Here is a 57,671-nt window from a genome sequence, read left to right on the forward strand (position 1 = left end):
TCGTCATCTGACCCCTCTGTCTGAGGTGCAACAGCGCATCCTCGCCTTGTTGGACTTCTCGACAGAGATCTACGCCAGGCTCTGCGCCGATTCCGTCAAACCATCCTAAGAATGAGCGAACCATAGGGTCTCTGGTATAGCCCGGCGGAAGTAGACCCATGGAGCCTGAGTAATGTGTGGTACGCAGGTCACGCATCCTTGCGTGACAGAGGTGCAGGCACCCCTGTTCGGTCTCCCGGCCGGACCTACGATGTGGTAGTAGCAAGCAGCGTCCCTACGATGGCCCGGCTCGTCCACAGGCCGGGAAGCAACCCGGGCAGGGTCCTCTAACCGGCGAAAGTGAAATACATCCAGGATCCCTCAACAGCTTGACGCCGCCACTAAGCGGCATTAAACTGACCACGCCAGACCCAAATCGACCAGGAAGGAAGATCGTCATGAACGTAGCCATTGTCCCCGGGCCGACCTACAGCGAAATGCAGAACCCGCTGCTCCTGCCGCCGGCGCTGCGGGCTGCAGCCAACCAGGCCCGGCAGGATGAGCTCAACCCCCTCAACCTCTTCAACATCAACTGGAAGCAGACCGGAGATGCCGTGGACCGCATCGTCCTGCCCCGGGAGCTGACCGGCGTGCGGGCCAACATCATCGTCCTGCGGGGTCGCTCCTTCCCCAGCGGCAGCATGAAGGTGGGACCGGCCTACGCCACCCTGGCCGAGGAGGAGGCCCTGAACGGCTTGCGCCCGGGCCAGAAGACAGTCATCGGCCCCAGCACGGGCAACTTCGGCATCGGCACCGCGTATGTGAGCCAGCTCAAGGGCTACCGGGCGGTGGTGGTCATGCCGGACAACATGAGCAAGGAGCGCTACGAGCGCATCCGCAAGTACGGCGGCGACCTGGACCTGACCCCCGGCACTGAGTCGGATGTGATCCTGACCCTGGAGCGGACCCACAGCGAGTACGTGAGCAAGCCGGATCGGTACGTGGTCCTGGCCCAGTTCGAGCTTCTGCCCAACTATCGCTTCCACCGCCACGTCACCGGCGATGCCGTGGTGAAAGCTGCCCGGGACCTGGGCAACGGCCGGGTGGCCGCTTTCGTCAGCGCACCGGGCAGCGCGGGCACCCTGGCCGCCGGCGACTACGTCAAAAGCCTGTGGCCGGACAGCAAAGTGGTGGCCCTGGAGCCCCGGGAGTGCAGCACCCTCTACGACGGTGGCCAGGGGCAGCACCGCATCGAGGGCATCGGCGATAAGATGGTCACCCTGATCCACAACGTCTTCAACACCGACCTGCTCATGCTGGTCCACGATGAAGACACCGTGCGGGGCATGGAGGTCATCCAGTCCGGTACCCGGGTGCTGGTGGAGCGGCTGGGCGTGCCCGAGGAGGCAGCCCGCGGCCTGGTGGATCAATTTGGCCCCAGCGGCATCTGCAACATCATTGGCGCCATCAAGACGGCCCGCTACCTGGATCTGGGGCCCCAGGAGAACGTGGTCACCATCGCCACCGACGGCTATGACCGCTATCCCTCGGTGCAGGAAGCCCTCTACGCCCGCAACGGCGGCAAGCCCGACGACGACCAGCTGGAGCTGTGGGCCAAGGCAGCGTTCCTGGGTGCCAGCCTGGGTGAGATCGTGGACCTCAACCGACCGGGTCAGCATGCCCGCCTCCAGGAGATGAAGGAAGCCCTCTGGACCCGCTTCGGCTACGAGCCGGACTACATCCGCCGCATGGCCAGCCAGGAATTCTGGGACGAGGAGTATCAAAAGATCCGGGAGATCGACCCCCTCATCGCCCAGGTGCGGGGGGCGCTGCCGGCGGTGGACCGCTGAGCCCGCCCCAGGCGCGACGGACCACAGACGAATCACCCCATGAAAGGACGGAAAGATGGATGTTGCCATCATGTTGGAAGGCCAGAACGGCCTGAACTGGACCCGTTTTCAGCGCATCGCCCGCGCTGTGGAGGAGTTGGGTTTTGCCGGCCTCTACCGTTCCGACCACTTCACCAATCCCCAGCCGCCGGATCTGGATTCCCTGGAACTGTGGGTTTCCCTGACCTGGCTGGCCAGCCACACCTCCCGCATCCAGTTCGGCCCCCTGGTGTCGCCCGTTTCATTCCGGCATCCGGTCTTCACGGCGCGCATGGCCAAAGATGTGGACGACCTCTCGAGCGGGCGTCTCACCCTGGGCGTCGGGGCCGGCTGGCAGGAGCGGGAACATGCCAACTTCGGCTTCGATCTGTTGGATATGCCGGCCCGTTTCGCCCGCTTTGAAGAGGGACTGGAGGTGATCACTCGCCTGCTGCGCAGCGACCAGCCGGTGAGCTTCCAGGGCGATTTTTACCGGCTCCAGGATGCCATCCTCCTGCCCCGGCCCCAACGGCCCGGCGGGCCGCCCCTGCTCATTGGCGGCAACGGCCGGCAGCGAACGCTCCCCCTGGTGGCCCGCTACGCGGATGAGTGGAACGGCGTCTTCCTGACGGCGGAGCGCTATGCCGCCCTCAACCGGGAGTTGGACCACCTGCTGGAAGCCCAGGGGCGCCGCCCTGAAAGCGTGCGCCGCTCCCTGATGACCGGCCTCTTCTTCGGCCGGGACGACCGGGAGTTGGCCCGGGTCCTGGATGGCCGCCCGGCGGACGAGCTGCGGGCCCAGGGCCGGGTGGTGGGCACGCCCCAGGCCGTGGTGGATCAGTTGGGCGCCCTGGCCGAAGCCGGCGCCCAGCGGGTGATGCTCCAATGGCTGGACCTGGACAACCTGGACGGGCTGGAAGCCCTGGCCCAGGCGGTCCTTTGACCCTTTGGATCTGTCTTTACCCTGAATCGACAACCTTGAATCGACAACCTTGAATCGACAACCTTGAATTGACAACAATGAGCAATGACAAGGGGGGCTCATGTATCACACCATCCTCGTCCCACTGGACGGCTCCAAGCGCGCAGAGATGATTCTGCCCCATGTGGAGGCCATGGCCCACGCCTTCCAGTCGAAGGTGATTTTCCTGCAGGTGATCGAACCGGCCGCGTCCCTGGTGACGCCCTACGACATGGTACCCTACTACGACGCCGAGCTGGCCGAACAGTGGGTGAATGAAGCCCGAACCTACCTGACCGGCCTGGAAGGGGAGTTCCGCGAGAAGAAGATCGAAGCCCAGGCGGTGGTGGAGCAGGGCCCGGTGGTGCGCACCATCCTGGACGTGGCCGAGCGAGAGCAGGTGGACCTGATCGCCATGGCCAGCCACGGTCGCACCGGCCTGGCCCGGGTCTTCTACGGCAGCATCGCCGCTGGCGTCCTGAATCAGGCGGACCGGCCTCTGCTCCTCATTCGCTCCCAGAGCGATAACTGAGTCTCCGCCCGGCGGGGGCCGGCGTAGACTCAACGACGAAGGACCGGAGACAGAACGTCGTCTCTGGTCCTTCGTCTTCAGGCCTGCTGGCAGAGATCGCCATGCTCCGGATTCTTTCTCCGAAAAATCTATGTTCACCTGTGGAATCGGTGGATTGATTCCATATCGTATGTTATCAGCCAAAATAGGAAATAGGAAATAGGAAAAAGGAGGTGCTGGATGCTCACCCATTTTATCGTGACCTGGTTGGTGACGGCGGTCAGCCTGTTGATTTTGTCCAAGTTGCCGCTGGGAATTGAGATCGACGACTTCGGCACGGCTCTGGTCTCGGCGTTGGTGTTGGGGCTGCTGAACGCCTTCGTGCGGCCTGTGCTGGCCTTCTTCACCTTTCCCATCACTGTGTTGACCCTGGGACTTTTCACCTTCGTCCTAAATGCCATCATCTTTTGGCTGGCCGCGGCCCTGGTGGACGGCTTCCGCCTGCGGGGAGGATGGCTGGCCGCGCTGATCGGGCCGATTGCCCTGGGCCTCCTCAATGGGCTGTTGCTGGCTCTGATTCGCTGAAAAAGCGCCACCGTCTCGGGAGGACACCGGTTCCCGTAGGGGCGGGCCCCCGTGCCCGCCCGATGGTGCCAGATCCCAGGCGGTTGAAGGGAGGGCAGCGCCTGCGCAGCTACGAGCTGCGCCTACGGCAGGGGGTGCCGGTGTTCGTAGGTGCGGTTTCTAACCGCACGATGGTGCCGCCCCCAGGCGGATGCCAGGGAGGCGACCATCTCCCGTAGGGGCGGGCCCCCGTGCCCGCCCGATGGTGTTCCGGCCCGCCGTACATGCCTGCCAAAATCTGTGGCATCTGGGCAATCTGTGGATAAAATTTGCCATTCTGGTGGAACAAGGGGCCTGGCTGTGACGTCTCTTCAGGTGACATCATGCACATCATCTTCGCGGCATGACGGCTCGTTCTGGTGTGGATCCAAAAAGGACTGCCATCTATGAAGAGACCTGCTCACCCACCATTCAACCTGATTCCCTCTGTTTCACCCATCGCGCGCCTGCCCGGCCGCGCTGGATGGCTGCTGCTGGCGGTGGCCGTGCTGCTGCTGGCTGGCTGTACTGTGCGGCCCATCGTGGCCGAAGAGCCTGCGCCCCAGCCGCCGTCTGAACGGGTGCCAGCCATTGCCGTGGCACCGGTCAGCGGTCCGCCGGGAACCACCGTCTTTGTCTCCGGCGCCGGCTGGGAACCCAACGAAGTGGTCTATGTGAACCTCCAGGATGAGCAGGAGGGCGAGCCTGTGGAGGCCACCGTTGCCATCGTCACCAGCGATGGCGAGGGCCGCTTCAACGCGTCCTTCCTCTATCCCCTGGACGAGCGATGGGCGGCGCCCGGTGAAGTGAACCTCCTGGCCTATTCCCTGCAGACGGGTAAGCGAGCCACCGCGACCTTCACCGTCACCGAGGGGACGGCCGCCCCTGCCACCGGTACGCCCACCGCCACATCCCCGACGGCGACGTCTACCGTGTCGGCGCCGGCCCAGGCGCCCGGCTACCGGGCCACACCTACGCCAACTACCGTCCAGGCGGGCGCTTCCGACGTGGCCCGGGTGGTGAGCTATGCCCTGAACGTGCGCATGGGCCCCTCCACCGCCTATCCCGTGGTGCGCGCCGTCAGCCGGGGCACGCCGTTGCGGGTCCTGGGCCAGAACGCCAGCGGATCCTGGCTCTGGGTGCGCCTCCCCGACGGCACGGAAGGCTGGGTGGCCCGGGCCTATACCGACTACCGGGCGGACGCGCCCGTGGTGCCGACGCCCACACCGCCGGCCGTGACGGCGACCCCCACGCCCACGCCGACCCGTCCGCCGGTCATCACCGGCTGGCGCGGCGAGTACTACCGCAACCAGAACCTGGCCGGCGCGCCCTTCCTGATCCGGGACGACGCGGAGATCAACTTCGACTGGGGCTACGGATCGCCGGCTGCGGGCATCCCCGCCGACTTCTTCTCGGTGCGCTGGGTCCGCTCCCTGTCTCTGCCCGCAGGCACCTACCGCTTCTATGCCGAGGCAGATGACGGCATCCGCGTCTGGGTAGACGGCCAGCTCCTTATCGACGAGTGGCACGCGGCGTCTGGCCGGACCTACACCGCGGACATCCAACTGAGCGGCGACTCCCACTTCATCCGGGTGGAATTCTACGAGGCCCAGCAACTGGCCCGGGCCCGGGTCTGGTGGGAACAGCAAGGCGACTTCCCCGACTGGCGCGGGGAGTACTTCGACAACCGCTATCTGAGCGGCTCACCCCGCTTTGTGCGCAACGACCCCACCCTGGACTTCAACTGGGGCCGCTCGGCGCCGGCCTCCGGCTTCCCGGCCGACCAGTTCTCCGTCCGCTGGACCCGGAGCGTCTACTTCGATAGCGGCAACTACCGCTTCCGCATCTGGGTGGACGACGGCATGCGGGTCTACCTGGACGGCAACCTGATCATCGACGAGTGGCGGGATGGTAGCGAGCGGGAAGTGGCCCGGGATCTCTGGATCGATGCCGGCTGGCATACCGTCCGGGTGGAGTACTACGAGAACATGGGCGATGCCCGGGCCAAGATCGCCTGGGAACGCATCAGCGAGCCCAGCGACTTCCCGGATTGGAAAGGGGAGTACTGGCCTAACCGGGGCCTGGACGGCAGCCCCGCGGTGGTGCGCAATGATCGGGAGATCGACTTCAACTGGGGCACCGGCTCGCCCGATTCCCGCATCCCCAGCGACAATTTCTCGGCCCGCTGGACCCGGCGCATCACCTTCGAGGCTGGTCGCTACCGCTTCTACGCCCGGGCCGATGACGGCGTGCGGGTCTATGTGGACGACAACCGCATCATCAACGAGTGGCACGACAGCCGGGGCGACGAGCTCTACACGGCCGACGTGAACCTGGACGGCCGCCACCGCATCAAGGTGGAGTACTACGAGCGGACCGGCGGTGCCCGGGTGGAGGTCTGGTACGAGCGCCTGTCGGAGACGGCCACCCCCACCCCGACGCCCACAGCCACCCCGACGCCCAGCCCCACCCCGCGGGCCGTTAGCCCCTACGCGGATGTGGTGCCGGCCGTGGGTGGCGCTGGCACGGAGGTGACGGTGACAGGCGGTGGCTTCCCGGCCAACGTCACGGTCAACGCCTACCTGGGCGGTGTGGTGAGTGCCAGCGATCTGCGGGGCACCTCGGCCCAGATCTACGCCACCACCGTCACCGACCGGCGAGGCAACTTCGCCATGCGCTTTACCATGCCGGCCCAGTGGCCTGACGGCACGCCCATTGAGCCCGGCCGCCTGGTGGTGATCGTGGCCACCAGCGACCTGAGCCTGGGGGCCAGCGCCTCCTTCACCTACCGGGCACCCACGCCCACTGTAGCGCCCAACCCATACGCCTCCCTGTCGCCCTCATCCGGCGGCCCAGGGACGGTGGTGACGGTGAGCGGCGGCGGCTTCCCGGCCAATACCCGGGTGAATGCCCATCTGGCCGGCCTGGTGGGTGCCAGTGCCCTGGCCGAGACCCAGCCCCACGTCTACGCCACGGCCCGCACCGACGGCAACGGCAACTTCCAGCTCTCCTTCGCCATGCCGTCCCAGTGGCCGGATGGCTCGCCCATCGAGAGCGGCAAGCTGGTGGTGCTCGTGGCCACGGCCGATTTCAGCGCCCGGGCCAGCGCCGACTTCGACTACTTCGTGGTGGCGCCCAATCCGTCTATCAACCTGGCGCCTGCGTCCGGCGGCGCGGGGACCACGGTGACGGTGAGCGGTGACGGCTTCCCGGCCAACACCACCGTGAGCGTCTACCTGGGCACCCTGGACAGCCAGATCGGCCGGGGCAGCAACGCCCAGCGCTACGCAGTCAGCACCACCGACCGCCAGGGCCGGTACAGCATGTCCTTCACCATGCCCTCCCACTGGCCGGATGGCAGCCCCATCACCAGTGAAGAGCTCGCCGTGGTGGTGGCGGTGGATGATTTCAGCGTCCAGGTTGGGGCAATCTTCCGCTACACGGTGCCGGCCCCGCCGCCACCCACGCCGACCCCCACCCCAACGCCCACGCCGACCACCACGCCGGTGCCTCCGCCCACGGCCACACCCAACGCCTACGCGGACGTGAACCCGGCTTCCGGCGGTGCCGGTACCCAGGTGACGGTGAGCGGCAGCGGTTTCCCGGCTAACACCACGGTGAGCGTCTTCCTGGCCCGCTTCGATAGCAGCGGCGCGCCCCTGGCCCAGTCGGAGCGCTACGCCACCACCGTGACCGACCGCTTCGGCAACTTCGGCATGTCCTTCGCCATGCCATCCCAGTGGCCAGATGGCAGCCCCATCGCTTCGGGGCCCATCCTGGTGATTGTGGCCACCAACGATTTCGGCGTACAGGCCAGCGCAGTCTTCGAATACCAGGCCGCGGTCAGCGGCGCATCTGTGGAAGGGGCGGTGACGGCCACGTCACCGCCCCCGGAAGCCACGGCAGCACAACCGGACAATCCCCCGACATCATCGGAGGGGACTTCCAACGAGGTCCCCTCCGATGATGTTATGACATCCACACCCACGGCCACGCCCGAGCCACCCACACCGACGGCCACACCGGTTCCGCCCACGGCCACGTTCACCCCGACACCCACCGAGACGCCTACACCGGTTCCACCCACAGCCACGCCTGAGCCGCCCACACCGACAGCCACGCCGGTTCCGCCCACGGCCACGTTCACCCCGACACCCACCGAGACGCCTACACCGGCTCCACCCACAGCCACGCCTGAGCCGCCCACACCGACGGCCACACCGGTTCCGCCCACGGCCACGTTCACCCCGACACCCACCGAGACGCCTACACCGGCTCCACCCACGGCCACGCCCGAGCCACCCACACCGACGGCCACACCGGTTCCGCCCACGGCCACGCCTGAGCCGCCCACACCGACGGCCACGGCTACACCGGCAGCGGAAGAGCCGTCCACAGCCACCCCAGAGGCCGGAGCAGGCGATGAGACGCCAGAAGTACCACCCGAAGGGGGCGCCCCGACCCAGTAGGGGTGATCGGAGGGCGCCGGTGTTCGTAGGTGCGGTTTTTAACCACACGATGGTACCGGACCCAGGCAGGTGAAGGGATGGCGGCGGATGCGCAGCTACGAGCTGCGCCTACGGCAGAGGGCGCCGGTGTTCGCAGGTGCGGTTTTTAACCGCACAGTGGTGCCACGCCCCCGGCGGATGCCAGGGAGGCGACCATCTCCCGTAGGGGCGGGCCCCCGTGCCCGCCCGATGCCGTCAGGATCCTGCGGACGCCGGTATCCCGCAGAGCCGGTCACCTCCGGCGGGCCAGGGGCCCGCCCTACGTACTGGTGACCCTCAATTGGCCCCGCCCGTCGCGGTCACCTGGAGCAGCTGATCCCGGGCCTGTTCCACCAGGGGGACCACCTCCTCGGGAGAGGCGTGGGCCTCCACCAGCGTCTGCACCTGCGCCAGCAGGGCACTGAGCTCGGCTTCCACCTGGGGGTCGCGGGCTGCCAGCCAGGGCCGCGCCTCCTCGTAGCGGGCCAGGGCTCGGCCCAACACCGCTTCGGCCCCCTGGCGTTCGACCCCTTCTCCCGCCTGGGGGTATTCGATGGCGAAAACTTCCAGACCCTGGGCTGACTCCTTCAATGCCAGGACGGCCTCGGGCTCCCTGCTGGCCTCCTCCTGGCCTCGCCACAGGATTGCTCCGGCCAGCAACACCAGCAGCAGGATCCCGGCTCCGGCCAACGGCAGCCGGTATTGCACATACCAGGGCTGTTTTTCCACCCGATAGATGGTCATCTTCACCCTCCCACAATCGCGATGACTTCCTGCTCGTCCAGGGATTCCAGCATGGTGCGCAGCGTGTCCAGCAACTGGCTGTTGGTAGCCTCCGGTTGGGAGACGTGGATCCACTGGCCGTCCACCAACAGCTGCACGTCCGGCAGCTCCCGCCACAGGATGTTACCCGCCAGGGCTTCGGTAACCTGCTGCAGAACCTGGGATGGCGTCCCGGCCAGTACCTGGGCGTTGCCGGAGCAGGTGCGGACCGCCCCCCGGACGTCCACCACGGCCAGGCGGGGCCCACGGAGCCAGCGCCGGGGCGCCCGGAAGACGTGAAAGGTGTCGCTGTTCACCACCTGTTGCAGGCGTTCCACGGCCACGCCCAGGCCCTCTGCCGCAATCCGTTGGGCCTCTTGGGGGGAGAGGCGGGCGGCCTGGGCCGGCGCCATCAGGGCCGCGTGGCCGGTGGCCACCGCCCGGATCACCCCTCGCTCCTCGTCCTGTTCCACGGTCACGCTGATGGAGTCCGGCGCAGCCCCTGCGCGCACAGCTGCGGCCCGGGCCGCCCGGGCCAGTTCCTGGGCGTTTTCACCGGTACCCCTGGGCCGCTCCACCACCTCCCGCACTGAGGCCAGGGCGTCCCCCAGGGAGGAGATGACTTCCGCGTGGGGGACCAGCCGATAGGGTGCCTCCAGCCGCTCCGCCACGGCAGGAACCAGCGCGCCGGCGCCACCGCCACCACCCACCAGCACCAGGCGATCCCGGGGCACCTGGTATTCCCGCACCAGGAGGAGGATGGCCTCTGCCACCCGGTCGGCGGCCCTGTTCAGTACCCGGCGCGCCGCCTCCTCGCCCGGAATGCCCCAGTGGTGGCCCAATACCTGGAACGCCCGCTGGGCCGCCGGACGATCTCCCCGGGCGTACGCATTCGGCGGCACAAGTCCCAGGGCATTGGCCGCACAGGTGAGGGTCAGCGCCCAACGGTTCCCCTCCCCATCGGCCAGGGCGGCATAGTCGTCCGGGTCGCCCGGCGTGGGTGCCACCGTTTCGATGCGCAGCTGCCCTGCATCCGCCAGGCGCGGGTCGAAACAGGCGTAGGGCAGGCCGGCGATGTGGGCAGATCGGGGACCCACGTCCTGGGGACCCCGCGTGCCCAGGCGGATCATGGAGCCTCCGGCCACCCCCTGCACCCGGACATCCAGGGCCTGCACACAGGTGGGATGGGACATGACCCGCACGTGCTGCAGGGTGGGCATGCCGTGGCGGATCAGGCTGATGTTGCTGCTGGTGCCGCCTACTTCCAGGAAGGCGGCAAAGACCACGTGTCCCGCCAGCAGCGCACCCGCCAGGCTGGCCGACGGTCCTGAGAAGAGGGTCAGGATGGGGCGCTGGCGCATGGTCTCGATGTCGGCCAACCCCCCGTCCCCTCGCATGACCATCAGGGGGGCGTGGAGGCCGCTGCGGCGCAGGCTCTCCTCCACCAGGATGGCGGTTTCCAACATGCGGGGCAGCAGGGCCGCGTTGATGGCCGCGGTGACCGTGCGCACCTCCAGCCCATAGGCCCCGGTGAGCTGATGGGCCGCCACCGCGGGGATGCCCATCTCTGCCGCCACGGCCAACACCGTCTGTTCATGGCGGGGATCTTCCACACTGAAGGCCTCGCTGGCCACAATGGCCTGGGCGCCCTGGTCCACCAGACGGGCGACGGCTGCCTGGGCCGTTTCCGGGGGGAGGCCGTGGGTAGTGTCGATGAACAGATGAAGGGTACGCAACACCTTGCCCGGCGCCAGGGTGATGGTATCGACCCGGGTTCGTCGGGCTGCTTCCAGCACGTCATCCCCCCGGCCCATGCCCAGAATGCCCACCGTGGCTGTATCCCCTTCCAGCAGGGCGTTGACTGCCTGGGTGGTGCTGTGGGCCACCAGGGCCACCTCCTCGGGCGCAATGGTGTACCGTTCCAGCAGGCGGTGCAGCGCAGCCACGACGCCGGCCGCCACGCCTTCGTCTGCGCCGTGGGTAGTGGGCACCACCGCCTGCCCTATCAGCTCGAAGCTGAGGGCGTCCACCGCCACCGCTTTGGTGAAGGTGCCGCCCACGTCGATGCCGATGCGCACCCGCCTCATGGGCTCCCTACCTTCGTCTGCAACGTGGGCATCCTCGTCTTCACGGGGTCACTTCCTCCCGCACCATTCGCAGGGCGCGGGTCCGCTGCCAGCGTTCCAGGAAAAGACTGACGCCGTAGATGCCCAGCAGCAGCGCCTGGGCGGTCAGGGTTTCCACGGTGGGGTGGTAGCCGGTAAACTCGGCCAGGGCCCGGGGCAGGCGCGGCAGGGCGTGGATCAGGGTGGCATCCAGGAAGCCGGCCTCCTGCAGTTCCCGCACCCCTTTGCCTACCACAAAGACCGAGAGCAGGGCCATCATGAAGACCGCGCCCCGCAGGAAGGTGCCCACCGGCAGCCGGCGCCCGGACTGGAGGATGAACCAGGCCACCACGGCCAGCACCAGCAATCCCAGCCCCAGGCCATACCAGACCGCACCCTGGGTCTGGGGGCCCAGGCTGAAGAGTACCTGGTAGAAGAGCACCGTCTCCAGCCCTTCCCGGTAGACGGCGCTGAACCCCAGCCCCATCAGTGCAGGCGCGCGCCCCTGGGAAAGGGCCTCCCACGCCCGGGCCTGCAGGAATTCCAGCCAGCGGCGATGGTCCAGTCGCCGGGAGAGCCAGAAGGTGGTCCAAAAGAGGAGGCCCACGGCCACAAAGGAGACCCCGGCTTCCAGCAGCTCTCGGGTGACAGGCGCCACCTGGAAGACGAAGCGGAAGAGGGCCCAGGTGGCCGCGGTCATGGCCAGGGCCAGGCCGACGCCGGTGAGGATGGATCGGCGATGGGCGGCGCCGCCGGGTACCTGGCGCAGGTAGCCCAGGAGCGCGGCCAGCACCAGCACCGCCTCGATGCCCTCCCGCAGGATGATGACGAAGGCTGCGCCAAAGACCACCGCCGGCGTGATGAAGCCTTCATCGCTGAACATGCCGTCGATCTGATTTAGCCCGGCCCGGATGGCCTCCAGCGGGGCTTCCACTTCGTCCGCCGGCGCACCCACCTTCATCTGGTTGCGCATCTCGGCGAACTGGTATTCCAACTCCAGGGTCATGTCCGGATCCAGGGCGCGCAGGGGGATCTCGACCGCCTCGAAGTGATCCAGATAGGCGGAACGGGCCAGGCGGTAGGCGTCCTCGTAATCGCCCAGGCGGTAGGCCCGCATGGCCTGTTGCAGAAGGGTGTCAATGGCCTGCAGCTCGGCCGCCACGTCCACTTCGCCCTGGCCCACTTCAGCCGGGCGGCCCTGGGCATGGGCCACGCCCGCTCCCAGGGCCAGGAGAAGGGCCACCAACATCACCAGCTGTTGCCACCGGTTTTTCATGATTTGATTTCCTTTCATCGCTCATCTCACTACTTTTACCTGCGTGCCATGGGTTCCCGTCCCGTTGGGTGCGGATGTCCGGCCAGGAGACCGGACCTACCCATCCGTGTCCCATTTCTTCAAGGCAGGTGCCGACGCCGCGTCGCGAGGGTCGCCCCTGTGCGGCGTAAGCATCCGCAGATGCGGCGCCATTCCGTCTGGGTCGGCGGCTGAATCAATTCGCCTGGTCGCCACGCCTCCGACGGACGCCGGGGCGGCGTGGAAGATCTCACACCGCCCCGGCGTCCGGGAGAGGAGGATAAGAGGAGGAATGGGGTGCATGGATTTCAGAAAACTGCTTCAGGAAACATCGGCGAGGATCTCCCGCACCTTTTCCAGGTCCGCCCGGATCTCTTCCACCAGGGCCTGCAGGTCGTCCAGGGGAGCGCCGGCCTGAATTTCATCCCGAAGGCGCTTGAACTGGATTTCCAGGGTCTCTACCAGTTCCGCGTTCTGCTCCAGCAGGGGCGCTTCCAGGTATTCGAAGCCGTCCAGGTAGGCGGAGGCAGCCCGCTCATAGGCCTGGTCGGCGTCGCCCTCCTGGTAGGCGGCCAGGGCTGCGTCCAGCTGCTCCTGAATGAAGGCCAGGGTCTCTGCGGTGGAACTCTCGACCACCTGGAATTCGTAGATCCGGCTCAGCTCGGACACGATTTCCTGCACTTCGTTGGCCACCATGATGCCTTCCACCACCACATCGGGCGGCAGGGCCTGGGGCAGGAGCTCGTCCAGCTCCTGGAAGGCGTGGGCCACCTCTTCTGCCTCCCCGGCATTGCGGGCCTCGGTTTCCGCCTGGATGCCATCGTGGAGCCGTTTGGCCACCTGGAGGAAGCCGTAGGCATCTTGATATTCCTCCACGTTCACCAGCTCCCCATTCTGGACGGCCTCCCCGTACTCGGCGGCCACGCCGTTCAGCAGGCCGGCGATGACCTGGGCGGTGAAGGCTGGCGAGCCGAAGGCCTCTCCGGCCACCTGCTGCGCCGCTGCCTCGATAGCTTCCCGGGCCTGGTCATAGCTCGCAGCCACGGTTTCCGGGTCGGCGTCGGCCTCGGTCACCAGCTGGGGCAGGGCGGTCAGGGCATCCAGCAGGGCCTGGGTGTCTACGCCTGCTTCTACCAGGGCACCCTCGACGGCGGGGAAAAGCTCGCTCAGGGGATGGGCGGCGTGGGCGCCAGCCATGGGGTCGCCGGCTTCCCAGAGCTCACGGCTGCTGGTCAAGTGTCCCTCCATCTGGTAGAGGCGCACCACCACGGCAACGGGGCCGTGGGCCGGCTCGCTTTCGTGGGTCTCTTCGTGGGTCTCTTCGTGGGTTTCGGCCGACTCCTCATGCCCGGCGTGGGGAGCCTCGGCGGGAGCAGCCGTGGCCGTGGGGGGCACGGGTGACGGTTCAGCGCTGGTTGTCGGGCTTTCTGCGGCACAGGCGGCCAGGGCCAGCGTAGCCAGCAGCAAGGTTGCCAGAAGCCAGCGTTGCGGAATCTTCATGAAACTTTTCTCCATCCTTCCTTGTTGTCATAATTTTTGGAATTCAGCCGGGTTCTAGTTCTGGCGCGCCGTTGTTGGCTGAACCCAGGAACCACTTCGTGAACTATGGTACAAAATGGATCCTGGCATTTCAAGGGGCTCTGGCGGACCAATGCGGGCGCTGGCTGTTTGGCGGGGGTGAAGCAATTGTTATACCCCGGTTGATTTGGGTGTAAAGGGCGGTTAAATCGGCGGGCGCAGAGCCAGAAGGGCTCATGGTGTTGGGCCATGCCGTTGTGCCTCTTCCCCACGCGGGAGCCGGTTCGGGCTTCCGCCCGGGGCCATGATATGATAGGGCGGAGTTGGCGTCATTCAACGGTTGTACAAACAATCACGGCACAAAGGAGTGTATCCATCCATGAACATGGCCTATATCGGCGTGCGGGATCTCCATAACCTGATGCGGTGGCTGGTGTTGCTGGCCGCCCTCTATGCCCTGTGGCGCCTCTATACCGGGCTCACCCAGGGGCGGGCGTGGACCGAGGCGGACCGGCGGGCCACCCTCTGGTACACCATCGGCATGGACATCCAGTTGCTGCTGGGGCTGCTGCTCTACTTCGTCCTGAGTCCGCTGACCCGCCAGGTCTTCGTCAACTTCAGCGGCGTAATGCAGTCATCGGAGCTGCGCTTCTTCGCTGTGGAGCATCTCTCCCTCATGCTGGTGGCCGTCATCCTGGCCCATGTGGGCTCGGTGATGGTCCGCCGGGCTACCGGAGATGCCCGACGGTTCCGGGTCGGCGCCATCTGGTACACCCTCTCGCTGCTGGCCGTGTTGGCCGGCACCCCCTGGTGGCGCCCTCTGATTCCAGGGATGGGATAGCCCCAGGACATTCCTGGCCAACTGGCCAGGGGGCGGACTCACCCGCTGACCAGTTTTGATTCTCCCCAGATGCCGGGCGCATCTGGGGATTTTTTATTGTAAGGTGGTGAATAGCCCGGGGCGTTGTCGGTTCTCGTCCCCGTGGATGGGAAGAAAGGGAGCTGGGGCCATGTTGGTTCAGGATCGGATGAGCACGCCGGCCGTGACGGTGGAGCCGGATCTGCCCTTTCAGGAGGCGCTCAAGCTCATGCAGCAGCACCGCTTTCGGCGGCTGCCGGTGGTGGATCGGCGCCAGCGCCTGGTGGGCATCGTTTCCGAGCGAGATCTCCTCCACGCCGCGCCGTCCCCGGCGACTTCCCTGAACATCTGGGAGCTGAACTACCTCCTGTCCAAGCTGACCGTCGGCGAGCTGATGACCCGGCAGGTGCACGTGGTCACTCCGGACACCCCCATCGAAGAGGCCGCCCGGCTGATGGTGGCGCACAAGATCGGTGGGCTGCCGGTGGTGGACCAGGCGCGCCACGTGCTGGGGGTCATCACCGAGACCGATATCTTCAAAGTATTTTCCGAAATGTTGGGCAGCGATGTACCCGGGCTGCGCCTGGTGCTGGCCATGCCGCCGGGGCAGATGCCCCTGGCAGCCCTGCTCCAGGCCCTGGTAGAACTGGACGGCCGGCTGGTCAGTGTGGGCACCTTTCGCCCGGACGAGCAGGGGCACGCCCGGGTGCTGATCAAAGTAGCCGGCATCCCAAAGGAGGCTCTGCTCGCCCGCCTGGAAGCCCTGGGCGACCACGTCCTGGATGTGCGGTAAGTGTAACGATCGTTCAAAACGGTTGAAAGCCGGGTGCAATCCGCCCCGTTGAGTGCGTTTCAACGCACTTGATGTGTGCCAGCCGATGATTGAAATCATCGGTCCAAGGTTTTTTCCAATTTACAGATGCAATCCACGACGGCCGTCCCTTCGTAGGTTCAGCTCGTGGCTGCGCAGCCGTCGCCGTCCCTGCACCTGTCCGGGGCTGGCGACAGCGGGCGGGCACGGTGGCCCGCCCCTACGGGAACCGGCGCCTTTCCGGGCACCACCGTGCGGCCGGAGGCCGCACCTACGACAGGGGCCGCCATCCGCGTGGATTGGATGCCACGGATACGTAGGGCGGGTCTCCGGCCCGCCGTGGGTGGCTGTGAACTCTGTGGTTCCTACAGTGGAGTCATACCAGGAGAATTGAAATGGTTCGTGAACGCGTGACGATTGACGGCAACGAAGCGGCGGCCTACGTCGCCTATAAAACCAACGAAGTGATTGCCATCTACCCCATCACGCCCTCCTCTCCCATGGGGGAACTGGCCGACGAGTGGAGCGCCCACGGCCAGACCAACATCTGGGGGACCCGCCCACAGGTGGTGGAGATGCAGTCCGAAGGGGGGGCAGCCGGCGCGGTCCACGGCGCTTTGCAGACCGGCTCTCTGACCACCACCTTCACCGCCAGCCAGGGCCTGCTGCTCATGATCCCCAACCTGTACAAAATTGCCGGGGAACTGACCAGCACCGTCTTCCACATTGCGGCCCGCTCCGTGGCGGCCCAGGCCCTCTCCATCTTCGGCGACCACAGCGACGTCATGGCCGCCCGCAGCACCGGCTGGGCCATGCTCTTTTCCAACTCGGTGCAGGAAGTGATGGACCTGGCCCTCATCGCCCAGGCCAGCACCCTGAAAGCCCGGGTGCCCTTCCTGCACATCTTCGACGGCTTTCGCACGTCCCACGAGATCAACAAGATCGAGAAGCTCAGCGATGACGATATCCGCAGCCTGATCGACGACGAGCTGGTGCGGGCCCATCGAGCCCGGGGTCTGTCGCCGGATCGCCCCTTCATCCGCGGCACCGCGCAGAATCCGGATGTCTTCTTCCAGGCCCGGGAGACGGTGAATCCCTTCTACCTGGCCACCCCCCAGATCGTCCAGGAGACCATGGACCAGTTCGCCCGGTTGACCGGTCGGCACTACCACCTCTTCGACTACGTGGGCGCGCCCGACGCGGAGCGGGTGATCGTCCTCATGGGCTCGGGCGTCGGGGCCGTGGAGGAGACGGTGGAGCACCTGATGCGCCAGGGAGAGAAGGTGGGCGTGGTCAAAGTGCGTCTCTTCCGCCCCTTCTCGGGCGCGCATCTGCTCCAGGCCTTGCCCCCCACAGTACGCCGGATCGCGGTGCTGGACCGCACCAAGGAGCCTGGCAGCGCGGGTGAACCCCTCTACGTGGACGTGGTGACGGCCGTGGCCGAAGGGATGGCCAGCGGCGAGGCGCCCTTCACCGCCATGCCCCGCATCGTGGGCGGCCGCTATGGCCTTTCATCCAAGGAGTTCACCCCGGCCATGGTCAAGGGCATCTTCGACGAACTGGACAAAGAGCGGCCCAAGAACCACTTCACCGTGGGCATCGTGGACGACGTTACCCACACCAGCATCGACTACGACCCCAACTTCGACATCGAACCCGACGATGTGGTCCGGGCGGTCTTCTGGGGCCTGGGCTCGGACGGGACCGTGAGCGCCAACAAGAATTCCATTAAGATCATCGGCGAGGAGACGCCCAACTACGCCCAGGGCTACTTCGTCTACGACTCCAAGAAGTCCGGGGCGCGAACGGTCTCCCACCTGCGCTTCGGCCCGCGCCCCATCAGAAGCACCTACCTGATCCGGCGGGCGAACTTCGTCGCCGTCCATCAGTTCGGTTTTTTGCAGAAGTTCAACGTGCTGGAGCCGGCGGCCCCCGGCGCCACCTTCCTGCTCAACGCCCCCTTCGGCCCTGACGAGGTGTGGGACCAGTTGCCCCGCCCCGTCCAGGAGCAGATCATCCAAAAGCGGCTGAAGTTTTACGTCATCGATGCCTACAAAGTGGCGGCGGAGCTGGGGCTGGGCGTGCGCATCAACACCATCATGCAGACCTGCTTCTTCGCCATCAGCGGCGTGCTGCCCCGGGAAGAGGCCATCGCCCAGATCAAGCAGGCCATCCGCAAGACCTACGGCAAGCGGGGCGAGGTCATCGTGCGCAAGAACTTCGCCGCGGTGGATGCAGCCCTGGCCCACCTGCACCAGGTTTCCGTGCCGGACCGGGCCACCAGCACCATCGAAATGCCGCCCGTGGTTCCCGAAGAGGCGCCCCAGTTCGTCAAGACCGTGACCGCCCCCATGCTGGCCGGCGAGGGCGACCTGTTGCCGGTGAGCGCCCTGCCCGTGGACGGCACCTACCCCAGCGCCACCACCCGTTGGGAGAAGCGCAACATCGCCCTGGAGGTGCCGGTCTGGGATCCGGACATCTGCATCCAGTGTGGCAAGTGTGTGCTGGTCTGCCCCCACGCGGTCATCCGCAGCAAGGTGGTGGATGAGAGCGAGCTGGCCAATGCGCCCGAGGGCTTCCTGTCCGCCGACGCCCGCTGGCGGGAGCTGGCCGGGAAGAAGTACACCCTGCAGGTCGCGGTGGAGGACTGCACCGGCTGCAGCCTCTGCGTGGAGGTCTGCCCGGCCAAGGACAAGCGAGCGGTCGGCCGCAAGGCCATCAACATGGAGCCCCAGCTTCCCCTGCGGGAACAGGGCCGGCGCCACTGGGACTTCTTCCTCCAGTTGCCGGAGCAGCCCCACGTGGACACCCTTCGCTTCAACAACGTCAAGAATGTCCAGCTCCTGCAGCCTTTGTTCGAGTTTTCCGGCGCCTGTGCCGGCTGCGGCGAGACCCCCTACCTCAAGCTCATGAGCCAGCTCTTCGGCGACCGGACCATCATCGCCAACGCCACCGGCTGCTCCAGCATCTACGGCGGCAACCTGCCCACCACCCCCTGGGCCGTGAACCGGGAGGGGCGGGGCCCCGCCTGGAGCAACTCCCTCTTCGAGGACAACGCGGAGTTCGGCCTGGGCATGCGCCTGACCCTGGACAAGCAGGCCGAGTACGCGGCCGAGCTGGTCCAGCGCCTGCGCCACGTCATCGGCGACGAGCTGGCCGACGGCCTCCTCCAGAGCGAACAGGCGGACGAGGCGGAGATCCAGGCCCAGCGGGCCCGGGTGGAAGTGCTCAAGCAGAAGCTGACCGGCCTGACCGATGGCCCCCTGGCGGCGGAAGCCCGGGATCTCCTCAGCCTGGCCGACAAGCTGGTGCGCAAGAGCGTCTGGATCGTGGGCGGCGACGGCTGGGCCTATGACATCGGCTACGGCGGCCTGGATCATGTCCTGGCCAGCGGCCGCAATGTCAACATCCTGGTGCTGGACACCGAGGTCTACTCCAACACCGGCGGCCAGTCCTCCAAGGCCACCCCCCTGGGTGCGGTGGCCAAGTTCGCCGCCGGCGGCAAGGCCACGGCCAAGAAGGACCTGGGCCTGATGGCCATGAGCTACGGCAACGTCTACGTGGCCCAGGTGGCCATGGGCGCCAACGACGCCCACACGGTGCGGGCCTTCCTGGAGGCCGAGTCCTACCCGGGGCCCTCCCTCATCATCGCCTACAGCCACTGCATCGCCCACGGCATCAACATGGCCAAGGGCATGGAACAGCAGCGCCTGGCCACCGAGTCCGGCTACTGGCCCCTGTACCGCTACGACCCCCGGCGCAAAGCCGAGGGGAAGAACCCGCTGCAGCTGGACTCCAAAGCCCCGCGGATCCCGCTGAAGGATTATGCCTACAACGAGAACCGCTACCGCATGTTGACCCAGACCGACCCCGAGGCCGCGGAGCGGCTCCTGCAGGCCGCCCAGGAGGCCGTCTGGGAGCGCTGGCGCCGCTACGAAGAGCTGGCCCGCTCGCCGGTGGCCGCGGAAGCACCCGCGTCGGCCTGAGGAATGGGCGACAGGCGCAAGGCATACACGGTTTTGTGACGTCGGGCGTAGTGCGTGGTGCGTCAAGCAACGGGCTGTCGGGTGGGTCATGAAGCCCTGATGCGCGTACCACGCACCACCACCACGCATCACCCATCCACAGGGAGTTTCACCCATGGACTTAACCACTACCTATATGGGCCTGACCCTTAAACATCCCGTTGTTCCGTCAGCCTCACCCCTCTCCCAGGGGTTGGACCAGATCCGGCGCCTGGAGGATGCCGGGGCGTCAGCCATCGTCATGTACTCGCTCTTCGAAGAGCAGATTACCGCCGAGAGCCACCTCCTGGATCACTACCTCAGCTACGGCGCCGAAAGCTTTGCCGAGGCCCTGAGCTATTACCCCGAGATGGAGACCTACAACGTGGGGCCCCAGGAGTACCTGGAGCTGATCCAGCGGGCCAAGGCCGCGGTGGACATCCCCATCATCGGCAGCCTGAACGGCGTCTCCAGCGGCGGCTGGATCGAGTACGCCCGCCACATCGAAGAGGCGGGCGCCGACGGCCTGGAGCTGAACATTTACTACATCCCCACCGACCCCAACATGACCGGGCAGGAAGTGGAGCAGATGTACGTGGACGTGGTGCGGGACGTGAGGCAGAGCGTCTCCATCCCGGTGGCCGTGAAGGTGGGCCCCTATTTCAGCGCCTTCGCCAACATGGCCAAACGCTTCCACGAAGCCGGCGCCGATGCCCTGGTGGTCTTCAACCGCTTCTACCAGCCGGACTTCGACCTGGAGCATCTGGAGGTGGTGCCCAACCTGGTCCTCAGCAGCTCCCACGAGCTGCGGCTGCCCCTGCGCTGGGTGGCCATCCTCTACGGCCGCGTGCCCATCGACTTCGCCATCACCAGCGGCGTTCACACCCACGAAGACGTGCTGAAGGGGCTCATGGCCGGCGCCCGGGTCATGATGATGGCGTCGGAGCTGCTGCGCAACGGTGTGGAGCGCATCGGCCAGGTGGTGGAGGAGCTCCGCCGTTGGATGGAAGAGCACGAGTATGAATCGGTGCGCCAGATGCAGGGCAGCATGAGCCAGCAGAACGTGGCCGAGCCGGCTGCGTTTGAGCGGGCCAACTACATGAAGGTCCTCCAGTCCTGGCGCCCGGATCCCACCGGCATGTTTCTGCACTGAGGCGGCTGGCGTGGGCAACCGGCGTAGCCCCCGGAGGAGGTGACAGGATGAACAAGCGCAAAATCCTCATCCCCCTGGACGGCTCCGACTTCAGCCGTCAGATCGTCCGGGTGGTGCAGGACTTCTTCGACCCTGACGATGTGAGCCTGATTCTCTTCCGGGCTGCCTATCCGCCAGCCGCTGCGGACGAGTCGGCCCATCCGGCGGGGTTGGTGGAAGTCTCGCCCCTGGCTGCTTCCTATGAAACATACCGCCAGGCCCTGGACACCCAGGTGGCTGCCCTGACCGACGAGTACGAGCGTTACCGGCAGGAGCTGTTGGCCGAACTGCGCCGGGATGCCGACCTGTTGCGGCAGGAAGGCTACAGCGTCAGCGTCCAGGTGCAGTTCGGCGAGCCGGCGCAACGGATCATCGACTTCGTGGGCCAGGAAGGTGTGGACCTGGTGGCCATGGCTACCCATGGCCGCTCTGGGCTGGGGCGGCTGGTCCTGGGCAGCGTGGCAGAGCGGGTGGTGCGCAGCGTGCCCGTGCCCGTGCTGCTCATGCGGCCGACCGAGGGAACGGCGCCCCTGTTGACGCCGGGCGAAGAGTTGGCCCGGCGTCTGGGCCAGGGCGGTCATCTGCAGCTGCTGGCGGCCACCGACGGTACCCCTCTGGCCCAACGGGCGGTGCAGGTGGCTGTCGAGCTGGCCCAGACGCTGGATGCCCATCTGCGGGTGTTGGTGGTGGGCAGCGAGCGGGATGGGGTAAGCCACAACCAGAAGATCATGGCCGACACAGCCGGGCTGCTGGCCCCCCTCCAACCCCGGGCAGAAACCATCCCCCTGGTGGGCTTCGCCGATGAAGAGGTGTTGCACTACCTGGACCAAAATCCTGGGGACCTGCTGGTGATCGGCCCCTTCCGGGATCGGGGCGCGGGGCCGGCCACGGCCATTGGCCACACGGCCCAGCGGCTGGTGCAACATGCGCCCACCTCGGTGCTCATGGTCAAGAACCCGCCGACCCGGTTTCGGCGGATTCTGGCCTGCGCCGCCGTGGATGACCGGGCCGTGGTGGACGTGGCCGCCGGGCTGGCCCAGGTGTTGGGCAGCGCCTTGACGGTCCTGCATGTGGTGCCGCCCTCGGCGGCCACCTACCTGGCGCCGGAAGACGACCATGGGCACAGCGGACACATTTCGCTGGAATCTGTTCTCAGCCAGAACACCCACCTGTCGGAGCTGGTCCAGCGCTGGCTGGCCACCCTGGAGCGCCACGGGATGGGCCGGGACGTGCGGCTGGTCAAGCGCAGCAGCGTGCCCGAGGCCATCCTGAAAATGGCCCATGACGAAGACTTCGACCTGCTGGTGGTGGGCAGCCAGTCCAGCGCCGGCCATTTCCTGGACACGGTGGCCAACGCCGTGGTCCGCTATGCCGAGCGGTCGGTGCTGGTGGTGCGGACCCGACCCCGTTAAGTGGGTGGTGCGTGCACCAATGGCCTTCCCGCTCCATTGACCAGCGCGCTGCTTGACGTACCACGCCCCAGGCCCTTCTAGGCGATTCGGCTGGGCAGGGGCTCCCCCCGCAGGCCGGCCAGGAGGTTATCCACGGCGCGGCGGGCCATGCGGTAGCGGGTCTGCCGGGTGGCGCTGCCCAGGTGGGGTGCAATCACCACGTTCTCCATGCGCAGGAGGGGATGATCCCGGGGCAGGGGTTCTGGCTCGGTCACATCCAGCGCGGCCCCGGCGATCCAGCCCTGGGTGAGGGCTTCCACCAGGGCGTCGTGGTCCACCACGCCGCCCCGGGCCACGTTGATGAGGAAGGCGGTGGGCTTCATCTGGCGTAGCTGCTCCCGGCCGATGAGGTGGCGGGTCTCGGGCGTCAGGGGGACATTCAGGGTGACGTAGTCGGCCTGGGCCAGCAGCTCCTCCAGGGAGGCGTAAGTGGCGCCCAGCTCGGCTTCGGCCTGGGGATTGGGCCGGCGGTTGTGGTAGAGGATGCGCATGTCGAAACCCCGGGCGCGGCGGGCCACCTGTCGGCCGATATTGCCCATGCCCACGATGCCCAGGGTGGTGCCGTAAACCTCGTAGCCGTGGAGGATGTTGGGGTCGTAGACGGTGAACTGGGGGCTGCGGGCGTAGCGATCGCCGATGACCACGTTGCGGGCAATGGCCATGAGCAGGGCGAAGGTCATGTCGGCCGTGGCGCCATCCACCAGGCCGGGCGTGTTACCCACGGCAATGCCCCGGGCCCGGGCATCGTCCAGGTTAATGTGGTCCACCCCCACGCCGAAGTTGCTGATCACCCGCAGGTTGGGCATGCGATCCATGATGGCGCCGTCGATTTTGGGGTGGCCGTAGACGAAGAAGCCTTCGGCCCGTTGCAGGAGCGCGGGGTCCGTCTCCTGGCCGGCCCAGACGTGGACCTGGCACGTATCGCGCAGCATGGCGCGGATTTCGTCATTCAGTTCGGTATTGGTGAGTACCGTGTAGGGCATAGGATCTTCCTCTCTGGTTTTTGAACGTTTCGAAATCCCCGTTACTTTCCTCAAACTGCCTGTTTCGCCTGGAACAGCCCCTGCCCCATTGTGCCATCCACAGGCCTAGATCGTCGAGGGGATGGGGCAGTCAAGAAGCTGCCCCGTCCAACCTGGCGTGGGATGGGCGACTATGTTCAGAGCATATACCAAAGATCGCTGGATTGACAACCTGGCGCGGCCATGGTTTAATACCCGGCACAACCTGCGGCAGCGAGCACCATGGTAGCTCGGACGTCGCACAAAACCCAATACTGCTTGAGCCCATTTATATTTTCCCTGCCATTTTACCATCTGTTCTTGAGTGCATCGGCGAGCCCCATCGCGTGATTAAGTTAACCGGATAGAGGGGGTCGGCTCTGCTGGTTGCGCGTCGCCTCCAGCTTTTGTCCGGTTCTGTCTTGTCCTTTTGCGATTCGATTAGTTTGTTTTGTGTACAAACCGGGGCCACGGAACAGTTGAATGGCATTGATGGCATTGAATTGTGTAGCTTGCAGCTAACCCGCAGGAGAAGACCCTGCCCTTGCAAGCGAAGCGGTATCCAGTCGTTGTTGTACGCCCCAGGGGCGTGGGTGGTCAGCCCCTTGACCACGCCAGACCAGGCCCATCATTCTGCAGGCAGACAGAAGGAAACAGAGGCTCATGTGGCTGTACCTTATCCGTCGCATCTTATTGATGATTCCGACCTTGTTCGCAGTAACCCTGATCTCCTTTGCCATCATTGAGGCGCCGCCGGGTGACTATCTGGACTCGTACGTGAACAACTTGATCTCCCAGCAACAGGCCGTGGATCCGGCGGAAATAGAGGCTTTGCGTGCCCGTTATGGATTGGGACAGCCGTGGTATGTCCGCTATTTCCGCTGGATGAACGGCATCCTGCACGGCGATCTAGGCCGCTCTTTAGAATGGAACCAGCCCGTATCCAAGCTGATCCTGGAACGCCTTCCCTGGAGTCTGACGATTTCTCTGGCTTCGTTTGCCTTTTCCTATCTGTTGGCCCTCCCCATCGGGCTCTATTCGGCCACCCATCAGTATTCGCCGGGCGATTATGCCGTTACCCTGATTGGATTCCTGGGCCTGGCCATTCCCAATTTTCTACTGGCCCTGATCATCCTCTGGATCTACTTCAAGATGACGGGCAAGGTGGCTGTGGGTCTCTTTTCCGACCAGTATCAGATGGCACCCTGGAGTTTTGCCAAGTTTGTGGACTTGCTCAAGCATGTCTGGCTGCCGGCTGTGATCGTGGGAACGGCCGGCACCGCGGGGCTGATCCGGGTCATGCGCGCCAACCTACTGGACGAACTGGAGAAGCCATACGTCATGGTGGCCCGCTCCAAGGGGTTGCGAGAAGGATGGCTGCTGTTCAAATATCCCTTCCGCATTGCGCTGAACCCTGTGGTGAGCACCATCGGCTGGACGTTGCCGGCCCTGGTGAACGGCGAACTGCTGGCATCCCTGGTGTTGGGGTTGCCCACCATTGCGCCGCTCTTCGTCGGCGCCTTAATGAGCCAGGACATGTTCCTGGCAGGCAGCATCGTCCTGATCCTCAGCACCCTGACCCTTGTCGGGACGTTGATTTCAGACGTGCTCCTGGCCTGGTTGGATCCTCGCATTCGCGAGGCGATCTGACGAGCCTGCCATCCGAAGGAAGGGAGAACCATGGCTGTCATCGAAGAAGTGCTTCGCCCCGACGACCATAGCCCGAAGTCGGTAGAAACTGAAGTGGCTGTCGCCACCCCCGGGCAGCTCATGCGCTGGAAGTTCATGCGTCACCGGGTGGCGGTGGTTTCCCTGGCCGTGTTGGTCCTGTTCTATCTGGTAGCGCTCTTCGCTGAGTTCGTCGCCCCCTACGACCCTGCCCGCTATGATACTGATTTCATGATGGCGCCTCCGCAGCCCATCCGCTTTATTGACAACGGTCGCTTTGAACTGCGGCCTTTCGTCTATGGCCTGTCCTCCGCCATGGATCCGAACACGTTCAAGATTACCTACCAGGTGGATCCCACTCAAAAGTATCCCATCTACTTTTTCGTTCGGGGAGATCCGTACAAACTGTGGGGTGTGTTTGAGACAGATCTGCACCTCTTTGGTGTCAAAGAAGGAACCCTGCATTTGTTCGGTACGGACAACCAGGGTCGCGATATGCTCTCCCGCATCATCTATGGCGGACGCATCTCTCTGTCAGTCGGCCTCCTGGGCATTGCCATCAGCTTCATCATCGGCATCGTCGTAGGAGGCATCTCCGGCTATTTTGGCGGTGTGGTCGACATCATCATTCAGCGGGTCATCGAGTTCCTGCGTTCGATCCCCACCCTGCCCCTGTGGATGGCACTGAGCGTGGCCCTGCCGCCCACCTGGTCCGTCGTGCAGACCTATTTTGGCATTGTGGTCATCCTGTCGTTGGTGGGCTGGACCGGGTTGGCCCGGGTGGTGCGGGGTAAGTTCATGTCCCTCCGGGAGGAGGAGTACGTCATGGCGGCCCAGCTCAACGGCGCCAACGAAGCCCGGATCATCTTCAAGCACATGCTGCCTTCCTTTTACAGCCACATCATCGCTTCGTTGACCCTTAGCGTGCCAGGGATGATTTTGGGCGAGACAGCGCTGAGCTTTATCGGCCTGGGGCTCCAGCCGCCCGCCATCAGCTGGGGTGTTCTGCTCAAGGATGCCCAGCATATCCGGGTGTTGGCCAACGCACCCTGGCTTTTGCTTCCAGGCCTCTTTGTTGTGGTAGCCATCCTCTGCTTTAACTTCGTGGGGGATGGGCTGCGAGACGCCGCCGACCCCTACGTGAACTAGCGCAGAACCCATCGGCCTATTTCTGCCCGACTCAACCAGGAATCCTGTTATGGATAGCGATTCGATATTGCTGGAAGTGCGAAACCTCCACACCCGCTTTTTTTCCCGGGAGGGGGCCCTGGCCGCAGTGGATGGCCTGAGCTTCAACGTCCGTCGGGGGGAGGCGCTGGGGATTGCCGGCGAAAGCGGCTGCGGCAAAAGCGTCACCGCCCAATCCATCCTGCGCATCGTGCCCCGACATGGCAAAATTGTGGACGGTGAAATCCTCCTCCACCAGGACGACAAAATCGTGGACCTGGTCCGCCTGGACTGGAAGGGCCGGGAGATCCGCGATATCCGGGGCCGGGTCATTTCCATGGTCTTCCAGGAGCCCATGGCCGGGTTCAGCATGGCCTACACCATCGGCAACCAGATCATGGAGGTGATCCAGCTCCATCAACGGGTGAATCGCCAGGAAGCCCGACAGCGGGCCATCGAGATCTTGCGGCGGGTGGGCATGCCGAAACCGGAGCAGGCCATCGATGCCTACCCGTTCGCCCTCAGTGGCGGCATGCGCCAGCGGGCCATGATCGCCATGGCTCTGGCCTGCACCCCTAGCCTCCTCATTGCCGATGAGCCCACCACCGCCGTGGATGTCACCATCCAGGCCCAGGTGTTGCAGTTGATGAAAGAGCTGCAGGAAGAAATGGGCATGGCCCTCATGGTCATCACCCACGATCTGGCCGTCATCTCTGAGCTCTGTGACCGGGTGATGGTCATGTACCTGGGCAAGGACGTGGAAAGTGCTCCCGCCGGTGAATTGTTTCGCAATCCCAAACATCCCTACACCGTTGGCCTGCTCCGTTCCGTGCCCCGGCTGGGGGAAGGAAAAACCCAGGAGATCCAGGCCATCGAGGGTAGTGTGCCCGGCCCCTATGCCCGGCCGACTGGCTGCCCATTCCATCCCCGGTGCCCTGAATTCATCCCCCACGTCTGTGATGTCATTCCTCCACCCCAGGTGGAAGTGGCCCCCGACCATCGGGTACGCTGCCATTTGTATGCAGACGTCCAGCCGCAGCAAGAAGCCAGGATGGTAGCACAAAATGATGACTGATCCGGATTCCGTGCTGGAAGTTCAAGATCTGACGAAGCACTTTCCCATCACCCGGGGATTTTTGCGGCGGGTTATCGGCCACGTTCGGGCTGTGGATGGAGTAAGCTTTCGCCTGCGTCGGGGTGAAACCCTGGCGCTGGTGGGCGAAAGCGGTTGTGGCAAAACCACCACAGGTCGTTGTGTCATGCGGGCCATCGAACCCACATCCGGCTCCGTCTTCTTTCGGCCTGCGCCGGATGCCAGCCCGGTGGACATTACCAGGCTCGATCGGCGGACCCTGCGGGATATCCAGCGCCACATGGGCATGATTTTCCAGGATCCGTACGCTTCCCTGAATCCCCGGATGACCGTTCTGGAGATTGTGGGGGAGCCGTTTATCACCCGAAAATTGCTCAGCGATCGACGGGAGCTGGAGCGCCGGGTGGCCAGCCTCTTACAAAACGTGGGCCTGGATCCAGCCCTGATGCGACGCTATCCCCATGCCTTCAGTGGCGGCCAGCGTCAGCGAATTGCCATCGCCCGAGCCCTGGCCTTGAACCCGACCCTGGTGGTCGCAGATGAACCGGTTTCCGCCTTGGACGTGTCGGTCCAGGCCCAGATCTTACGGCTACTCAAGGACCTGCAGCAGGAATTCCACCTTTCGTACCTCTTTATCACCCACAATCTGGCTGTGGTGGAATACCTCAGTGACCGGGTTGCCGTGATGTATGTAGGTAAAATCGTGGAGCTGGGAGACACAGCCCAAATCTTCACCCGGCCGAGGCATCCCTACACCGAGGCCTTACTGGCTGCTGTGCCCGTCATCGAGGTGGACGGGGAGCGCCGCCGGGAGCGTATTGTGTTGGAAGGCGATGTAGCAGACCCGGCCCACGTGCCCGATGGCTGTGCGTTCCATCCCCGGTGTCCGTATGCCGCCCCGATCTGTCGTACCCAGGAGCCTCCCCTGGTGAACATGGCGGGGCGGGATGACGCTCCCCACTGGGTCCGCTGCCATTTTGCAGACGAATTGGAGCTGCGCGGGGTCGCATACAGCGCCACGGCTACCCCGGGCGCAACCGGCCAACCCAACGCGTAGGACGGGCAGGTCGATTGATCTTGATAGCCTGCAGAAAGGAGGTGCGTCGTCGAGACATCTTCCCGGGATAGGACAGGCACCCTTTTTCTCGGATGAATCGCCCCCTTGTATTGCGTCCTGATTGTTTCCGCCAACATTTCACCTGTATCAACCTGGAGGAACGGCATGAGTATCAGACACAAGTCATTGAAGGTGCTATCTCTGTTTCTGTTCTGTACCCTTTTGTTGGCCGCGTGTTCCCAGCCGGCATCGGAGCCGGCCACCGGCCCGGCAGGGGAAGAGCCGGCAGCGTCGACCGCGGACAGCGGCCAGACGCCCAGCGAGGCTCAGTCATCCAGCGAGGCGGTGGGGGCGCCTGCAGGGGCGGGGCCTATCCTGACGGATAAGCCTGCCGATGCTGGTGAACGCCCTGTGCAACAGGAGATCTTCAACTCGCCAGCGGACTACGAGGCTGCCTCTGGCATGGCGATTACCGAATACCATGAGGCTCCCCAACTGGCCGAGCTGGTCGCTGCAGGCGAGTTGCCGCCGGTGGCCGAGCGCCTCCCCAAGAACCCCATCGTGGTGAAGCCGGAGGAAACCATCGGCAAGTACGGCGGCCAACTCCGCAACAACATCACCGGGCAGAACACCCTCCGCTCCTCCGAGGCCGGTTACTTCAACTACGAGCCGCTCACCATCCACAATCCCCAGGGAGAGATCGTGCCCAACGTGGCCGAATCTTGGGAATGGTCCGACGACTATACCGTGTTGACCCTGCATCTGCGCGAAGGCATCAAGTGGAGCGACGGCGTCCCGTTCACGGCGGATGACCTCCTGTTCTGGTGGGAGGACTACATCCTCAACGACGAACTGGTCCCCTCAAAGCCGACGCTGTTGACCCGGGGCGAGCAACTGGCGGAATTCACCAAGGTGGACGACTATACCGTCCAGTTCGCCTTTGCCGAGCCCTACGCCCTCTTCACTACCTACCTGGGCAGCTGGGGCTTCCCCCGCACCGACCCGACCAGCATGCCCAAGCATTATCTCTCCCAGTTCCACCCCAACTATGTCGAGATGGAAGAGATCGAAGCCATGATGCAGGAAGAAGGCTTCGACAACTGGGTGGACTTCTTCCAACACATACGCAGCTTTGACAACCCGGACAAGCCGTCCATTTCGGCCTGGATCCCCAATGAATGGCCACCCCAGCCCATCCAAACCTATCATCGCAACCCTTACTACTGGAAGGTGGATACGGCCGGGAATCAGTTGCCCTACATCGATGAACTGCGCACCATCCGGGTCGCGGATCCAGAAGCCACCCTGCTCAAGACCATCGCCGGGGAGTTTGATTTTGTGCGTATCGCTTACCTGGGTGGCCCGGCTAACCTGCCCGTCCTGGCGGAGAATAAAGAGAGCGGCAACTACCGCTTTGCCTATGCCAACTGGATGCCCAACTCCTTCGCCAACATCATGTTCAACTTTACCACCCAGGATCCGGTGAAGCGAGAACTCTATAACGATGTGCGCTTCCGCCGTGCCCTCTCAGTGGCCATCAACCGGGAAGAGATTGTCAAGCTGATTTATAAAGGCGGCGTCTTCCCCTCCCAGGTGGCCCCGGCCTATGGACCGCCCTATCACGGCGAGTCAGAGCTCTTCCAGTCCTATGCCCAGTTCGATCCAGATCTGGCCAATCAACTGTTGGATGAAATTGGGTTGACCGAGCGGGACAGTGAAGGCTTCCGGCTGGGTCCCAACGGTGAGGAGCTGCTCCTGGTGATCTCCGCCACCACGGCCTGGCCGGTGGAAACGCCCCAGGTGATGGAGCTGGTCAAGAACTACTGGGCAGAGGTGGGGATCCGCGCCACCGTAAAGCCCGAAGCTGGCGAACTCTGGGCTGCGCGCCATAACGCAGGGGAGCATGATATCTCTGCCCGGGGTGCCCATTTCGGCGGCGGTCCAGTCCATCCCACCCTGAACTCCAACACCTTCGCCCTCAGCGGCTGGCAGTGGGCACCGGACTGGGCCCTGTGGCTGGATACGAATGGCGCCCAGGGTGTGGAGCCGCCGGACGACGTGAAGCGCCTCCGGCAACTGCGGGAACAAATCCTGGGCGAGCCAGACGAGGCCAAGCGAAACGAGCTCATGCAGGAAGTGTTCCGCATCCACATGGATAATCTCTGGTCCATCGGCATCGTGGTGGACGATCCCAAGTTTGGCCAGCTCACGGTGGTCAATAACCGGTTGCGCAACGTGCCCACCTGGTCCATCTCCGGCGAGTGGTATCCCCACATCCCGGCCTCCTGGTTCATCAACGAATAGCGTTCCCAAGGGGCCCAACCGCCCCGGCAGCAGTCTGGGCATGACTACGCAAGACGGCGGAGTTTCAAACTCCGCCGTCTTTTTGTCATGGAGAATTGCCTTGCCCTGGATGGTCAGTTGACTGGCTTCAATAGATGGACACTGCCGTCTCCTGGGCGGTGATGAACTCCAGCAGCGCGGGCACGCCTTCCCGGGTCTTCTCGATGCCCCGGCGGATGGCCGGCACGATCTGGTCCGGCTCGGTGATCCGCTCGCCGTAGGCGCCGAAGGCCCGGGCCATGTCCGCATAGTGGCCGGTGATGTTGGTGCTGCCATATTTGGCCGTGGAGACCGGCATGATGGGGATTTCGATGGCCATGGCAAAGTTGTTGAGCAGGATGGAGAGGATGGGGATACGCTCCCGCACGGCGGTCTCGAAGTCCATGCCCGTGAAGCCGATGGCTGCGTCCCCCCACACGTTGATGCAGAGCTTCTCCGGGTGCACTAGCTTGGCGCCCATGGCCAGGCCCAGGCCGTAGCCCAGCTGGGTAGTCTTGCCCCAGCCGATGTAGGAGAGGGGCGTGATGCTCTCCCAGAAGGGGGCCAGCTGGTCCCGGGGACTGCCGGCGTCGTGGGTGATGATGGTGTTGGCCACATCCACCGTGTGCATCAGATCCCAGATGACCCGATATGGAGAGAGGGGTTTCTCGTCGGAGGTCAGCTTGGGCATCCACTCGGCCAGCCAGGCCTCCTTGCCTTCCCGGATGCGTCGGGCCAGGGCTTCGGCCCGGCCCAGCCGCTGGCTAACCAGCCGCTCCCGGATGGCGCTCACCAGGGCCTGGAGGGTCAGGCGGGCATCCCCCACCAGGGTGTAGTCGGCCGGCACATCTTTCTGGATGTCGGCGGGATCCAGGGTGGCATGGACCACGGTCTTGCCCGGGGGGATCTTGACCCCGAAGCTGGTGATGCTGAAGCTGCAGCCGATGCCGAAGATGAGGTCGGCCTCGTGGAGGAAGTCGTAGACCGGCTTGGGATGGCTGCGGTTGGCGCAGCCCAGGGCGAGGGGATGGTTTTCGGGGAAGGCGCTCTTGCCGTTGAGGGTGGTGGTGACGGGCGCCTCCAGCAGCTCGGCCAGCTCCTGCAGTTCCGCCCAGGCTTTCGCATAGTGGATGCCCTGGCCCGCGTAGATGAGGGGGCGCTGGGCCTCCAGGAGGACATCGGCCACGATGGCCACATCCTCGGGGTCAGGCCCGTAGCGGGTCTTGCGGACGGGCTGGTAGATCAGGGGGACGGGCAGCTCGGCGTGGATCAGGTCGCTGGGGATCTCCAGCAGGGCAGGGCGGGGACGCCCGTTGCGGACCGCGCTGAAGGCCCGGCGCATGGCCGCGGGCAGGGCTTCGGGCACCGTGAGCTGCTCGCAGGATTTGGTCACATGGCGGTAGTTCAGGGCCGAGTTGAAGTTGGGCTGCACCTGGTTGATGGCCCGGGGGTAGCCCATGGGCAACACCAGGATGGGCGAGGAATCGCCGTAGGCCTGGGCCACGCCGCCGAAGGCGTTCTCCGCGCCGGGGCCGTGCTGCATGCAGAAGACGCCGATTTCCTCACCGCTGGTGAGGCGGCTGACGGCGTCGGCCATGTGCAGGCCGATGCGCTCCTGGCGCACGATGATGGTGCGGATGTCCACCTTGGCGGCGGCCTCGATCAGGTGGTTGACCGGATAGGCAAAGAGGTATTTGACCCCTTCGGCTTTCAGGATCTGGGCAATGGCGTCAGCAACATGCATGGGGAGCCTCCTTGGATGACCTCTGGTTGGGGTGCGTGTCCCATTTGGGGCGCCCGGTGGCGGACCATGGCCTGCGGAAGGTCAATCCCCAAAGTGGGTCACACCCTTTCGTTGAGCAGCGGGATTCATCTGTCCGGGGCAGGGAATGATGGAGCCGGGGCTGCCCCGGCTCCCCTGATCATAGCGTATTTTTGGTGAGGAGAAAAACAGCCGCTTTGGGGAATTAGATGGGCCGCATCCGCCAGATGTCCAGGGATTCCACATGGGCGGTGCCGCCCTGGGCTCGGAGTTCCAGCCCCTGGTGGCCGGGATCCGCCTGGATGACCCGGGTGACCGCGATGCGGCCGTCATCCGCGAAGAGCTCCAGCACCGATCGATCCAGGAAGAGTTGCAGCTTCAGGGCTGGCTGAGTGGGTTCGGCCAGGGGGACGGCCGTGCCGGCCACGGTCAGGCTTCGGCCATCCCAAGTGACCGGGATGGCCTCCTCGCCGTCTGGTGAGCGACGCAGGCGCAGCTCCACGGCCTGGGCCTTCCCCAGCCTGCAGGAGAGGTGAATTTCCAGGGCATCCCCCTCGGCGTCCAGAACATAGCCACTGGGGGAGAGGGGGAGGTCGGCGCAGGCTGTGTGTTCGGCCCGGAGCTGGGCCACTTCCGGAACGGGGGACTGGCGCGGGATGCCGTCCGGACCCAGGGTCAGGACCCGGGGGAGGGCCAGGCAGCCGTTCCAGCCACGTCCTGGCGGGAAACCTCGCACCCAGCCCAGGAGGATACAGCGGCCGGTGGGGTCATAGAGGGTGTTGGTGGCATAGAAGTTGGGCACCTGGCCCTGGCCGGGGTCCAGGATGCCGTGGCGTGAGGGGGTAAAGGTCAGGCTGTCCAGGTGGAAGGTGCCGGTCAGGTACTCCACCGGGCGATAGGGCGAGGTGAGCAGGATCCACTGGTCGCCGACCTTGAAGAAGTTGGGGCATTCGTGGAAGCGGACGGCGCTGCGGGGGCTCTGGTGGAGCAGGCCCCGGTAGTGCCAGCGGGTCAGGCTGTCGTCGTCGGCTTCGTAGAGGGCGACGGCGGCCACCTCGTCGAAGGCCCCGCCCAGGACCAGAAAGGTGCGGCCGGCTTCTTCGAAAATGTAGGGGTCGCGCCAGTCGCCCTCGAAAGGGGGGCCGCCGTGGGTTTCCAGGGAGAGGATGGGATTGGCCGGGTGTTTTTGCCAGGTAATCCAGTCGGGGTCGCCCAGTGCGGCCCACTGCTCATTGGGCGGCCGATGGCCGTCCTGGTCCGGCCCCACTTTGGTGTAGAAGAGCATGGGCTGTCCCTGGCCGTTGACCCGGGCACAGCCGGAGAAGCAGTGGGCCTCGCCCAGTTCGGTGGAGGGCCAGAGGGCGATAGGCAGGTGTTCCCAGTGGACCAGGTCGGTGCTGCGGGCGTGGCCCCAGTGGATGTGACCCCATTGGTCGTCATAGGGATTGTGCTGGTAGAAGAGGTGGTAATAGCCGTTGTGGTAGATGGTGCCGTTGGGGTCGTTCATCCAGTTGGCCGGCGGCCGGAAGTGGTAGATCGGCCGGGTGGGGTCGGCGGCCGCCCTGGCTGCCGCAGCTTCCACACTGGCCATGGCACGGGCGATGGCGGGATTGGGATGGGTTGGCATGGCTTCTCCTTAGTTTGGGTGCTGGCTTGTTTTTGGGGCTGGGTTGCTGGCTTTTGGGGTAGGCCCGTGAACGTGTGGGCTACACCTTAATACCGCCCATCATGATGCCTTCGACCAGATATTTTTGGCCAAATGTATAGACTACCACGGTCGGTATCATGGAAAGGACGATACCTGCCAGCACAATAGAGATGCTACCGGTCATCATGTAGCCCTGTAAGTCAAAGAGGCCCAGGGGAACTGTGAATTTCTCTTTGGTGACGAGAAAGATGAGCGGCCGGAAGAATTCATTCCAGTGAAAATTAAATGTCAGCACGCCGAGTACAGCGAGTCCCGATGAGGCAAGGGGTAGGTAAATTTGGGCGAAAACTTGCCAGGGGTTGGCTCCATCCAGGACGGCGGCTTCTTCATACTCCACAGGAATCATCAGAAAATACTGACGCAGCAGAAACGTCCCGAAAGCGGTGGGCAGGGCCGGCAGGACCAGGGAAGACAGGGTATCTGCCAGTCCCAGGTACTTGCTGATTAACGTATAGAGCGGGATGATGGTGGCCTGGATAGGAACCATCATGGTCATCATGACCAACCAAAAGAGAACTGTTTTCCCTGGAAATTCCAGGCGGGCGAAGGCGTAGCCAGCCAGGGATGCCGTGATGAGTTGACCGACCACGATGTTCACAGTGACCGAGACGCTGTTCAGAAATTGGTGCCAAAAAGGGATCTGGCGAAAGACTTCTCGATAGTTGCTCCAGTCCGGTTGAAGAGGGATCCACTGGGGGGGGACATGAAAGGACTCCATGGGTTGGCGCAACGAAGTGGCCACCACCCAGGCCACGGGTGCCAGAACCACAAAGCTGCCCCCTAGCAGAATGGCCAGGGTAATGCCCCGCGTTAAAAGATTCGGCATGTGGCCGATGCGCCTGCTGCTTCGTTGCTGAGAGGTGGTTGCCCCATAGAAACTAATGTCTGACTGATTCATCACGCGACTATCTGGAGTTAAGTCCGGTCTCCTCCACTAGTACTTGACCACACTGGTTTTCGGTAGTCAGTTCGCGGCCCCATGGAGCGGACATCATTCCGTTAAGATTCACTGTGGTCGAGTACTAGCCTTTGAGTCCTCCCATCATGATACCCTCGATCAGGTAACGTTGGCCAACAAGGTACACAAGCAGCACAGGAATCATGGAAAGCACAATACCGGCCAAGACCACTGAGATGCTTCCCGTCATCATGTACCCCTGCAGGTCAAAGAGGCCTAGAGGAATGGTGAACTTTTCTTTGCTGACCAGGAAGATCAGGGGACGGAAGAATTCATTCCAGTGGCCGTTGAAACTCAGCACCGCCAGCACAGCCAGGCCGCCCGATACAAGGGGCAGGTAGATTCGATAGAATACCTGAAAGGGGTTGGCGCCGTCGATCATGGCTGCTTCTTCGTAATCCCGAGGGATCGTCAGAAAGTATTGCCGCAACAGAAAGGTTCCAAAAGCGGTGGGCAGGGCCGGAAAGATCAGGGATTGGAGGGTATCCGCCAAATCCAGATAGCGGCTCATGAGGATGTAAACCGGGATGATGGTCGCCTGGATGGGAATCATCATGGTTGCCATGATGAGCCAGAAGAGCACATTTTTGCCAGGGAAATTTAAGTGGGCGAAGGCGTATCCAGCGAGGGCCGCGGTGGTCAACTGCCCCAGGACGATGCTGCCGCTTACCACAAAGCTGTTAAAAATTTGTTTCCAGAATGGAATACGTTCGAAGACTTGCTGATAGTTGCTGAAGTCTGGATGGATGGGAATCCACTGGGGAGGGACACTGAACGATTCAGCCGGTGTGCGTAACGATGTAGCAACGACCCAGGCGAATGGTGCCAGGACCACAAAACTGAACAGGAGCAAAAGGATCAGTCCGATCCAGTAGCCCAGGCGGTAGCGCAAGAATGCCTGCCCTCCTGTCGTCCGAGTCCTATTGGGCAGATATGGTGTCGAGGTCTGCATTGGGGTATTCCTCAAGCATCTACTCTTTCTATTAGCTCATCAAGCTTTATTGATAGAAGACCCAGCGCCGGCTCAGCCAGAATTGAGCCATGGTCACCAGCATGATCACGATAAAGAGGATGACCGTGATCGCGGACCCGTAACCAAATTCCAGGTTTTTGAAGGCCGCTTCATACATCACCATCACGGCAGTCCGGCTGGCATCTCCAGGGCCACCTCTGGTCATGATGTAGGGCTGCTCAAAAACCTGGAGCGCGCCGATCACGCTGACTACAATGGCAAAGAGCAGGGTCGGGCTCAACATGGGCAGAATGATGTGCCAGATGCGACGGAGCCCTGTGGCCCCGTCCACATCGGCTGCGTCCAAAATTTCTGGAGAAATATTGGTCAATCCTCCGATGAATAAGATGAAGGTGAAGCCCAGTTGATGCCAGACATAGGCAATCATGACGGTGATCAAGGCCCATGTGCTGGAGTTGAGCCACGGAACGCGAGGAAGACCGATAAGGGTCAGGTAATAGTTGACGACGCCAAATTCCCTGTGAAACATGTATCCCAGCGAAATGGAAACGGCCGCGCTGGACATCAGCAATGGGAGAAAGAAGGCGGACCGAAAGTAGTACCGAAAGAAACGCCCCATCTTTTGAGTGACAGCAAGGGCTAAAATCAGGGCAAGAACGATCTGGGTCGTCACAGCCATGGCCACGAACCGAAAGGTATTCAGGAAGCTCGTGAGCACTTGCTTGTCTGTGATCAGGCGCTGATAGTTCTCGGCACCAACCAGCTGGGGCGCAGTAAAGACATTCCACTGAAAGAAGCTAAGCCCAAAGGACACCAGCACCGGGCCTGCTGTAAAGATAAGGATCCCCAACACCGTTGGTAATAAAAAGAGGTACCCCATAGCGGCTTTTCGCCTTCGCATTCCTGTCAGCGTATTCGCAGTCAGCCAGGCCAGGGGGCCGCCTCCCGTGCCAGGTTGTTTTGATATCTGGGAAGCATTCTGCATATGGGCCATGTAATCCTCCTGAGGGAGGCCGGGCAGCCGCTACGCCGCCCGGCCTCGTTGCCTTCGTATACTTTGTTGGATCAGCCTTCCAGTTTGTACATGTTCTGACCCTGCCGAGCATAGAGCTCTTCCAGCTCTGCCTGCATCTGATCCAGGGCCTGCTGCGCGGTCAGCTCAAAGGTCATTGCCAGGCCCGTATACTTGGTGAAGATGTTCGTCATGGCGTTGGAGATGGGCGGCGCCGGGATAGGAGCAGTGTCGGGGTGATCATCCAGGGTAGAGTAGAAGACTTCCCAGTGCTCAGGTCCGGTTTCGGCAAAGGCCTCTGCGTTCACCATGGATCGCCGCGATGGGGTGGTTAGAATGACCGGGTTGAAGATGCCATTGACTGCCATCCCCTCTTTGCTCACCTCCAGCTTCTGAAATTCCCAGGCGATGTCTTTGTGTTCCGAGCCCGTGAACATGAATTTGCCGCCCGTGCCAAACTGATGTCGCTGGGACTTCCACTTTGGGAACAACTGGACATCGAAGGCTCCCTTCGGCATGCCGGCGTTATGGAGACCACCGGCCCAGAAGCCACCTGCCGGTGTCATCCCCAACTTGCCGCTAGTAAAGAATCCCTGCAGGGTCTGGCCACCGCCCAGCTCGATGGCCGGAGCTGTGCCTTCCCGGGTTAATTCCTGCATGAGTTCCAGGGCCTCCACATTGGCCGGATCATTGGCCTTGGGTGCCAGCCACCGGAAACCGCCACCCCGGCCCTCGGCAGCAGGGTCGTCTTTGTAAAAGGTCTGCCACAGCCATTCGCCCCCTGGTGCCCGCTCTTCCGTCAGCAGGTTGCTCTCGTTGACAAAGATCCAGGGCATCCAGCTACCCCACAGGCGGTTCGTCCAGGCATAGCCGAAGACCTCGGTCTCTCCACTGGCGTTCTTTTTCGTGATGGCCCTGGCAATTTCCAGGAAATCCTCCACCGTCCAGTCCGACGCCGGATGATCATACCCCGCCTCGGCGAAGAGTTCCGTGTTGTAGTACATGTTGGCCGCGTTGAAGTCACGGGAAAGCTCGTACAGGCTGCCCTCCCACATCATGGCTTCAATCAACGATGGATGCACATCGGCGAAATACTCTGCCAGTTCTGCCTCGTCTCGCTTGACATATTCATCCAGCGGTTCAGCCAAACCCTGCCCCGCATAAAGCTGGGTGGCTTCGGTGGCTGCAAATCCGATGTCCAGGGTTTGTCCGGCAGCAACCATGGACAGGATCTTGCTGGCCACCTCTTCATGGTCGATGCCTGTCACGTTGATATATTCGATCTCCACCTGGCCATTCCGTTCCATGAAGAGGTCTGCCAGGGGCTGCTCGTTGGTGGCATTGCCCTGTACCCGCAGTAAGATCTTTTCCGCCGCGGGCGCCGCGGATTCACTTCCCTGCTCTGCTGCCGGTGCCTGTGGGGCGGCAGGCGTGCTACAGGCAACCAGGGTCATGCCGAGGGATGTCAGACCTGCCATACGTAGAAAACTGCGGCGAGAGATGGGGCGTGCGGATGTCTCCTGCAACATGTGGAATCTCCTTTGCTCTTCATTCAGTTTTGACTTCTGCCAGATGGCAATCAAGGACCATGGTCAATGAAGCCGGGATGAATCGGGCCGTATATCTCAAAGCCTCTGATCCCGGAACGCGTCATGTCCTTCCTCAGAAGGCACCCGCAGTTTGACGGGATCAGGCTATCCCGGTATCCTGAGGGCACAGAAGTTGTCTCGGATGTTCACTGGCGCTTCCCAGCTTACCCATGACCCCATTCCCCCACAAGGTCCTCATCCGGACATCGACCGGACGCGATCCGGACCATGGCCATGCTTGCCGGTATGTTTGATGATTTCGAACAACAACTGCGGGAAACCCTCACCCACCTCTACGACCCCACCTTCCAGCCGCCCGAGCTGGTGCGCAAGGTTCTGGCCGCCACCGAAGCCGCCCCCGGCACCTCCCTCCAGGACCTGGTGGTACGGGCCATCGCACGCCTGGAGCCCGCCCCCCACGTGCCCGCCACAGCCCGGCTCCGCCGCCTCCACGCCCTCCTGGCCTACCGCTACGTCCAGGAGCTGACCCAGGAGGAGACGGCCGAGCGGCTGGGCATCACCCCCCGCCACCTGCGCCGGGAACAGCAGCGGGCTGTGCACCTCCTGGCCCAGCGCCTCTGGGAGCAGTACCGTCGGCGCTCTGCCCCGGTGACGGATGAGGGGATGAATGCGGGGATGAACGAAGTGACGAAAGAACTGACGGAGGGTCCCGAAGCCCTGGAGCCAGCCCCGTCCGATGTCCCGTCTGACCCCGCCCAGGCCTGGCGCTCCCAGGTGCACCGGGAGCTGGCCTCCCTCCAGCAGAACGCCCCCGGCCAGGTGGCCGATGTGTTGGCCGCCATCCAGGATGTGGTCCGCATCCAGCAGCCCGTGGCCGCCCGCTACCAGGTGCAGCTGACGGCCGAATCGGAGCTGCCCGCCGGCGTGACCTCGGTGCACCCCTCCATCCTGCGCCAGATCCTGATCATGGCCGTGCAGCGCCTGGCCCAGCAGATGGCCGGGGGACGGATCCGGCTGGCCGCCCGGCCCGACGGGGACGCGGTGGCCCTGCAGGTCGTCAGCACACCTGCAGCCCAGTCGCCCCCCAACAGCGAGTTCATCCGAGAGACGGTGGCCGCCCAGGGGGGCACGGTTCAGATTCGCCACGATCCGGAGCACAGCGGCTTCCACATCCGGCTGCCCCGGGTTCGTGAAGTCAAGGTGCTGGTGGTGGACGACAACCGGGACCTGGTCCACGTCTATCGCCGCTACACGGAGCGCACCCGCTATCGCATCAGCCATGTGGCCGAGGGCCAGCGGGCCTTTGAGGCCATCGCCACCCTGGCCCCGGACCTGATCGTGCTGGACGTGATGCTGCCCGATATGGACGGTTGGGAAGTGCTGACCCGGCTCCACGAGGACCCCCAGACCCGGGGGACGCCGGTGGTGGTGTGCTCAGTGGTACGGGGGGAGGAGCTGGCCCTGGCCCTGGGCGCGACGCTCTACGTGGCCAAGCCGGTGGGGCGGGAAACCTTTATCCAGGCGCTGGAGCTGGCTCTGGCGCGAGCAGGGAGGCCGCCAGCTCCAGGGAGCCCTCCATGAATTTGTGCACCGGGATTCCCTGGCCCAGGGTGATGGTCCACTGGGGGACAGTGGACGGCTGGACGGTCAGATCCTGGGCCGAGACGATAGTGACGGGGATCTCCCGTAGCCCGGGGTCCTGGCTCTTTTGCGCCAGGAAGGCCCAGCCGTCCATGTCTGGCAGGCTGATGTCCAGGAAAATGGCATCGGGGGGCCGGGTACGGAGGATGGAGAGGGCCTCGCCAGCGCTCCCCACGCCGCTCACCGTCAGCCCGGGCACCAGGAGCTTCAACATGCGGGCCAGCAACTTGCGGAAGTCCGGATCGTCGTCCACGATGAGGATGTGGGCCACGGGACGGCCCAAAGCATCCAGGCTGGCCTGCAGATCGGCCCGGGTCACGGGCTTGATCAGGTAGCGGACCGCGCCGGCATCCCATACCTGGCCCATGGTGGAGGGGAGCACCGTGCCGATGACCGGCGTATCCGGCGCCAGGGGGCGCAGCCGCTCCAGCAGGCCCTGCAGCTGGGCCGGCTCTGGGGCGTTGACGAAGAGGGCGTGGGCCGGGCACTCCTCCAGTTCCTCCAGCACCTCCTGCTCATCCAGGGCTTCCACCAGCTCCAGGTCGTCGAAGTGTTGGGCCAGCATGTGGTAGAGCTCGCCACTCTGGTCGCAGACGATGACGCGCCGGCTGTAGGGAAGCCGGGGGATGGCCGGGCGTTCGCTGCGCTCCAGCCACTGCCACTCCTCACTGATCCACCGATTGGGCGGCGCGATGGCCTCGGCCAGGGGAAAGATGGGTAGCTGGAAGACAAAGGTGCTGCCCTGGCCGGGCTCGCTCTCCACCCAGATGCGCCCCTCGTGGAGTTCCACAAACTGCTTGCTAATGCTCAGCCCCAGGCCGCTGCCGCTGCGATCCCGCCAGACGCTGTTGGACCCCTGGTAGAAGGGCTCGAAGATCCGCTCCGTGTCCTGGGGCGCGATGCCCGGCCCGGTATCGATGACCCGCACCACCACGTAGGGCGCCTTTTCCTCGATTTCCACCTGAACGCCACCCCTTTCCGTGTAGCGGGCCGCATTGCTGACCAGGTTGAGGATTACCTGGCGGATGCGGGTGCGGTCGCAGTAGACCGTGGGGATGGGCTCGTCTGCCTGGAAGCGCAGCCAGAGGCCCTTCTTCTCCGTCAGGGGGCGGACCGTGGTCACCGCCGCCTCGATCTCCTGGCACAGGTCCACCCACTCCCGGTGTAGGGTGAGGCGGCCGGCCTCAGTCTGGCTCAGGTCCAGGACGTCGTTGACCATGCTGGCCAGGTGGGTGCAGTTGCGCTGGACGATGCGCAGATCCTCCAGCAGGGTGGCGGGCAGGCTGTGGTGGTAGAGGTCGGGCTTTTCCACCATGAGGTCCACCAGGCCGATGATCATGTTGAGGGGTGTGCGGAATTCGTGGCTCACCTTGGCCACGAAGGCGGCCTTGGCCTTGTGGGCCTCCTCGGCCATCAGGCGGGTCATGGCCAGCCGCTCGTTGAGCAGGTCCAGTTGCCGGTTGGCGTGGAGGAGCTCATCCAGCACCTGCTCCAGCTCGGCCTTGCGCTGGCGTGCCTCTTCCAGCAGTTGCTGGGCCCGCTGGTAGTGTTGCCAGGACCAGAGGACCACCTGCTGCACCGGCCGGGAGCGGGCGTATAGCAGGCCCATGGCGATCCAGAGGCCGGCCAGCACCAGGGAACGGTCGGCAGGTGTGACCGGTCCTGGCAGGGAGGAGAGCCAGAGCAGGGAGCTGAGGCCGGCGGTGGCCAGGGCGAAGGGCAGGTCCACCAGGGCGAGGGCCAGGATGAGGGGGGTGGGGGCCAGGGTCAGCAGGCCGGGGTAGGCCAGCCAGCGGTAGCCGGCCACGATGAGCAGTGCGCAGCCCAGCGGGGCCGTCCAGCGGGCCATCAAGGGCCAGCGCTGCTTCAAGAGGTAGACCAGCAGGGCCAGGAGGCAGAGGCTGTTTCCCAGCAGCAGGCCCCGGAAGCGCAGGGTGAGATCTTGTTGGAAGTCGCTCAGCCACATGGTCACTAGCCCCATGGCCACGAACAGGGCCATGGCCCAGTGCAGGGAGATGCGAAGTTCCGCACTGGCCGTCTCGGCCTTGGGCTGGGGTAAAGGCTGGCGCACTGGCTGGACGAAAGGTGTCGTCATGGTCATGGGCACCTCCGAAAAAGGCAGGGAGCTCCAGGCTGGGGATCGCCTGAAACTCCCTGGCATTTCGTGTCGTACTCTTGTCGAACCGGCATTTGGAAGGGCTGGATGTCCGGCTTGATCCGTTTCGTACCGGTCGCTGGGACTTTTGCCTACCCCTTCACCGCCCCGGCGGTCAGGCCGGCCACCATGAAGCGCTGCCCCAGCATGTAGATGATCACCACCGGGACGGCCATGAGCAGCGCGGCGGCCATCAGCTCGCCCCAGGGCAACACGTCGCCGATGATCATCTGGGCCAGCCCCACCGAGAGGGTGAAGAGCCGCTCCTTGGAGAGGAAGACGTAGGCGAAGAGGAACTCTTTCCACGCCTGGGTGATGGCGAAGAGGGCTGCAGCCAGCAGGGCCGGCGCCGCCAGGGGCAGCACAATCCGCCACCAGGCCTGGAAGTGGTTGCAGCCATCGATGAGTGCCGCCTCTTCCAGCTCGTGGGGGATGGAGGCGTAGTACCCCATCATCAGCCAGGTGGCGAAGGGCAGGGTGAAGGTCGGGTACGCAATCATCAGCCCCGTCAGGCTGTTGGTGAGCCGCAGGACGCTGAAGATCTGGTAGATGGGGATGAACATCAGCACGGCCGGCATGAGGTAGGCCACCAGCACCAGGCTGCTGAAGACGTTGGAACCCCGCCAGCGTAGCCGGGTCAGCCCGTAGGCCCCCATGGAGGCCACCACCACCGAGACGGCCGTGCTGACCACCGCCACGATGACCGTATTCTGATACCAGAGGGCAAAGGCCCGGGTCGGCCCGAAGAGGGTCCGGAACTGCTCCAACGTCCACGGCGACGGCCAGAAGACCGACTCGAAACTGGTCCACTGGCGGGTGGTCTTGAAGGCCGTGATCACCACCCAGTAGAAGGGAATCAGTTCGAAGCTGAGCAGGAGCAGCAGGAGAATGCCCGCCACCACACCCCCCAGGCGGCGGGAGAGTCGACGGGCCCGCACCCGACCGGCCGGACTGTCGCCCAGGAATAGGCGGCCCAGGCTCTGGCCCACCCGGGCCAACAGGCTTTCCACGGCGTCGTTGACGATCTCAAACGCCCAGAGGAGCACCCGCAGCACGGTGGTGAAGGGCCAGAAGAAGGCCGACGCCAGCTGGCTGCCGAGACCTTCTACTTCCTCCACCCGGCCCTCTTCCACCCGGCCTCCGGCCGACATGTAACGGCCCAGGAAGAAGATGAAGATGGCCAGGATGGGCGCCATGGTCATGGCCACCGCCACGCCCACGCCCATGCGCAGACTGCCGATGGCATATTCCCACGACAGGATGGAGTAGAGGCGGGTGGCGCCGGCCGGCCCACCGTTGGTCAGCAGGAAGACCTCGGTGAAGTTGTTGAAGGTCCAGATGGTGGAGAGCAACACCGCCACGATGATCACGTAGCGCAGGCCTGGCAGGGTCACGTGCAGGAAGAGCCGCCAGGCGTTGGCGCCGTCGATGCGGGCCGCTTCATAGAGCTCCTGGTCGATGGCGCTCAGACCCGCCAGCATCATGACCGTGAAGAAGGGGATGCCCTGCCAGATGTTGACCAGGATCACCGAGGGCATGGCTGTGCTGTAGGAACCCAGCCAGGGAAAACCCCGTTCCACCAGGTTCATCTGTAGCAGGAACTGGTTGACGCCGCCGTAGACCGGGTCCAGCAGGTTGCGCCAGGTCAGGGCGATCACCACCGAAGGCACAATCCAGGGCAAGAGCACCAGGCCTGTCAGCACATTGCGATAGCGAGTGATGCGATGGATGAGCAGCGCGGCCAGCAGACCCAGCCAGAACTTGAAGAACACCGAGCTGACGGTGTAGACAATGGTGTTCTTCACCGATTGGCGGAATGCATCACTTTCCCACAGGATCTGGTAGTTGCGCAAACCGACGAAAGGCCCGGTCTGGAGGCTCACCGTGTTGGTGAAGCTCAGGTAGACCGCGTTCATGAAGGGATACGCGATCAGGCCACCCATCAAGACGAGGGTGGGCAGGACAAAGACATAGGCGGTGGCCCAGTCCCGGCCCAGGATCCGTTGCAGGGTTACCCGCAAGGTCCGACGTTGCGGTTTGGCGACAGCACCAGATCCGAGATAGGTTGTCTGGCTCATATCCCCCTCTCCCAGCCTTGAAACAGGGTCGACAGGGTGGCGCCTACTCCCCAGGCGCCACCCCACCAGGTTCCTTGCTTACTCACCGGCGGCGCCGAATTCCTTGAAGATCTGGATGGAGCGCTCTGCCGCGTCTTTGACCGCTTCGGCGGCGGTCATCTGGCCGTTGATGACGTTGGCCACCATGTCGGTGTGGATGTTAGAGTTGGCCACCGCACCGATCTGGGCCGTGGACGGCCCCGGCCAGGCCAGGCCGGTCCAGCCGCTGGGATCCAGGGCGGTGTCCTTCAGGGCCGTAGAGATGGGGTTGCCGGCAATCTCTTCCCAGTCCCACATGGTGCTGTAGCCGGGTACGGCATAGGCCACCGCGTTGCTGTAGATGCCCTTCATGACATCTTCCTCGAAGAAGCTGAGGATCAGCTCCTGGGCTGCCTGAGGATTCTTGGCGCCCTTGATCAGGTGGAGGTACATGCCGCCCAGGCCGTTGAAATCCTGCAGGACAGGCCCACCCTTGGGGACGTCGTACATGGTCAGGTCGGCAATCTCCAGCCCGTCGGCCACGGCCTTGGCGTAGACGGTGCCCGCGTTCTGGGTGTAGGCAATCTTGCCGCCCAGGTACGCCTCGTTGTTGGAGGTGTCGGTCCAGCTGAGGACGCCGGGCGGGAGCATGGGCTCCCACTGGGGATTGGTGTAGAGATCCACCAGCCACTCCACCGCGGCCACCGCTTCCGGCGAATCGATGGTCACCTTCTGGCCGGTCTCGTCCACCCAGGTGGCGCCCCAGCCGTGGAGGACCCGGGTGATCAGGTAGCCGCCGTCGCCGCTGCGGTTGACCGTCATGCCCCAGCCCCACATCTCGTTGGCCGGGTCCGAAACGGCCAGGGCCGCGTCCCGCAGCTCTTCGTAGGTGCGCATGCTGGCCAGGTCGATGTTGGCCGCTTCGAAAAGATCCCGTCGAGCCCAGCCGCCGTCGCTGCGGCAGTGGAGGGTGACACCCACATACTCGCCGTCCAGGAAGGTTTCAGCCTTGGGACGGGGGTTCGGCTCGCCGTATTTGGCGCTCACCTCCTGCTGGAGATCGGTGACCGGCTGCAGGGTGCCCAGCTGGTGCAACTGGAAGGGGTTGATGTTGTCGATCCACACGTCGGGTGGTTCCCCGGCCTGGACGGCCGCCGCCACTTTCTGGATGTCCGCGCCGGTGCCGGCGAAACCGGCGGTGTAGGCCACATCCAGCTGCAGCCCCTTTTCCTCCGCAAAGGAGACGATGTGCTGGCGGATAAACTCATTGTATTCGGGGTGGAAGTCCTGCTTGTGGAGGACCCAGAGGGAGCCGGGCTCCGCGGCTGGTGCGGCGCCCCCGGCGCTGCCGGTATCCGTGGCCGGGGCCGGGGCGGCCGGCACGCAGGCGGCCAGCGCGGAGAGGCCAACGGCACTTCCCGTCAACTGGAGAAAGCGGCGGCGGGTCAGGTTGGTCTTGGCCATGGTTTACCTCCTTAGGCATGTCCGTAGAAGTGGATAGAACGAAGAGGCATTGAGGCACGACAGGCGTGAACCTCAAACCCGGGTGATGCCTACAGTGACAGAAAACAACCGGACCGAAAATGACCGGGTTTGGGAAATCCGGCCGATGTCCTGTCCGAGCGTTGAGACCAGACCGGATTTTCAGGCCACCGGGGAGCAGGTTGGCGTAAGTTCCGGCTGGAATTTGTTGGCGGTGGGGTGCTGAAATGGCAGTAATTCTCAGTGAGCAGAAGGATAGCAAAGAATCATTTGGGCGTCAACTAACATAAAAAAGGGGGGGCGTTCCAAATTTTGGGTGAATTGCGCCCACCCTGTTTCCGCCCCGGACGCGCCGCCGGCTACGTGGGTGCTGTCCACGGTGACCTGGTCGTAGGTGCAGCTCGTGGCCGCACGATGCCCCATCTGGCTGGGAAGTCTGACTGGGAAGCCTACAAGCCGGAGATCCGGTTTCCATCCCGCGTGGGACAAAAAGGTCAGCGGCAACAGAGACAAAACCGTCAGAAGGCCACGTACTCCCGCTCCACGGAGAGACCAATGGTATTCGTGTAGTCGTAAAAGGGCGGTGCCAGGTCATAGGTGTCCGCCGCCAGGAAAGAGGCCGGCAGCAGCCGTTCCTGGCCCACCACCTGGGCGAAGGGAACAGGCGCTGTCTCCCATCCGCCTGGCGTGTGCCGTAGCCCGACCATGTGGCCGCTGACGCCGGCCAGGGCCGCTTCCACCCCGGCCCGGCCCACCAGGACAGCCAGCTGCCGGTCCGTCTCATGGGCGAGAGCCCGACACGAACGCTGGATGGTGTCGGGCCGCTGCTGCCGGCAGAGGAGGCCCAGCCGGCTGCGCACCAGGTGGGCCAGGTAGGGGGCCACGCCTGCAGCCAATCCCAACATCCGCTGACCGCTTGCGTCCACTTCGGCCTTCTGGAACTTTTCAGCCAGGAATTGACCCGCCGAATCCCGCAGCCCTTCGGCCGCTACCACCAGACAGATGCCATGGCGTCGGTGGACCGCGGCCACGGCGGTCAAAAATGCCTCCTCGTCCAGGGGGCGCTCCGGCACCAGGATGAGGTGGGGGGCGTCGTCTGGGTGGGACCGGGCCAGGGCCGCGGCCGCGGCCAGCCAGCCCGCATGGCGCCCCATCACCTCCAGCACCGCCACATCATCGAAGTTGCGCATGGCGTACAGGTCCAGGCTAATATCCCGGACGGTCTGGGCGATGAAACGGGCCGCGCTGCCGTAGCCTGGCGCCACCTCGGTGCCAGCCAGGTCGTTGTCGACGGTCTTGGGGATGCCCACCACCCGCAGTGGCTGGCCATCCACTTTGTAGCCGCTGGCGACGCCGTGGCGCTCGAGCCGGTGGGCCGCGGCCATGGTGCCGTTGCCGCCCAAGAGGAGGAGCACGCCGATGCGCCGTTTCGCCAGATGGGCGAAGGCAGCCGGCAGCTCTTCTTCTCGCAGCCGGTAGCGGCCGCTGCCCAGGGCTGCGCCGGGCTGGCGGCTCAGGCGCTCCAGGGCCGTGGCCGGCAGCCCCGTGAGCTCCACCCAGTCGCCCTGGACCAACCCCTGGAGGCCCAGGCGGGCGCCCCAGATCTGCCCGACCGCGCGGTGGGTCTGACAGGCGGCGATGGCCGCGGCCAGGGACGCGTTGACCACCGGCGTCGGCCCGCCGCACTGGAGTATCAGCACGTTCACCATGGCGCTTCAGGCCCAGAGGTGGGCGTACTTCAGGCCGCTGCCGGTGTTGAAGAGGACCACCGTCTCGTCGGGCTGGATCCAGCCCTGCTCCAGCAGTTGCACCTGGGCGGCCAGGCAGGCTGCGCCTTCGGGCGCGGGGAAGATGCCCGTGTGGCGGCCCATCTGGCGTGCGTACGCCAGCATCTCGTCATCGGTGACGGCCACCGCGGTGCCGTGGCTTTCCCGCAGGGCCCGCAAAATGAGGAAGTCGCCCACCGCGGCGGGCACCCGCAGCCCATCGGCCACGGTATGGGCGCCCTGCCAGGGCTCGGCAAATTCTGCGCCCTGCTGGAAGGCGCGCACCATGGGCGCGCAGCCGCTGCTCTGGACAGTGACCATGCGGGGGCGCTTGCTGCCGATGAGCCCCATCTGTTCCATCTCGTCGAAGGCCTTCCACATGCCCACCAGGCCGGTGCCGCCGCCGGTGGGGTAGATGACCACGTCGGGCAGGGTCCAGCCCATCTGCTCGGCCAGTTCATACCCCATGGTCTTCTTGCCTTCCAGGCGGTAGGGCTCCTTCAAGGTGCTCACGTCGAACCAGCCGTGGGCTTCCACTCCTTCCCGCACCCGGGCGCCGCAGTCGGTGATGAGGCCGTCCACCAGGGTGACCGACGCGCCCAGGGTTCGGCATTCCACCTGGAAGGGGGTGGGCACATCCCGGGGCATGAAGACGTGGGCGGGCAGGCCCACGGCCGCGGCGTAGGCGCTGAGGGCACCGGCCGCGTTGCCTGCGCTGGGGATGGCCAGCTCCCGGGCGCCCAGTTCGAAGGCCCGGCTGACGGCCAGGCTGAGCCCTCGGGCTTTGAAGCTGCCGGTGGGGTTCAGGGATTCATCCTTGATGTAGGTGTTGGGGCAGCCGATGGCCTGGCCCAGGCGTTGGGCGTGGATCAGGGGCGTCCATCCCTCGCCCAGGGTGATCATGGCCTCCCGGCGCTGCACGGGCAACACTTCTTCGTAGCGCCAGAGGTTGGCGGGGCGGCTGGCCAGGGCCTGGGGCGTGAGGGTCTGGGCGGCCCGGGCCAGGTCGTAGCGGGCCAGCAGGGGCTTGCTGCAGGCCGGGCAGAGGTTCATCAGGCGATGGGCGTCATAGGTGGCGCCACAATGGCCACATTCCAGGTGGGTCAAGGTGGAGGCAGTTTTCATGTGGCTCCCTTTGTGTTATGCTGATCTTGAGCGTGAATTACGTTGGCATGGGCAATCAGGCGGGCTGGGGACAGGTCGGCCTGCCTGGCCATGGGAGATTATCCCAACTTTTGCCCGGAGCGTCAACAGGGAGAGTTCTGCATGAGAGCTCTGCATGAGATCGTGGCCGGCCTTGGGCCGATGATTGAAATCATCGGCTGGCACACCCCAAGTGCGTTAAAACGCACTCCACGGGGCAGATGGCACCCGGCTTGAATCTCTGTCCAACAGGGATGGGCGTGGGATTGTGAGAGGGAGGATGGAGTGGAGGGCATGCTCAAGACCGTACTGGTGGTAGCCGCCAGCTATCTGTTGGGCTGCTTCTGCACCGCCTACTACCTGGTGCGCTGGCGGATGGGGCAGGATATCCGGACGCTGGGGAGCGGCAACGCCGGGGCCAAGAACGCGGGCCGTATCCTGGGGCCGGCCGGATTCGTGGCCGTCTTCTTGGGGGACGTGGCCAAGGGAAGCCTGGCCGTGGGGCTGGCCCTGTGGCAGGGACTTGCACCCTGGGGCGTGGTCCTGGCCTATCTGGCCGTGGTTCTGGGCCACCTGTATCCGGTCCAGCTGGGATTTCGGGGTGGGAAGGGGGTCGCAGCCGGCTTCGGCGGGCTGTTGGTTTTGGATCCTGTCCTGGCCGCGGGTGTGGTGGTCGCGGCGGGGTTGGCCTTCCTGCTCACCCGTTCCTTCACCTTGAGTGGCCTGGTGGCCATTGGGCTTGCGCCTTTTATCGGCTTGGTGTTGAATAGTACCGCCAGCCAGGTGGTGGCCGTGGCCCTGATCTCGGCATTGCTCCTCTATGCCCACCGCACCAACATGGCCGAGATGATCCGGCAGCGGGCGGCACGCGCGGAGGATGCAACGCACCAGGACCGGGCCAGGGGATGACGGCCGCGGCCCGGCGGGCACGCTGGAAAATATCGACGAAGACCAGGGAACCACTGTCTGGGAGGGGAATCGTGGTTGCGTACACTTTCCGGTATGCTACCGAAGACTGGGAGTTTGAGCAGATCCACCGCCTGAACTATCGGGCCTTCGTGGAGGAGATCCCACAGCACGCGCCCAATCCGGAACGTCGTCTGGTGGATCAGTTTCACCATGAGAACACCTACGCCATCGGGTTGGTAGACGACACGGTGGTAGCCATGCTGGCCTTGCGCTCCCAGCGGCCCTTCTCCCTGGACAAAAAGCTCCCCAACCTGGATCAATACCTGCCGCCCAACCAGTCCATGTGTGAGATTCGCCTCCTGTACGTGGTGCCGGAGCATCGCAACGGCAAGGTCCTGCGCGGCCTCATGGAGCTGGTGGCCGAGTACGGCATCCGTCGGGGCCATACCCTGGCCCTCATTTCCGGCACCACTCGCCAACAGCGGCTCTACCGGCATCTGGGTTTTGTGCCCTTTGGCCCCCAGGTGGGGACGGCTGAAGCCCTCTTTCAGCCCATGTACCTCACCCTGGAGGCCGCCCAACGTCAGACGCCGTGGGTGCGGGCCCTCCGGGCGCTGCAGGAGGGGAAGGACAACGGCCAGGGCGCGCGCCGAACGGCCTCGGCCACGTCTGCTGGCCCGGTGAACTTTCTGCCCGGCCCCGTCAACATCCCCGCCCCGGTGCAGGAAGCCTTCAGCCGGGCGCCGGTCTCCCACCGGGGCGACCGTTTCATGGCCTATGTGCAGGAGGTGAAGGAGCGGCTATGCGCCCTGGTCAACGCCAGGGCTGTGGAGCTTCTGTTTGGCAGCGGCACCCTGGCCAACGAAGCCGTGGCCGCCCAGATCGCCCAGTTGCCGGGGCCCGGCCTGGTGTTGAGCAACGGGGAGTTCGGTCGCAGGCTGGTAGACCATGCCCGGCGCTGGCGGCTGCGCCATGCCCTCATCGAAGCCCCGTGGGGCGAACCCCTGGACTACGCCGCTGTGGAGCACCACCTCACCACCCATCCGGCGCTGGAGTGGCTCTGGTGTGTCCACAGTGAAACCTCCACCGGCATCCTCAACGACCTGCCCCGCCTGACCGAGCTCTGCCGCCGCCATGATGTGAAGCTTTGCGTGGACTGCATCAGCTCCATCGGCGCGGTGCCCTTGGATCTGGGCCAGGTCTATCTGGCTACCGGCGCCAGTGGCAAAGCGTTGGCCTCCTATGCCGGCGTGGCCATGGTCTTTTACAACCACCCCATCCCGCCGGCGCCTACGGCCATCCCCCGCTATCTGGATCTGGGCATCTACGCGGCCAGCGACGGTGTGCCCTTCACCATCTCTTCGAACCTGGTCTACGCCCTGGGGGCTGCCCTGGAACATCGCGCCCGGTATGGCGGCGTGGACGCGTTGGGGAAGGAAATCTCGGCCATGGCCGAGGCCTTGCGCGCGGGCCTGCGCGATCTGGGGCTGACCATCGTCGCGCCGGATGCCCACGCGTCGCCCGCGGTCACCACCATCGCCCTGCCGCCTGGCATCCACTCAGTGGCCCTGGGCGATTGCCTGGAAGAACGGGGCTACCTGTTAAGTTACAAGAGCAGCTACCTGGTGGAGCGCAATTGGATCCAGGTCTGCCTGATGGGGGAGGTGGAGCCGGCGTCCATCGAGCGCTTCCTGGCGGTGTTGGGGGAGTTGGTGGGGGAAAAGCAGCGACAAGGCCGCCCCTCGCCATGATTGCCATCACGCCGGAGGTGACCCTTGACGAAAACGAACTCCAGTGGGAGTTCATCCGCAGCGGGGGGCCGGGTGGCCAGAACGTGAACAAAGTGGCCACGGCTGTCCAGCTTCGTTTCGACGTGCTCCATTCTCCCTCCCTGCCTGAGGAAGTTCGCCAGCGTCTGCTGCGGCTGGCCCGCAACCGGGTGACCAAGGAGGGGGTGCTGGTCATCGAGGCCCGGCGCTACCGCAGCCAGCGTCAGAATCGGGCCGCTGCTCTGGAGGAGTTGGTGGACCTGATCCGCCAGGCGAGCAGGCGCCCTAAACGGCGTCGCCCTACCCGGCCCAGCCAGGCGGCCCGGCAGCAGCGTCTGGCGGCCAAGCGGCGGCGTAGCCTCCTCAAGCGGAATCGGCGCCCCCCTTCTCCGGACGAGGGCTAGCTGGCTGCGATCCCTGGGCTGCCCAGGCCAGGCGCTGACTCCGGCGGCGTAGTCGTTGCGTCCAGAGGTAGAGGCCGCCCGCCAGCAGGACGATCCCGGCCAGCAGGCCGCTGAAATTGCTGATCAACTCGCTCAGGGCCTCCCACTGGCTGCCGAAGAAATATCCCAGGCCCCCGTAGACCAGGAGCCAGGTTGCTTCCCCCAGGGCATCATAGCCGAAAAAACGCCAAAAGGGATAGGTGCTCCCACCCGCGATCAGGTTCGTGGGGACGGCCAGGGGCGTGAGGAGGAAGCGGGTGAGATAGATGGCCGCGCCGCCCCACTGTTGGAAATGCCCCTCGGCCGTTCGCCAGGCGGCCAGGCCGCCCATGCGGCGTTCCACCCACAGCCGGGCATAGCGTCCCAATCCATAGCCGAGGCTATCCCCCAGCACCACGCCGAGCAGCCCCAGCGCGCCCACGGTGGCGCCATCGAAGATCCCCTGGCGAACAAAGGCCCCCGCAGCCAGAACCAACAGGGTGCCCGGCACCGGGACGCCCAGCGCGCCCAACAGGAGCGCCAGGCCGAACATCCAGGGGCCGTAGGCCACCATATAGGCCAGCAAATAGTCGCTCAGGCTGAAGTCACTCATGGGGCGGCCTACGGGCGCGGGGGTGGAGGATGGGCCGCCTGGTAGGCGCGGATGGCCTCACGGACGGCTTCCATGAACCGTTCTGGATCGTCGGGCGCGTACTTCCGGGCCAGAACTCTTAGCGGCCGGCGCGGATCTTCATCCGGCGGCAGGCCCAATGCCTGAAACAGGTAGTCGGGGGGCAGGTGAAATGCCGCGGACAGGTAGCCGATGGTCATCCACCCCCGGATCTCCTCCACCTGTGGGGCCGGCCTGCCTGGCGCCGGCGGTCCCACATGGCGATAGGCGCGTACAAAGCGCATTCCGAAGAACAGGGTCAACGCGATGCCCGCCGCGACGAGCAGCACCGCCATGAGCTGGTCAGCGGACAGGCTGCGGAACAGGTTGCGAGAACTTCCGGGTTCCGGTTCGACCATCTTTGCTCCAGGGCGGACTTCCGCCAAGGGTGGCTGAAACGGCATGGCCATCCCGGTGGGAAGCCAATGCCGGCAGAAACGCTCCGACGTTTCATGTTTTCGCCAGGCGTAGCGGCGCTGAATTTCTGTCCTGGCCTGGCACCGACGCCAGATGGTAGCAGTGTAGCAAAGATGGCGCGGGATGACAATTTGTTCCTGCCGGGGCTTTTTCTTCCAACCCAGCTTCTATCTCCATCGGTTGGACCCGTACCGCACAGGCCTTCAGTTCCGGCTGCCTGGAGATGGGATCCCGGGCCGCGCTGGTCAGGTCATTGGCTGCGCCATGGGGACTGAGCAGCCGCCCCCAGTGGAAGGGCATGAAGCAGGTGCCCGGCCGCACGTCGTCCGTCACCCGGGCAACGGCCACAGCCCGGCCCCGCCGGGAGATGATCGCCACCGGGCGCCCGTCCTGGAGCTGCCAGCGGGCCGCATCCGTCGGGTGAATTTCCAGGAAGGGTTCCGGAGCTTCCTTGAGCAGTTGCGGCACTTTGCCCGTGCGGGTCATGGTGTGCCACTGGTCCTTGAGCCGCCCGGTGTTCAGGACCAGGGGGTATTCGTCGTCGGGCTGTTCGTGGATCTCCTGGTGCACCGCCGGCTGGAAGCAGGCCCGGCCATCCCCAGTGGGGAAGACGCGGCCGGTGTAAAGCCGCGGGCTGCCCGGATGATCCGCCGCGGGGCAGGGCCACTGCAGCGGCCCCTCCCGTTGGAGCCGTTCGTGGCTGACGCCTGCATAGTCGCACGGCCGTCCCCGGGTCAGGGCGACAAACTCGGCGAAGACCTCCGCCGCTGAGGCGTAGGTGAAGGACTGGGCGAAGCCCATCTTATGGGCCAGCCGGGCGATGATCTGCCAGTCCGGCAGGGCCTCGCCGGGCGGCGGCGTAATGGCCGGCAGGTAGGTAAGGCGGCGTTCGGAGTTGGTCATCACCCCTTCCTTTTCCGGCCACTGGGCCGCGGGCAGCAGCACGTGGGCGTAGCGGCTGGTGTCGGTGGGGTGGTAGGCATCCTGGACCACCACCAGCTCGGCCCGGCGCAGGGCCTCGTCCACCTGAGCCAGGTTGGGCATGGATGCGGCCGGGTTGGAGCACATGATCCAGAGGGCTTTGACCTTCCCGGCTGCCGCCGCCTCGAAGAGCTCCAGCGCGCTGTAGCCGGGTCGGGGTGACAGCCGCTCCACCGGGATGCCCCAGTGGGCCGCCACCTCGGCCCGATGCTGTGGATCGGTCACCTGGCGGTAGCCGGGCAGCAGGTGGGCCAGGCCCCCGGCTTCCCGTCCGCCCATGGCGTTGGGCTGCCCGGTGAGGGAGAAGGGACCTGCGCCGGGCCGGGCTATCTGGCCGGTGGCCAGGTGCAGGTTGAGCAGGGCGCTGTTCTTGGCCACACCCTGGGTGCTCTGGTTCATCCCCATACTCCAGAAGGAAAGGACTGCCTGGGCCTGGCCGAAGGCCATGGCGGCCTCCACCAGCAGCTCGGGCTCAATGCCGCAGAGGGCGGCCGCCCGGTCCGGCGGGTAGGCCTGGACGGCCGCGGCCACCTGGTGGAAGTCTCGGGTGTACCTGGCGATGAAGTCTGGATCCACCCGGCCGGCCTCCAGGAGCACATGGAGCATGCCGTTCAGGAGGGCCACGTCGCTGCCCGGGCGAATGGGCAGGTGCAGATCGGCGATGGACGCGGTGCGGGTCCGTCGGGGATCCACCACCATCACCCGGACCCGGTCCGGATCCTCCGCCTTGCGCCTGCGGATCTTCTGGTACAGCACCGGATGACAGTCGGCCATGTTGGTGCCGATGAGGAAAAAGCAGTCGGCGTGCTGGATGTCCTCGTAGCAGGTCGGTGGGCCGTCGGCGCCCAGGCCCCGGACGTAGCCGGCCACGGCCGAGGCCATGCAGAGGCGGGAGTTGGCGTCGAAGTTGTTGGTACCCAGGAAGCCCTTTACAAATTTGTTGGCCAGGTAGTAATCCTCGGTGGTGAACTGGCCGGAGCCGTAGAAGCCGATGGCATCCGGGCCATGTTCTGCCAGGATCTGCTCCAGGCGCCGGGCCACGTGCTCCAGGGCCGTGTCCCAGCTCACCCGGCGGAACTCCTCGCCCCGGTGGGCGCGCATCTGCGGGTGGCAGAGGCGGTCCGGCGTCTGGAGCACGGGCGGCAGGTAGACCGGCTTGGCGCAGATGTCCCCCTGGTTGGAGGGATGGTCCGGATCTCCCTTCACTTTGACCACGCGGCCCTGGTGGAGGCCCACCAGCAGGCCACAACCCACGCCGCAATAGGGGCAGTAGCTCTTGACCCAGCGGTCGACCGGCTGGCGTGTCGTCTGAGACATGTTCGCTGTCCTCGTCGGTTGCAGGCATGGATGGCTACTCGGCGCCCGCGGCGGCCAGGGCTGCCTGGCTGGCCAGTCGGCGTTCCATTTCTTCCCGAGCCGCCCGCTCCTCTTCGGGCGAAAAGCGGACCAGCAGCGCAGCCATGGAGACCAGGCTCACCACCATGCCCAGGATCAGGAGGGCCTGGGGCCAGGGCAGGGATTCGATTTTGAACAGGAAGCCGGCCAGCACCGCGCCTGTGTTGCCGCCGGCGCCCACGATGCCCGCCACCGAGCCCAGCGCCCGCTTGTTGATGAAGGGGACCACCGAGTAGGTGGCACCTTCACTCATCTGCACGAACACGCTGAAGACGATCAGCGCCCCGATGGCCAGGGCCAGGGTGTTCATGCGGGAGAAGACCATCAGCGCCATCCCCTCGGCCAGCAGGACCAGCACCAGGAAGAAGACCCGACCCCGCAGACCGAAGCGAATCCCCGCCCGGTCGCCCAGGATGCCGCCCAGGGAACGGGCGAAGATGTTCATCAGCCCGAACAGACTGGCCACCAGGCCGGCAGTCTTGAGATCCAGGCTGAAGTAGTCGGTGAAGTACAGGGCGGCGATGTTGTTGATGGTCAGCTCGATGCCGAAGCAGGCCGCGTAGATGACAAAGAGCGCCCAGACCCGGTGATCCCGGCAGGCTTCCCAGAAGGTGTTGCCCATCTGGCGGCCGGTGGCCAGCTCGCCCCGGGCCCGCAACTCCTGGAAGTTGCCGTCGGGCGTGTCCTGGGTCAGGCAGTAGTAGGCGATGCCGGTCAGGATCATGAGCACGCCGGGCACGACCATGGCCAGCCGCCAGCCCATGGCCTGGCTGACGCCCATGGCCAGAAAGGCGGAGAAGATCAGGGGCATGGCCATCTGGGTGACGCCGCCGCCCAGGTTGCCCCAGCCGGCCGTGGTAGCGTTGGCCGTGCCCACCACGTTGGGGGCGAACATGAGAGAAGTATGAAACTGGGTGATGACAAACGAGGCGCCGATGACGCCGATGGCCAGCCGAAAGAGGAGGAAGGTGGTGTAGTCACTGGCCAGGCCGATCCCCATCACGGGCAGGGCGCCCAGGATGAGGAGGGCTGCGTAAGTGCGCCGGGGGCCAAAGCGGTCGCAGACCCAGCCGATGGCCAGGCGGGCCAGGATGGTAATGGCCACCGAGGCGATGATGGTGTTTCCCACCTGAGCCTGGGTCAGCCCCAGCTCTTCCCGCACCACCGCCATCAGGGGGGCGATGCCAAACCAGCCAAAGAAGCAGAGGAAGAAGGCGAACCAGGTCAGGTGGAACGTCCGCATGTGGGGCGGCTTGAAACTGAACAGCTCGATGCCCGTTGCCTTGTGTTTCAGGTCCATGGTGTGACAGCCTTTCTGGAGTGGAAAAGGGAGTCGAGGATGGCCTGCCGGTCAGTCTGCCGCTTCGGCCAGGGGGTGATATTTCGTTCCAATTTCAGCGGACAGATAGGCCACCGTCTCTTCCAGGGTGGCCCGCTTGTGGACCAACTCGCCCAGCCTGGGTTCTTCACCCAGTTGTCCGCCCTTGAAAATGTCGAAGCCATCCACGATGGTACCATCGGGCAGGCGCACCCGCTGCGCCTGGAGCCCCAGCTCGCTGGCCCGGTGGCGGCCACAGGCGTGGATGCAGCCGGAGACGTTGATGCGGACGATACGATCCGCCTCGGGGAAGCGCTTTTCCAGCTCCCGGGCAATGGCCAGGGAAATGCCCTTGGTGTCGTTGAGGGCGAAGTGGCAGTAGTCCTTGCCGGTGCAGGTCACCAGGCCCCGCAGGATGCCGGACGGGGTAGGGCTCCACTCCTGGAGTAGGGGCTCTGCCAGCAGGTCCGACAGGTGGGCATCGGGCACGTTGGGGATGATGACGTTTTGATCGTTGGTCAGGCGGACTTCACCGCTGCCGTAGCGGTCGGCCAGGTCGGCCAGATCAAAAAGCTGTTGGGCGGTGAAACGGCCCACCGGCACCAGCAGGCCCACGTAGTTGAGGCCCCGCTGCTTCTGGGGGTGGACGCCCAGGTGATCCCGCTCCAGGGGGGCGGCGTGGTGGGGGTAGAGCTGGCTCTCGCCGGCTGGGGGCAGCGCTGCGCCGTAGACCTTCATCACTTCAGCCCGGAAGCGATCCATGCCCCAATCCCAGATCAGCCATTTCAGCCGCGCTTCTTTGCGGTTTTCCCGGTTGCCGTGGTCGCGGAA

40 protein-coding genes (1 of these 40 running past the window's edge) are annotated in these 57,671 nt (G+C 64.8%); 19 read left to right on the forward strand and 21 right to left on the reverse strand.

The window, feature by feature from the left end:
• Positions 1-437 precede the first annotated feature (437 nt).
• The 5 genes from FKZ61_RS15080 (at position 438) to FKZ61_RS24040 (ending at position 8,391) form a co-directional block, all read left to right on the forward strand.
• On the forward strand, positions 438-1,829 hold the full coding sequence (locus FKZ61_RS15080) for a PLP-dependent cysteine synthase family protein (protein ID WP_141610961.1): 1,392 nt from the start codon (positions 438-440) through the stop codon (positions 1,827-1,829).
• Between the two features lie 55 nt (positions 1,830-1,884).
• Positions 1,885-2,790 carry a TIGR03560 family F420-dependent LLM class oxidoreductase gene (locus FKZ61_RS15085; RefSeq protein ID WP_141610962.1) on the forward strand — a complete coding sequence of 302 codons (906 nt, stop codon included), beginning with the start codon at positions 1,885-1,887 and terminating at the stop codon, positions 2,788-2,790.
• Positions 2,791-2,890: 100 nt separating this feature from the next.
• The gene (locus FKZ61_RS15090) at positions 2,891-3,340 is read left to right on the forward strand and encodes a universal stress protein (protein ID WP_141610963.1); all 450 of its coding nucleotides are present in this window, start codon (positions 2,891-2,893) and stop codon (positions 3,338-3,340) included.
• Between the two features lie 219 nt (positions 3,341-3,559).
• Entirely contained in the window at positions 3,560-3,904 is a 345-nt protein-coding gene (locus FKZ61_RS15095) for a phage holin family protein (protein ID WP_141610964.1), read from the forward strand.
• Between the two features lie 425 nt (positions 3,905-4,329).
• The gene (locus FKZ61_RS24040) at positions 4,330-8,391 is read left to right on the forward strand and encodes a PA14 domain-containing protein (RefSeq protein WP_211358581.1); all 4,062 of its coding nucleotides are present in this window, start codon (positions 4,330-4,332) and stop codon (positions 8,389-8,391) included.
• 315 nt (positions 8,392-8,706) lie between these two features.
• Here the strand turns inward: FKZ61_RS24040 and FKZ61_RS15105 are convergent, their stop codons facing one another.
• The 4 genes from FKZ61_RS15105 to FKZ61_RS15120 form a co-directional block, all read right to left on the reverse strand.
• Positions 8,707-9,153, reverse strand: a complete 447-nt coding sequence (locus tag FKZ61_RS15105) for a hypothetical protein (RefSeq protein ID WP_141610965.1) — start codon at positions 9,151-9,153, stop codon at positions 8,707-8,709.
• 2 nt (positions 9,154-9,155) lie between these two features.
• Positions 9,156-11,258, reverse strand: coding sequence for a hydantoinase/oxoprolinase family protein (locus FKZ61_RS15110; RefSeq protein ID WP_141610966.1), 2,103 nt, complete (start codon positions 11,256-11,258; stop codon positions 9,156-9,158).
• Between the two features lie 40 nt (positions 11,259-11,298).
• The gene (locus tag FKZ61_RS15115) at positions 11,299-12,552 is read right to left on the reverse strand and encodes an FTR1 family iron permease (protein ID WP_141610967.1); all 1,254 of its coding nucleotides are present in this window, start codon (positions 12,550-12,552) and stop codon (positions 11,299-11,301) included.
• 339 nt (positions 12,553-12,891) lie between these two features.
• Entirely contained in the window at positions 12,892-14,070 is a 1,179-nt protein-coding gene (locus tag FKZ61_RS15120) for a hypothetical protein (RefSeq protein WP_170199789.1), read from the reverse strand.
• Positions 14,071-14,467: 397 nt separating this feature from the next.
• Here FKZ61_RS15120 and FKZ61_RS15125 point away from each other — a divergent pair, with 397 nt between their 5' ends.
• From FKZ61_RS15125 to FKZ61_RS15145, 5 genes are all read left to right on the forward strand, one after another.
• Positions 14,468-14,929, forward strand: a complete 462-nt coding sequence (locus tag FKZ61_RS15125; protein WP_211358582.1) for a hypothetical protein — start codon at positions 14,468-14,470, stop codon at positions 14,927-14,929.
• Between the two features lie 169 nt (positions 14,930-15,098).
• The gene (locus tag FKZ61_RS15130) at positions 15,099-15,740 is read left to right on the forward strand and encodes a CBS domain-containing protein (protein ID WP_141610968.1); all 642 of its coding nucleotides are present in this window, start codon (positions 15,099-15,101) and stop codon (positions 15,738-15,740) included.
• Positions 15,741-16,153: 413 nt separating this feature from the next.
• Positions 16,154-19,744 (forward strand): pyruvate:ferredoxin (flavodoxin) oxidoreductase, encoded by a 3,591-nt coding sequence (gene nifJ / locus FKZ61_RS15135; protein ID WP_141610969.1) that lies wholly within the window; start codon positions 16,154-16,156, stop codon positions 19,742-19,744.
• 154 nt (positions 19,745-19,898) lie between these two features.
• Positions 19,899-20,915, forward strand: a complete 1,017-nt coding sequence (locus tag FKZ61_RS15140; protein ID WP_141610970.1) for a dihydroorotate dehydrogenase-like protein — start codon at positions 19,899-19,901, stop codon at positions 20,913-20,915.
• Positions 20,916-20,962: 47 nt separating this feature from the next.
• Positions 20,963-22,366: a universal stress protein gene (locus FKZ61_RS15145; protein ID WP_141610971.1), complete on the forward strand. Its 1,404-nt coding sequence runs from the start codon at positions 20,963-20,965 to the stop codon at positions 22,364-22,366.
• Between the two features lie 77 nt (positions 22,367-22,443).
• Here FKZ61_RS15145 and FKZ61_RS15150 read toward each other — a convergent pair whose 3' ends face one another.
• Positions 22,444-23,388, reverse strand: coding sequence for a 2-hydroxyacid dehydrogenase (locus FKZ61_RS15150; RefSeq protein ID WP_141610972.1), 945 nt, complete (start codon positions 23,386-23,388; stop codon positions 22,444-22,446).
• A 681-nt stretch (positions 23,389-24,069) separates the two neighbouring features.
• On the opposite strand from FKZ61_RS15150, the gene FKZ61_RS15155 reads away from it, so the two are divergent.
• The 5 genes from FKZ61_RS15155 to FKZ61_RS15175 all read left to right on the forward strand — a co-directional run bounded on the left by FKZ61_RS15155 (position 24,070) and on the right by FKZ61_RS15175 (position 30,695).
• Positions 24,070-25,056, forward strand: a complete 987-nt coding sequence (locus FKZ61_RS15155; RefSeq protein ID WP_141610973.1) for an ABC transporter permease — start codon at positions 24,070-24,072, stop codon at positions 25,054-25,056.
• A 30-nt stretch (positions 25,057-25,086) separates the two neighbouring features.
• Positions 25,087-26,223 (forward strand): ABC transporter permease, encoded by a 1,137-nt coding sequence (locus FKZ61_RS15160; protein ID WP_141610974.1) that lies wholly within the window; start codon positions 25,087-25,089, stop codon positions 26,221-26,223.
• A gap of 49 nt (positions 26,224-26,272) precedes the next feature.
• Positions 26,273-27,316: an ABC transporter ATP-binding protein gene (locus FKZ61_RS15165; protein WP_141610975.1), complete on the forward strand. Its 1,044-nt coding sequence runs from the start codon at positions 26,273-26,275 to the stop codon at positions 27,314-27,316.
• Positions 27,306-28,391 (forward strand): ABC transporter ATP-binding protein, encoded by a 1,086-nt coding sequence (locus FKZ61_RS15170; protein WP_229964270.1) that lies wholly within the window; start codon positions 27,306-27,308, stop codon positions 28,389-28,391. Before FKZ61_RS15165 ends, FKZ61_RS15170 begins: the two co-directional genes overlap by 11 nt.
• A 165-nt stretch (positions 28,392-28,556) precedes the next feature.
• Entirely contained in the window at positions 28,557-30,695 is a 2,139-nt protein-coding gene (locus FKZ61_RS15175) for an ABC transporter substrate-binding protein (protein WP_141610976.1), read from the forward strand.
• A gap of 127 nt (positions 30,696-30,822) precedes the next feature.
• On the opposite strand, the gene FKZ61_RS15180 is transcribed toward FKZ61_RS15175, so the two are convergent.
• The 6 genes from FKZ61_RS15180 to FKZ61_RS15205 all read right to left on the reverse strand — a co-directional run bounded on the left by FKZ61_RS15180 (position 30,823) and on the right by FKZ61_RS15205 (position 38,604).
• A complete protein-coding gene (locus FKZ61_RS15180; RefSeq protein ID WP_141610977.1) occupies positions 30,823-32,457 on the reverse strand; it encodes a thiamine pyrophosphate-requiring protein in 1,635 nt (544 codons plus the stop codon).
• A gap of 223 nt (positions 32,458-32,680) precedes the next feature.
• Complete coding sequence (locus FKZ61_RS15185; protein ID WP_141610978.1) at positions 32,681-34,102, reverse strand: glycoside hydrolase family 32 protein; 1,422 nt, start codon at positions 34,100-34,102, stop codon at positions 32,681-32,683.
• 79 nt (positions 34,103-34,181) lie between these two features.
• The gene (locus FKZ61_RS15190) at positions 34,182-35,081 is read right to left on the reverse strand and encodes a carbohydrate ABC transporter permease (protein WP_141610979.1); all 900 of its coding nucleotides are present in this window, start codon (positions 35,079-35,081) and stop codon (positions 34,182-34,184) included.
• A 124-nt stretch (positions 35,082-35,205) separates the two neighbouring features.
• Entirely contained in the window at positions 35,206-36,033 is an 828-nt protein-coding gene (locus FKZ61_RS15195; RefSeq protein WP_211358583.1) for a carbohydrate ABC transporter permease, read from the reverse strand.
• A 106-nt stretch (positions 36,034-36,139) separates the two neighbouring features.
• On the reverse strand, positions 36,140-37,108 hold the full coding sequence (locus FKZ61_RS15200) for a carbohydrate ABC transporter permease (protein ID WP_211358584.1): 969 nt from the start codon (positions 37,106-37,108) through the stop codon (positions 36,140-36,142).
• Between the two features lie 71 nt (positions 37,109-37,179).
• Positions 37,180-38,604: an ABC transporter substrate-binding protein gene (locus FKZ61_RS15205; RefSeq protein ID WP_229964271.1), complete on the reverse strand. Its 1,425-nt coding sequence runs from the start codon at positions 38,602-38,604 to the stop codon at positions 37,180-37,182.
• A 339-nt stretch (positions 38,605-38,943) separates the two neighbouring features.
• Between FKZ61_RS15205 and FKZ61_RS15210 the strand changes: the two genes are divergently transcribed.
• Positions 38,944-40,257: a response regulator gene (locus FKZ61_RS15210; protein ID WP_141610982.1), complete on the forward strand. Its 1,314-nt coding sequence runs from the start codon at positions 38,944-38,946 to the stop codon at positions 40,255-40,257.
• Here FKZ61_RS15210 and FKZ61_RS15215 read toward each other — a convergent pair.
• The 5 genes from FKZ61_RS15215 to FKZ61_RS15235 form a co-directional block, all read right to left on the reverse strand.
• A complete protein-coding gene (locus tag FKZ61_RS15215; protein ID WP_229964272.1) occupies positions 40,190-42,418 on the reverse strand; it encodes an ATP-binding response regulator in 2,229 nt (742 codons plus the stop codon). The two genes, FKZ61_RS15210 and FKZ61_RS15215, sit on opposite strands and share 68 nt — an antisense overlap.
• Positions 42,419-42,564: 146 nt before the next feature.
• A complete protein-coding gene (locus tag FKZ61_RS15220) occupies positions 42,565-44,550 on the reverse strand; it encodes an ABC transporter permease (RefSeq protein WP_141610984.1) in 1,986 nt (661 codons plus the stop codon).
• Between the two features lie 78 nt (positions 44,551-44,628).
• Complete coding sequence (locus FKZ61_RS15225; protein ID WP_141610985.1) at positions 44,629-46,032, reverse strand: extracellular solute-binding protein; 1,404 nt, start codon at positions 46,030-46,032, stop codon at positions 44,629-44,631.
• A 536-nt stretch (positions 46,033-46,568) separates the two neighbouring features.
• Complete coding sequence (locus FKZ61_RS15230; RefSeq protein ID WP_170199790.1) at positions 46,569-47,756, reverse strand: diphosphate--fructose-6-phosphate 1-phosphotransferase; 1,188 nt, start codon at positions 47,754-47,756, stop codon at positions 46,569-46,571.
• 9 nt (positions 47,757-47,765) lie between these two features.
• A complete protein-coding gene (locus FKZ61_RS15235) occupies positions 47,766-48,941 on the reverse strand; it encodes a threonine synthase (RefSeq protein ID WP_141610987.1) in 1,176 nt (391 codons plus the stop codon).
• Between the two features lie 312 nt (positions 48,942-49,253).
• On the opposite strand from FKZ61_RS15235, the gene FKZ61_RS15240 reads away from it, so the two are divergent.
• The 3 genes from FKZ61_RS15240 (at position 49,254) to arfB (ending at position 52,041) form a co-directional block, all read left to right on the forward strand.
• Positions 49,254-49,868 (forward strand): glycerol-3-phosphate acyltransferase, encoded by a 615-nt coding sequence (locus tag FKZ61_RS15240; protein ID WP_141610988.1) that lies wholly within the window; start codon positions 49,254-49,256, stop codon positions 49,866-49,868.
• A gap of 71 nt (positions 49,869-49,939) precedes the next feature.
• Positions 49,940-51,619 carry an aminotransferase class V-fold PLP-dependent enzyme gene (locus FKZ61_RS15245; protein WP_211358585.1) on the forward strand — a complete coding sequence of 560 codons (1,680 nt, stop codon included), beginning with the start codon at positions 49,940-49,942 and terminating at the stop codon, positions 51,617-51,619.
• A complete protein-coding gene (gene arfB, locus FKZ61_RS15250) occupies positions 51,616-52,041 on the forward strand; it encodes an alternative ribosome rescue aminoacyl-tRNA hydrolase ArfB (RefSeq protein WP_141610990.1) in 426 nt (141 codons plus the stop codon). Before FKZ61_RS15245 ends, arfB begins: the two co-directional genes overlap by 4 nt.
• Here the strand turns inward: arfB and FKZ61_RS15255 are convergent.
• From FKZ61_RS15255 to nirA, 5 genes are all read right to left on the reverse strand, one after another.
• Entirely contained in the window at positions 52,001-52,672 is a 672-nt protein-coding gene (locus tag FKZ61_RS15255) for a DedA family protein (RefSeq protein WP_141610991.1), read from the reverse strand. The genes arfB and FKZ61_RS15255 overlap by 41 nt on opposite strands.
• Before the next feature lie 8 nt (positions 52,673-52,680).
• A complete protein-coding gene (locus FKZ61_RS15260; RefSeq protein ID WP_141610992.1) occupies positions 52,681-53,088 on the reverse strand; it encodes a hypothetical protein in 408 nt (135 codons plus the stop codon).
• 91 nt (positions 53,089-53,179) lie between these two features.
• The gene (locus tag FKZ61_RS15265) at positions 53,180-55,444 is read right to left on the reverse strand and encodes a molybdopterin oxidoreductase family protein (RefSeq protein WP_141610993.1); all 2,265 of its coding nucleotides are present in this window, start codon (positions 55,442-55,444) and stop codon (positions 53,180-53,182) included.
• 34 nt (positions 55,445-55,478) lie between these two features.
• Positions 55,479-56,822 (reverse strand): MFS transporter, encoded by a 1,344-nt coding sequence (locus tag FKZ61_RS15270; protein ID WP_141610994.1) that lies wholly within the window; start codon positions 56,820-56,822, stop codon positions 55,479-55,481.
• A gap of 51 nt (positions 56,823-56,873) precedes the next feature.
• On the reverse strand, positions 56,874-57,671 hold the 3' portion of the coding sequence (gene nirA / locus FKZ61_RS15275) for a ferredoxin--nitrite reductase (protein WP_170199792.1). 723 nt of this gene lie beyond the right edge of the window; only the last 798 of its 1,521 coding nucleotides appear in the window; its start codon lies beyond the right edge, outside the window; it ends in the stop codon at positions 56,874-56,876.

The sequence above is a fragment of the Litorilinea aerophila genome (assembly GCF_006569185.2).
Lineage (GTDB): Bacteria > Chloroflexota > Anaerolineae > Caldilineales > Caldilineaceae > Litorilinea > Litorilinea aerophila.

Bases quoted from the DNA above. Each gene is read 5' to 3' on its own strand.
- FKZ61_RS15205 (WP_229964271.1), bottom strand. From the start codon at position 38,604: ATGGCAGGTCTGACATCCCTCGGCATGACCCTGGTTGCCTGTAGCACG.
- FKZ61_RS15090 (WP_141610963.1), top strand. From the start codon at position 2,891: ATGTATCACACCATCCTCGTCCCACTGGACGGCTCCAAGCGCGCAGAG.
- FKZ61_RS15105 (WP_141610965.1), bottom strand. From the start codon at position 9,153: ATGACCATCTATCGGGTGGAAAAACAGCCCTGGTATGTGCAATACCGG.
- FKZ61_RS15085 (WP_141610962.1), top strand. From the start codon at position 1,885: ATGGATGTTGCCATCATGTTGGAAGGCCAGAACGGCCTGAACTGGACC.
- FKZ61_RS15265 (WP_141610993.1), bottom strand. From the start codon at position 55,444: ATGTCTCAGACGACACGCCAGCCGGTCGACCGCTGGGTCAAGAGCTAC.
- FKZ61_RS15160 (WP_141610974.1), top strand. From the start codon at position 25,087: ATGGCTGTCATCGAAGAAGTGCTTCGCCCCGACGACCATAGCCCGAAG.
- FKZ61_RS15185 (WP_141610978.1), bottom strand. From the start codon at position 34,102: ATGCCAACCCATCCCAATCCCGCCATCGCCCGTGCCATGGCCAGTGTG.
- nifJ (WP_141610969.1), top strand. From the start codon at position 16,154: ATGGTTCGTGAACGCGTGACGATTGACGGCAACGAAGCGGCGGCCTAC.
- FKZ61_RS15140 (WP_141610970.1), top strand. From the start codon at position 19,899: ATGGACTTAACCACTACCTATATGGGCCTGACCCTTAAACATCCCGTT.
- FKZ61_RS15110 (WP_141610966.1), bottom strand. From the start codon at position 11,258: ATGAGGCGGGTGCGCATCGGCATCGACGTGGGCGGCACCTTCACCAAA.
- FKZ61_RS15170 (WP_229964270.1), top strand. From the start codon at position 27,306: ATGATGACTGATCCGGATTCCGTGCTGGAAGTTCAAGATCTGACGAAG.
- FKZ61_RS15270 (WP_141610994.1), bottom strand. From the start codon at position 56,822: ATGGACCTGAAACACAAGGCAACGGGCATCGAGCTGTTCAGTTTCAAG.
- FKZ61_RS15190 (WP_141610979.1), bottom strand. From the start codon at position 35,081: ATGAATCAGTCAGACATTAGTTTCTATGGGGCAACCACCTCTCAGCAA.
- FKZ61_RS15120 (WP_170199789.1), bottom strand. From the start codon at position 14,070: ATGAAGATTCCGCAACGCTGGCTTCTGGCAACCTTGCTGCTGGCTACG.
- FKZ61_RS15200 (WP_211358584.1), bottom strand. From the start codon at position 37,108: ATGGCCCATATGCAGAATGCTTCCCAGATATCAAAACAACCTGGCACG.
- FKZ61_RS15095 (WP_141610964.1), top strand. From the start codon at position 3,560: ATGCTCACCCATTTTATCGTGACCTGGTTGGTGACGGCGGTCAGCCTG.
- FKZ61_RS15150 (WP_141610972.1), bottom strand. From the start codon at position 23,388: ATGCCCTACACGGTACTCACCAATACCGAACTGAATGACGAAATCCGC.
- FKZ61_RS15080 (WP_141610961.1), top strand. From the start codon at position 438: ATGAACGTAGCCATTGTCCCCGGGCCGACCTACAGCGAAATGCAGAAC.
- FKZ61_RS15225 (WP_141610985.1), bottom strand. From the start codon at position 46,032: ATGGCCAAGACCAACCTGACCCGCCGCCGCTTTCTCCAGTTGACGGGA.
- FKZ61_RS15240 (WP_141610988.1), top strand. From the start codon at position 49,254: ATGCTCAAGACCGTACTGGTGGTAGCCGCCAGCTATCTGTTGGGCTGC.
- FKZ61_RS15130 (WP_141610968.1), top strand. From the start codon at position 15,099: ATGTTGGTTCAGGATCGGATGAGCACGCCGGCCGTGACGGTGGAGCCG.
- FKZ61_RS15255 (WP_141610991.1), bottom strand. From the start codon at position 52,672: ATGAGTGACTTCAGCCTGAGCGACTATTTGCTGGCCTATATGGTGGCC.
- FKZ61_RS15165 (WP_141610975.1), top strand. From the start codon at position 26,273: ATGGATAGCGATTCGATATTGCTGGAAGTGCGAAACCTCCACACCCGC.
- FKZ61_RS15260 (WP_141610992.1), bottom strand. From the start codon at position 53,088: ATGGTCGAACCGGAACCCGGAAGTTCTCGCAACCTGTTCCGCAGCCTG.
- FKZ61_RS15145 (WP_141610971.1), top strand. From the start codon at position 20,963: ATGAACAAGCGCAAAATCCTCATCCCCCTGGACGGCTCCGACTTCAGC.
- arfB (WP_141610990.1), top strand. From the start codon at position 51,616: ATGATTGCCATCACGCCGGAGGTGACCCTTGACGAAAACGAACTCCAG.
- FKZ61_RS15210 (WP_141610982.1), top strand. From the start codon at position 38,944: ATGGCCATGCTTGCCGGTATGTTTGATGATTTCGAACAACAACTGCGG.
- FKZ61_RS15235 (WP_141610987.1), bottom strand. From the start codon at position 48,941: ATGAAAACTGCCTCCACCTTGACCCACCTGGAATGTGGCCATTGTGGC.
- FKZ61_RS15155 (WP_141610973.1), top strand. From the start codon at position 24,070: ATGTGGCTGTACCTTATCCGTCGCATCTTATTGATGATTCCGACCTTG.
- FKZ61_RS15215 (WP_229964272.1), bottom strand. From the start codon at position 42,418: ATGACCATGACGACACCTTTCGTCCAGCCAGTGCGCCAGCCTTTACCC.
- FKZ61_RS15175 (WP_141610976.1), top strand. From the start codon at position 28,557: ATGAGTATCAGACACAAGTCATTGAAGGTGCTATCTCTGTTTCTGTTC.
- FKZ61_RS15220 (WP_141610984.1), bottom strand. From the start codon at position 44,550: ATGAGCCAGACAACCTATCTCGGATCTGGTGCTGTCGCCAAACCGCAA.
- FKZ61_RS15180 (WP_141610977.1), bottom strand. From the start codon at position 32,457: ATGCATGTTGCTGACGCCATTGCCCAGATCCTGAAAGCCGAAGGGGTC.
- FKZ61_RS15115 (WP_141610967.1), bottom strand. From the start codon at position 12,552: ATGAAAAACCGGTGGCAACAGCTGGTGATGTTGGTGGCCCTTCTCCTG.
- FKZ61_RS24040 (WP_211358581.1), top strand. From the start codon at position 4,330: ATGAAGAGACCTGCTCACCCACCATTCAACCTGATTCCCTCTGTTTCA.
- FKZ61_RS15125 (WP_211358582.1), top strand. From the start codon at position 14,468: ATGAACATGGCCTATATCGGCGTGCGGGATCTCCATAACCTGATGCGG.